Below are 57,671 nucleotides of genomic sequence, written 5' to 3' on the forward strand. Positions count from 1 at the left end.
AGACGCCTGATTGAAGCCGGGGCAAGTGAACCGGGCATCCACTACGCGCACGGCGCTCCGCCATCGCGGTAGGCTGGGAAGACCCGGGATTCTCGCGAATTTCGGGTTTTCGTGTTGCCTGCCTTCCCGTGATCATTTCAGGAGCTTCTGCCATGAGCCTCACCGGCCCGTCACTTACAGGCCTTCGCCGCGCGCTCGCCGGAGACACAACGTTTGCCCGCGTGCAGGCTGAAGCGTCCCGGAGTTTCGGAACCCGCAGCGAGGATTACCAGATCAGCGCGCCGGCGGGCCTGCGCGCGGCGCTGTTGGCGGAGATGTCGGACGGCCTCGCGGCCCTGCACGACGACGCCGGGACGCCCCTGGTGCTGGCCGTCACCGCCACCGGCCGTGAAGCAGAGGACCTCACCGCAGCCCTGCGCGCCTTCCTGCCCGCCGATTCGGTGGCTGAATTTCCCAGCTGGGAGACCCTTCCGCACGAGCGGCTGTCCCCGCGTTCGGACACGGTGGGACGACGACTGTCCGTACTGCGCCGCCTGGCGCACCCCGCCACGGCTGCGGGCGGACCACTCCGCGTTGTGGTGGCTCCCGTGCGCGCAGTGGTGCAGCCGATAGTGGCCGGGCTCGGCGAGCTCAAGCCCGTCACACTGAAGGTGGGACAGGAAGTGTCCTTCACCGACGTGGTGCGCAGCCTTTCCGACGCCGCCTACGCGCGGGTGGACATGGTGTCCCGCCGCGGCGAATTCGCGGTCCGCGGCGGCATGCTGGACGTCTTCCCGCCCACCGAGGACCATCCCATCCGCGTGGAGTTCTTCGGCGACGAGGTGGACCAGATGCGCTGGTTTGCCGTGGCTGACCAGCGGTCCCTCTCCTCGCCCGGCCTGCACCACCCCACGGAACTGAACGCCCCGCCGTGCCGTGAAATCCTGATTACCCCGTCCGTGATGTCCCGGGCCGCAACACTCAAGGCACAGCTGCCCGCCGCTGCCGACATGCTCGAAAAGATCGCCGGCGGCATCGCGGTGGAGGGCATGGAATCCCTCGCTCCCGTGCTGGTGGATGCCATGGTGCCGTTCGTGGAGCAGCTGCCCGGCGGGTCCATCTCGGTGGTCATCGAACCCGAGAAGGTCCGCACGCGCGCCCACGACCTCGCCGCCACGAACGAGGAATTCCTGGAAGCGGCCTGGTCCACGGCGTCCGACGGGGGCACCGCGCCGCTCGATCTCAGCTCGGCGGCGTCGGCTGCCCTGCATTCGGCCAGCTTCCGCTCCCTGACGGAGACCCGCACCTCGGCCCTTGGGCACGACGTCTCGTGGTGGTCCATCACCTCGCTGGCCACCGACGAAGAGCTGACCCCGGACATCAACGTGCTCAACCTGCACGCCCGGGAACCGCGCGGCTACCAGGGCGACGTGGCGGAGATGATGGAGTTCATCGGCTCGCACGTCCGGGACCAGTGGCGCATCGTGGTGGTCACGGAGGGCCCCGGCCCCGCCCAGCGCCTGGCTGAGCTGTTCCATGACGCCGACATCCCGTGCGCCCGGGTGGACTCGCTGGATGACGAGCCGCAGGCGGGCATCATCGAGGTGACCACCGCCGCCGTCGGACGCGGTTTTGTCCTGGACGGGCTGAAACTCGGCCTGCTGACGGAAGCGGACCTGCTGGGACGCACCTCCGCGGGGTCCACGAAGGATATGCGCCGCATGCCGTCCAAGCGCCGGAACGCCGTGGACCCGCTGCAGCTGGTTGCAGGGGACTCCGTGGTGCATGAACAACACGGCATCGGACGGTTCGTTGAACTGATCCAGCGCAAGGTGGCAGGCGGCGGGGACGGTGTCCGCGAATACCTCGTCCTGGAGTACGCACCGTCCAAGCGCGGCGCCCCGGGCGACAGGCTCTTTGTGCCTACCGACCAGCTGGACCAGGTGACCCGTTATGTCGGCGGGGACACCCCTGCCCTGAGTAAGATGGGCGGGGCGGACTGGGCCAGCACCAAGTCCAAGGCGCGCAAAGCGGTCAAGGAGATCGCCGGCGAACTCATCAGGCTGTACTCCGCCCGGATGGCCTCCAAGGGCTTTGCGTTCGGGCCGGACACGCCGTGGCAGCGCGAGCTCGAGGAAGCGTTCCCGTATGTGGAGACCCCTGACCAGCTGACCACCATCAACGAAGTCAAAGCGGACATGGAACGGGAAATACCCATGGACCGGCTGGTGTCCGGCGACGTGGGCTACGGCAAGACCGAAATCGCCGTGCGGGCGGCCTTCAAGGCCGTCCAGGACGGCAAGCAGGTGGCAGTCCTGGTGCCCACCACGCTGCTGGCCCAGCAGCACTACGAAACCTTCACGGAACGCTTCTCCGGTTTCCCGCTGCGGGTGAAGCCGCTGTCCCGCTTCCAGGCCTCGAAGGAAGCCAAGGAAACCGCCGAAGGCGTGAAGAACGGATCCGTGGACGTGGTGATCGGCACGCACCGGCTCCTATCCAAGGACTTCGCGTTCAAGGACCTGGGCCTGGTGATCGTGGACGAGGAACAACGCTTCGGCGTCGAACACAAGGAAGCGCTCAAGAAGATGCGCACCAACGTCGACGTCCTGGCCATGAGCGCCACCCCGATTCCGCGCACCCTGGAGATGTCGCTGACCGGCATCCGTGAAACATCCACCCTTGCCACCCCGCCCGAAGAACGCCATCCGGTGCTGACCTACGTGGGCCCGTACACGGAGAAGCAGACCTCCGCCGCCATCCGGCGCGAGCTCATGCGTGAGGGCCAGGTGTTCTTCGTCCACAACCGCGTGTCCACCATCGAGCGCACGGCCGCCAAGATCCGCGAGCTGGTCCCGGAAGCCCGGGTGGAAGTGGCCCACGGCCAGATGTCCGAAAGCCGGCTCGAGCAGATCATCGTGGACTTCTGGGAGAAGCGCTTCGACGTGCTGGTGTGCACCACCATCATCGAAACCGGCCTGGACATCTCCAACGCCAACACGCTGATCGTGGACGGGGCCGACAAATACGGGCTCTCCCAGCTCCACCAGCTGCGCGGACGCGTGGGCCGCGGCCGCGAACGCGCCTACGCGTACTTCCTGTACCCCTCCGAGAAACCGCTGGGCGAAGTGGCGCTGGAACGGCTCAAGGCCGTGGCCACGCACAACGAACTCGGCGCCGGCATGCAGCTGGCCATGAAGGACCTCGAAATCCGCGGCGCCGGCAACCTCCTGGGCGGCGAACAGTCCGGCCACATCCAGGGCGTGGGCTTCGACCTCTACATCCGCCTGGTGGGCGAGGCCGTTGCGGACTTCCGCGGTGAGGCCGAAGAGAAGGCCGCCGAAATGAAAATCGAGCTGCCCGTCAACGCCCACCTGCCGCACGATTACGTGCCAGGGGAACGGCTGCGCCTCGAGGCCTACCGCAAACTGGCGTCCGCGCTCACGAACGAAGCCATCGACGAGGTCCTGGCCGAACTTGTGGACCGTTACGGCGAGCCGCCGCTGCCTGCGCAGAACCTGATCGCCGTCGCCCGCTTCCGGGTGGGAGCCCGCGAAGCCGGGCTGTCCGACGTCGCCCTGCAGGGAAACTTCATCAAGTTCTCGCCGGCCCAGCTGCCCGAATCAAAGACCATGCGGCTCAACCGCATGTACCCCGGCTCACAGTCGAAGCCCGCCCTGGACGCAGTGCTCATCCCGAAGCCCAAGACCGCCCGGATCGGCGGCCGCGACCTGCAGGATGCCGAAATCCTGGAGTGGGCCAACGGCGTCATCCGCAACATCTTCTCCGACGCGGACGCTCCGCTCGAAAAAACAAGGGGCTAGCCCTTGATGGGAGGACACCACGCCGCGTCGGGAGCCGCGGCGTGGGTAGCCATTGCCTCAACGGGGCCGTACACGCTGGGCTGGTACCCGCTGGACGCCACCGGAATCCTGATCGGCGGAATGGCGACGGCGGGCACCGCGCTGGTGTGCGACTGGGACCACCGCCACAGCACCGTTGCCAACTCACTGCCGCCGCTGTCCAACGTCATTGCCGTCGGGATCGAAAATGCCAGCGGCGGGCACCGGCGGGGCACTCACTCGGTGTTGGGGGCGGCCTTCTTCGTGCTGCTGGCCACCCTTGCCGGGCAGATTCAGCTGGAGACGCAATGGGGTCTGCTGTCTGTGGGGGCAGGCCTGCTGTGCATGTTCATGATCAACATCGCCGCCAAGGCGCTCAAACTGTTCCCGAAGGCCGGATTCATCAGCAACTGGCTCTTCGCGCTGACCATGGCGGGCGTGGTGACCTGGTTCGCGCCGGACCAGTGGACGTGGCTGCCCGTTTCAATGCTGACCGGCGTGGTGGTGCATATTGTGGGAGACATGATCACCACCGGGGGAGTGCCGCTGCTGTGGCCGATCGTGATCAAGCCGCCCCGGTTCCTGCGGAAACTGCCGGTGCTCAACGACATCTGGAGGGCAAACGGGGCGTTTTCCCTGCCGTTGCTGGGGCGGGCCGGCTCCAAGCGGGAGTGGCTCGTGCTGATCCCCGTGAGCGCCTATGCCATGGTGGGGATGTGCGTGGCCGGCTGGGGGCTGGCCAAAGCGCATTTCCCGGCCGCCCTCGCGCTCGGAAGCACCCTGGTCAACAGCCTGTTCGGCCGGCTGTTCGGCAACGCCTAGCTGATCGGCGCTCAGCCGCTTAAACAGCTGAAGCCCCCGGAAGATCCGGGGGGCTTCAGCTGTTTGGCTTGGAGGCTTAGTGCTCGCCGGCCGAGTCCGAACGGCCCAGGAGCGTCTGCGGGATCCAGAACGCAGCAGCGAAGAGGCCCAGGCATACGGCCATCGGCCAGGGGTTGCCCAGCGTGAGGAAGGACAGGGAGTAGATGGAGCCGAGGAACAGGACCATCATGACTGCAAAAATAGCGATGCTGCCTGCAAGGCTGTTCTCGTTCTGAGGGGTCTTGGGGCTATCAACGGTCTTGGACATTCATTCCTCCTCGGCCCCGCAGGGCTCAAAACGCCCCGAAGGGCTGAAAAACTGTGGCGCTTCCGAAACAGGTCAGTACGCGGACGAACCCTGTTCGCCCTTGACGATCGCAATACCGGAGCTGGCGCCAATACGTGTTGCACCTGCAGCAATCATAGCCTGCGCGTCGGCCAGCGAACGCACGCCGCCGGATGCCTTGACACCGACCTTCGGGCCTACTGTGCGGCGCATCAGCGCTACGTCGTCAACGGTGGCGCCGCCCCCGTTGAAGCCGGTGGACGTCTTGACGAAGTCCGCTCCGGCTTCCACGGCGGCCTCGCAGGCCAGGACTTTCTGTGAATCACTGAGCAGCGCAGTCTCGATGATCACTTTCAAGATGGCGTCGCCGGCGTGCACGGCGTCGGCCACGGCCCGGATGTCATCAACCAGCGCACCCATGTCATCGGCACGTGCGGCCGCAATGTTGATGACCATGTCCACCTCGTCGGCGCCGTCCAGCACGGCACCGCGCGCTTCAAAGGCCTTGACGTCGGTGGGGGCGGCACCCAGCGGGAAGCCGACCACCGAGCAGGTCAGGACGCCTGAACCCTTCAGGGCGGTGGTCACGGTCTTGACCCACACCGGGTTCACGCAGACGGACTTGAAATGGTACTCGGCGGCCTCGGAACAGACCTTGAGGATCTCCGCTTCGCTGGCTTCCGGCTTCAGCAGCGTGTGGTCGATGAAGGAAGCTATGTCTGCGGGTGCGGTGGCCCCGGGTGCTGTGGCCGCGGCGGCGTCAGGCATGCCGGTGGCTTCGTTGCTCATGGTGGTCCTTCCTGGTGGCCCTGCCGGGCCTCGTGGGCAGCAGGCGCCGTGTTCTACGTGGCTTCTCAGGTGACCATCTTGCCATAACGACGCTAGGCTGCAGCCGGGACAGCTTCCTGCAGCGTTGCCTGCATTAGCCGGGCTGCGCAGGCCCCCGCCGCGGAGCCTGATGCCACCAGCAGGCCCAGGCGGACGCCGTCGAACGAGGCGGCGTCGCCGATGGCCCAGATCCCCGGGACGGACGTCCGGAAATCCTGTCCGATGACGATTCCGCCGTTTGCCGCCGTCTCAAGGCCCGCGCTGGCAGCCAGGCCGTCCCGGGCTACCCGCTCCTCGGCGATGACCACCAGGTCGCCGTTCATGCTGCTGCCGTCGTCAAAGACAATCCCGGCCGCGGGGAGCACCGAACCGGGCAGCGTCGGGACCACGGCGGCAGGCCGGAGCGTGGTGCGGATGGGCCGCACACCGCGGGCCCGCAGTACGGCTTCTGCCTGGCCCGCTTCGGGCCCGGTCCCCACGAGGATTCCCAACGGCCGCCGGCCCAGGACGCGGGTCACTTCCTTGACGGCGTCACCGATCCGGGCGGCATCGTCGATGGTGGCGTAGCTCAGGCAGCGGCCCGCACCGTCCACAGGCGCCAGTGCCGGCGCGGAACCGGTGGCAATCACGAGTTGGTCGTAGCTGAATTCCATGCCGTCCGCGGTGGTCACCATGCGGTTGGCGGCATCGATGAAGCTGGCGGGCTGGCCGAAGCGGATCGAAACCTGGGGGAGCGCCGCCAGTTCCAGGAGCTCGGAAGGGGCGTCGTCGCGGTTGCTCAGCACGGTGATGCTGCCGGCGAAGCGGGACCGGTCCAGCTGGCCCACCAGGGCACGGGCAGCCGGTCCGGCGCCGGCGATGACCACGCGCGCCAGCGTGGACGACGCCCGGAACGTGGTGGAGGAGGAGATGGACGCTGCCGGAGCGGACATGTGAAGGCCCTTTCGCTGGTGAGGCCCGTGTGAGGCCCGGGGTTGCTGTTGGAAACCAGCGTAGGCGGAGGGTTTTTCGAGGGTGTTTCCCGGTTGTTGCCGGAATGTCCCTGCCCGTTCGCGGATGTTTACCAACTGGCAACAAACGTGTTCCGTTGATGTGTTCTGCCTCACAAGTACCACTCAGCCGTACCGGCGAAACGCCTCCCTCAAGCCCTCTGCCACTACTTGCGCGACGACGCCTGCTCTGCCGCCGGGGCCGTGGACGCCCGCCGGCTCCACCGAGGCGATCAGGGCCGCCGCGTCCGCCAGCCCCATGGTGACCGGAACATCCAGCAGCGAACCGACTGAGAGGCGGGCCCGCCGGGTATCGTCCCAGGCGTCCGGCCCGGGGTCGTCGCGGAAGATCCGTGCCAGGGACAAGCGATGCCAGGCCCCGCCTGCATGGACGGACGCCCGGTAGGTCACCGCGTCGCCCCGGACGTCAACCCGTCCGCCGGCCAGGAAAACCCTCGGGCCGAAGGGCGCGAAGTCCAGGAAACCGGTGAGCCGCGCGGGCGCGCCCGAACCGTCGAGCGGGAGGTGCACCGTGACGGTGAGACGGACGTCCGAACCGCCGCCCGCATCCCCGCCGCTTCCCTGGCCGGCAAACCGCTCAGTGAAGCGGATCCCGGCGGGCGGTTCAACCATCGCCGTGCAGGAAGCGTCCTTGGGCAGGCCTTCGGCGGTCATGTCCTTGAGGTAGCGGCGGGCGTCCCGGTATCCCATGCCGATCAGGGTGTCCGCGTCGATGCGGTTCAGGTAGAACTCCGGATCCAGCGGCAGGGGATTTTCCGGCCTGACAACGTGGAGGATGAAATCCCTGCCGGCCGCCTTCGCGGCCTCGAAGTCGGCCAGGAGGGCACCCATGGCGCTCATCTCGATCATATGGACGTACTGTTCCAGCGGGCCGTCGCCCCAGTAGCCGGTGTTGCCGATGCACCAGACCAGCCACACCTCGTCCGCCCCGCGACGGAGGGCTTCGGCCACGTTGGCGTCCCGGACCCAGACCGCGTCGGTCCAGATCTTCCCGTCACGCCGCAGCGGGGTGAGGAAGATGGGCAGCGACATTCCCGCCGCCATCAGTCCGGCATCCACGTCACGGGCATCGATGGCGTGGCAGAGCTTCCCGGTGAACTCCACCACGTTGAAGGTGCCTTCGATGGCGCCCGGCAGGGCGGCACGGCGCCGGATCTCGCCGTCGTCGATCCCGAGGGCAGGAAAGACCTTGCCGAGCAGGCCATCGGCGTCCCCGAGGGCGGGTAGTGACCACGGTCCCCTTACATAGTCTCCCGGCGGCAGCGCCGAGCCGAAGTCCTTGACGCTGACGCCGGACCAGTTCCGGCACATGTCCTCGGGCGATACCCCTGACAGCAGCATTCCCGCGGTCAGGATGCCGCCGGACGTTCCGTCGACGTGGTCGAAGTGCAGCCCCTCTTCCACCAGTGCGCGCACCACGCCTGCCTGCCATGCCACCCGCATGCCGCCGCCGGCCAGGACCAGCGAGCGCTTCACTGCGGTCTCCCCGGTCCGGTCACCCCGCCGGCGTTCCCGGGGGTCTCCTGGCGCGTATAGAGCTGGCGGCGCAGATAGATGAGGCAGAGTGCCGCCGTCGCCAGGTCAAACGCGGCCACTGCGAGCGCCACGGGCGCGAAGACCCCGTTGAGGACCCCGACCGCGACGGCGGCGCAGGCTCCCGCTTTCTGCACGCCGGACCACAACAGCACTTCCGCCGCCGGCTGCGGGCGCAGCAGCGTGTGGAGCAGGAGTCCGCCCACCACCACCATGAACATTCCCACAGTGGCGAACAGCTGGCGCGCCGCCGTCGTCGGGTCCGCCCCCAGCAGCTCAAGGACGGCGCCTCCGAACGGTATCTGCACCGCACCGGAAAAAACAGTGACGACGGCGATGGCGGCCAGGACGGCGCGCAGCGGATCGGCCGCGATCCAGGCGCTGACGCCGGGAACAGCCGCACCGGACGGGCGGACCGCCCCGCTCATGCCCACGCCTCCCACAGCCGTCCCCGGTCCACCAGCAGCCAGACAATGGCCAGCCAGGTGAGCGTGGAGACGTAGAAGCGGATGTCGTTGAGCAGCATCCACCGCCGCAGCAGGGACCGCAGTTCGGCGTCGTCGGCGAAGTCGCCGCCCCGGATCCGGACGTTGACCGGGATGATCATGGCCTGGCCCACCACGGTCAGGACGATGATTCCGAGGAGGCAAAGCACCGCGGGAAGGAGCCGGAAGGTGCCCCATTCAGTCCACACCAGGACGATGCCGGAGATGAACATGGGTGGCACCACCACGGTAAAGAACTTGGTGGCCTGGCGGGTGGGGATGCCGAAATGCATGTCCACGTTGCCGCGGTCCAGGGACTCCCAGGTGGGGTAGAGAAAGAACTTCAGGACCCACATGGTGCCCACGTACATCGTGGCGCCGAACAGGAAATACAGCGCGTTCAGCAGCAGGAGCCAGTTCACGGCGTGTCCCCGGTGCCGGTGCCCCCGGTGACTCCTGTGCCGGTGCCTGTGCCGGCTCGAGCCGTGGTGCTGCGGTCCGGCGCCGGCAGCCATTCCTGGCCCTGGCCCAGCCCCACCACTGATTCGAGCGGGTCGCCGCCGGGGATCCGCGCGGCCTCCTCGGCGGTCGGGGCTGTCAGGAACCAGGCCTCGTAGTGGTCGTCCAGCACGCCGTGGGCTTCGGGCAGGTAGGCAGTGAACACCGGTTTGTCCGCCGGCTGGAGGGTTTTGAGGGCGGCTACCCCGGGTGCGTCGCCCAGGACCAGCCGGGCCTTGGCGTCGCCTCCCAGGGCAATGTCCCCGGTGGCCTCGAAGTAGATGTCGGACTTCCACAGCATCCCGCGGAAGGCGCAGTAGTTGGAGGCGGCCAGCTTGAGCGGGATCCCCATCGGCCCGGGCCGCTCAATCTCGATGAAGCAGCCCAGCCTGCCCCCGTCGTCGTACTGCGCGGAGACGGTGGACCCGGTGACCACGAAGTCCAGGCTGGCCTGGTGCTTGGGCATGCCCCAGATGCCTTTGCCGCCCTTGACCGAGACCTCAGTGCTCACGGGCAGGTCCACGACGTACTGCCCCAGCCCGAACGTTTTCTGGAAGATCAGCGGCAGGAGCGGCGGCGCGGGCCGGGAGCCGTGCGTGACGGCGATCGCCAGCGAGTATTCAATGTATTTGCCGATATCCGTCGACTTGTAGTTCACCACCGTGACCACCAGCAGCCCCTTGCCGCCAAGGCTGAAGGGCCGGAGTTCCGTGCCGGGCAGGATCGCGGCCGCCGCCCGCTTGTTGATGGGGAAGGCCGCCATCAGCACGGGCGAATCGTCGGAGTTGACGGGCATGGAGTATTTGATGCCGTCCACCGTGGCATGGTGTCCACGCAGGCGCTCCTGGCGGTGCGGCACGGGCGAGGGCACCAGCCGCAGCAGGGACGCGGCCAGCCCGATGAGTTTGTTCATCTGTTCAGCTCCTTGAGGATGATGGGATAGGTGTCCGCCCAGGCGCGGGCCCCAAAGAAGACGTCCAGGTGCCCGTACCCGGGCAGCAGATGCAGCGAATCCTTACCGGGGCGGTGGCCCTGGAAGAAGGCAAAGGTCCGCTCCTGGCTTTCGGGCAGGAAGCAGCGGTTGTTGCGCCCGGCCAGGAACGAGAAACGGGCGTCGGTCTGCGGAGCCCCGGCCAGGAAGTTCGCGGGCAGTTCCGGGTGGTTTCCCGCGGCCACGATGCGCCGGGCCAGCACACTGTGGCCCATCTCGGACAGGAACGTGAAGGGGACCTCGGCAAACTCCCCGCTGATCCAGTTGTGGGTGGCCTCATCCAGGTTTTCGTGCGACCAGAGGGCCGGCCGGCCGCTGCCGTAGGTGAAGCTGACCAGCCGGCACACCAGGTTGTCGCATTCATGGTGGGTGGCCTTGACCATGGACCTCAGGATCCGGGAGAGGTACCCGTTGGATTTGTAGCCCCATGCCGGGGACAGGTAGGGAGTGAACGGCTTGAGAATTTCGGCCAGGTAGGTGATCTTGACGACCGACCACAGCGGGATCACCGGATGCAGCGACACGGCGTTGGAGACCACGGTGTCCACCCGGGGAAGGAGCCCGGCAACGGCCGCCATGGTGAAGGACACCGACCCCTGGCAGTGGATCACGGCCTTGAGGGTTTCGGCGCCGGTCGCCTTGAGGACGTAGTCGACGGCGACGGGGTGGTCGTACACGGCGGCGTCACCCAAGGTCCACGACAGGGGTTCAAAGTCGATGGAGGCCCGCCAGTTCAGGAGCCAGACGTCCCAGCCGTCCTCCAGCAGGGCGTCCACCAGGGTCCGCGGCAGGGGCGGGCGGAAAAGCTCGGCCCGGACCCCGGCCCCGTGGACCAGCAGCACCGGCCCCTTCTCCGCCGTTCCGGCGCCGGGGGTCCCGGCCGCGGTGACGTGCAGCAGGGTCAGCGGCGTTCCGTCCCCGGCGGGGAACGGGATCACCTCCGTGATGTGGTCCGTCCGGGTGATGGTGCGGGGGCTGCTCATGGCGAAAATCCCTCCCTGGCGACGGTGACGGGCGGTTCGAAGAGCCGGAGCGGCGGCAGTCCGCCGGCCGGCACCGGGCGGAGGCCGCCGTCGCCGTTGTCCTGCAGGTTCCAGTCCCGGCAGATGCGGTCCACTGCCACCGGATACACCGTCAGGTTGCCGTCCGGGGTGATCCGGATCCGGAGGAAACCCTTGTGGTCCTCAACGGCCTGGCCGGACATGGCCCAGGAGGCCACTTCTCCGCTTGCGGTCCTCAGGATGAAGAACGCAAACGCTTCGCTTCCGGCCGCGTACCCGGTGGCGAAGATGACGGCGAGCACCAGTGCAAGGGTGAGGAAAGGCGGCCACGCCGCCGGCCACGGGAGGAGGAGGACGACGGCGATTCCCGCCCCGAGCGCTGTGAGCTGCCAGAGCGCGCCGCGGGAAACGGTAAACCCGGCGCCGTTTTCCCGCGGCTCCCGGGCGAAACCGAGCGCAGTGCCGAGCGTGACCAGCAGCAACAGCAGGAGCAGGGGGACCGCGAAGATTGTCAGCGCAAGCAACCCGGTATTGCCTGCCTTCAGGCTGAGCAGGCTGTCCACGAAGGAGAGGCCGCGGAAAGCGCTGAAGACGGTCCAGAGGGTCAGGGCGGCCACCATGTGCGCCACGCCGAGGGCCGAGCCGAATCCCGGGTTCCGCAGCGGGAGCCAGAACGGAGTCAGCGGATTGGCCAGGCGTCCGCGGAACTGCCGGGACTCTGCCACGCCCGGGAATGTTCCCGGCGCCAGGGCGAAGCGGCGTCCGGCGCGGGGACTGCTCCCCGGGAGTGTCACGTCGGCAGGCAGCCACCGGGCTTCTGCCAGGAACGCGCCACCCAGGCCGCAGGTGATGAGCTGGGTCCGGCGCGGGTCGGCTCCGGCGGCGGCCGGGAGACTCTCTTCAGCCGGTCCGCCCTGCGCCGTTTCCTCGTAGCGCGCGTAGTGGTGCAGGTCCCCGGTGAGCCACAGCCGTACCGATGCGCCGGTTTCCTCGAACGTGCCCGCGCGGTGGTTGAAGCGCCGCCGAAGGTAATCCTGCTCGAAGAAATGCACCTGCCGGAACGCGTTCTCGTCCTCCGTTGCGCGCACCCAGTACGGGGCTGCGACGCACAGGATGACGGCGTCGCCCGGAATCAGCCGGGTTGTCACGGTGTTGTAGAAGTAATCCAGCTGCGGTTCGTCGATGTACTGCCCCAGCTGGCTGTCCAGCCCCACCAGCCACCATCCCGGGGAGCCGTCGCCCCCCGTCAGCCGGAGGGCGAAGTAGCTCCGTGTCTGGATGGTCCGCCAGCCGCCGATGTTCCGCTGCCGCGTGAACAGCCGGATGAAGGACGTCAGGCCGTCGTACCAGTCGTGATTGCCGGGAAGGGCCAGCAGCACCGCGGCGCCGCCGGGGGAGCGGCCGCCGGGAAGCGCCGTCCGGTACGGACCCACCATGCGGTCCTCGTACGCGGCGGGCGCGGCCACCGGGTACACCTCGTCCCCGCCCAGCACCAGTACCTTGCCGCGCCGGAGCTCATGTCCGTCCACCCGCAGCGACTCTTCGGCCAGTAACGACGCCACCGTGTAGGTGGCATCAAATCCGTCGCCCAGGTCGGCCGTGAAATCCAGCCACAGGTCGTCGGCCACGGAAGCCGTTTCAGTCCCCGCTGCCTCAGCCCCGGCGGCGCGGGCCCCCGCACCGGGCAGGCCGAGGTCACGGACCACTGGCTGCGCAGGCTGGCCCGCTACGGGCAGCCGCTCCAGATCGAGTTCGTAGCCGGGAAAGCCGCCCTCCAGCTCGCGCTTGTCGCCGAAGTCGGCGAAAACGGACGCAAGGACTACCCGCACGGCGGTCCTGCCCAGCTGGGCCGGGGCGAGCCAGCGCACGGCGTCCCGCGGAGTGAAGCCCAATCCGTTGCTGTGCCGCGCCAGCTCAGCCCGCTTCATCCCCGCCGCCTTCCATGGCCGTCGCTTTTCATCACCGGGCGGGTCGGGCGTGGGGCCGGCGGCCGTACACCTGCCACAGTTCGCCCAGGAACACCCTGCCGAATGCCGCCAGGGCGCTAGCAGGGGCCGGTCCGCTTGTGCGGAACGTGGTCAACTGCCGGGCGAAGTCCCACGGCCGGATGTACAGGATCCCGGCCCCCGCCACCGCTTCGGAGTTTTTGTCCACATCAAGGGGGTTCCGGGGCGCGGAAGTCCCCGTATCTGGACGAAAACTCGTGGCAGCGGCAGCGGCACTATCCGGGGGCGGGACATGCCCGCGCAGGACGGTGACGTACAGCGTGGTGGTGTCACCCCAGACGTCGAAGCCCGCGTCATTCCGGACGTCCTTGTGGCCCACGAAAGTCAGCGGGGTGCCGCCGGGATCCCGCAGCCAGAGCCGGTAGAGCATTTTCCGTCCGGCACCGTCAGGCGCTTCCCTGACAAAGAGATTGAACCACCCCCGCTCCACCGGCAGGCGGCCGCCGAACTGGTCGGCGAGGACGTAGCCTTCAGCTGTCGCCGGATGGAGCGGATCCCGGACGAACGCGTCGATGTCAGGCGCGGTGATGGTCAGTTCGAACATCATCCGGCGGCTGCGGTCGCGGCCCAGGCTGCGGCCCCTCTCAGGGTCGTGCACGCCCGCGCTGAACCACCCGTGCATCTGTTCGGTGAAGCTGACGGACGTGGGACCTGCTTCGGCCAGTTCGGCCTCCTCCTCGATTTCAGCTTCCTGCAGGGCCTCGCTTTCGGGAAGTGCGGCGGCCTCCGCGGAGCCCGCGGCATCCCTGGATCCGGCGGAGCGCAGCCCCCGAGGGCGCGTGCCGGTCCGAACGGCGAAGGTGCTCTCTTCCCGGGGTGCCTTTGCCCCTTTGGTGGCGTCCGGCACCAGGGCACGAAGCGGGCCGGGCTGGTAGCCGGGAATCCCGGCGTCGGGCGTCCCGACGCCGACGTTTCCCGGCGGGACACCGGGGGTGCCCAGTCCGCCCCGCTGCCGCAGCCGCCCGCCGTCGTCGGTTCCGGCCAGGATCCGGTGGCAGGCGCGTTCGGCAAATGCGGCAATGGTCAGGGCGGGGTTGGCTCCCACCGGCCCGGGCATCGCGGCACCGTCCACTACATGCAGGCCGGGGTAGCCAAACACCTCACCGTAGGAATCACACACTCCCTCGCTGCTGTTCCGCCCGGCCGGGGCGCCGCCCAGCGGATGCACGGTGATGACCCGCTTGCTCCACCAGAGCGGGTTCTGCTTGAAGCTGCCGCCCAGTTCCTTCGCGATCGCCTGCATCGTGTCCTGCATCCGGCCGAAGTACGCGGCGGACGTGGCGAGGGTCCAGTTGATGGCCAGCCGGCCGCCCTGCAGGGTCATCACGCCGTCCGGGATGTCCCGGCCCATGCCGAGCAGGGGAACTGACGACGCCGAGAGGCGGCCATCCCCGAGGGCTGCGGCAAGATCCGCCGAGATGTTGGAGCGCTGGGCGTGGAAGAGCCTGTCCTTGAGGAGCTGCACCATTACTTTGCCGGCGCGCCTGGCCACTTGCCGGAACTGCCCGGTCTCCAGCAGCCAGTTCATGAACGAGGGGTAGCCGGCATCCTCGATGTAGTAGCCGCGGCCGTCGCCTCCGTCCGTGGAGTCGGGGGTACGGATGGCCGTGGTGATCACCGGACCGATGCTGCCCGAGAGCGTGCGCGTCACGCCGTCGGGGTCCTTGGCGTCCAGGACGAAGCCCAGCAGGTCGCCGTTTCCGCTGAACCGGGTGCCCAGCGCCGGGCTCAGCGCGGGCAGCGACGCGCGGTTGCGCAGCAGCAGGAACGTCGTGCCGAAGGTCCCGGCGGCGAGGATGAGCCGGCGGCAGTGGATCACCTGTTCGCGCAGGAGTCCGGGCGCGGCGTCGGCCGGATCGTGGACGACGTAGCGGACCTCATAGCCGCCCGCCGGAAGGGGACGGATGCCGCGGACGTCGTGGTGGGTCCGGATGTCCGCCCCGGCAGTCTTGGCCGCGGACAGGTAGTTGTGGTCCAGGGTGTTCTTGGCGCCGGTGTTGCAGCCGATGTCGCATTCCCCGGACAGGGTGCACGTGGTGCGCACCGTCCCTTCGCCATGGACGCTGCCGAACGGCCCGGGTGGCAGCACCTGGTTCCGGGCGGGAGCTGCACCCGGCGAGGCTGAAAAGGTGACGGCGATGGGCGGCCGTGTGATGCTGAGCCCGAGGGCCCGTGCGGCGGTTTCCATGGCCAGGGTCTTGGGCGTGTCCTGGTAGGGGTAGGGCACGGGACGGAGCATGGCCTCGGCGGCTTCGTAATACGGCTCGAGGTCCTGCCTGCTGAACGGCCAGCTTTCGTAGCCGCCCCCGGGAACGGGAGATTCCTGGACGAACCACTTCTCGTCCTTGCGCAGCAGCACGTTCGCGTAGATGAGGGATCCGCCGCCCAGTCCGCTGGAGACGATTCCTTCCAGGCCGCGGAAGGTCCAGGCATCAAAGAGGCCGTAGAGGCCTTTGTCCGGATCCCAGAAGTTCCGGCCCATCTCCGACGGTGTCCTGGCGAAACTTCCCGGGGGGTAGGCCCGTCCCCGCTCCATGAGGACCACCGACTGTCCGCCGGCCGCCAGACGGTAGGACGCTACCGATCCGCCGAAGCCGGAGCCCACCACCACGGCGTCCACCGACTCCGCGGGTTCATCATCGCCTTGCACCACCGGTTCCACGCAATTCCCCTTGGAAGAGCAGACCCGTCCCACCATCCTGCGGCCGGCGCACCTCGGCGGTGCGAAGCGGCCACGGGGCGGTCAGACGCAAACCATAGCGACATGTTCCCACTGCGGACGGGGTCTGTCCACGGACCCGGGGAGGAAAGCCCGGCCCGGGAACCCAAAGGGGGAGTGCTAGACCCGGATCCGGTAACCGCGCTTGACCACGGTTTCCACCATCCGGCCGTCCGGAAGGGACGAGCGCAGGCGGCTGACGGTCATGTCCAGCGCATGCACGGAGCCGCGCAGTTCCAGCAGTTCGGAGAGCGATTCCCGGGACAGGACGGCGCCCTCGGCACCCAGCAGTGCGCGCAGCAGCAGGAGAGGCGCCGGCGCCATTTCAACGGCTTCGCCGTCGATCCGGAGCGACCGTCCGCGGAGCTCCACGTTGCCGGACCGGGTGTCCAGGCGGCGCACATGGTTCAGGGCGAGATGCTCGCAGACCAGCCGGATCAGGGCGCCCATCCGGAAGCGTTCCGGAATGAGCGGGGATAGCCCTGCGTCGATCAGCGGCTGCGCGGTGACGGGACCCACGACGGCGGTGGTGACAGTGGTTTTCAGGGCGTCGACGAGCTGCTTGTAGAGGCCCATCTCGTGGGCTGTGCTCCACATGGCGTCGACGGCGGGCGCACTGGTGAACGTCAGGACGTCCAGGTTGCCGCTGCAGACGGCCTCGATCAGGCGCGGAAGTTTGTCCTCGCCGTCGGGCTTGACCCAGCGGTAGGGGGTGACGGTCAGGACGGTGGCGCCGGACATCCTCAGCCGCTCAAGCTGGCGGACGTCCGTGTAGCCGTGCAGTTGGACGGCCACAGTCTTGCCGCGGACGCCTTCCTTCAGCAGCATGTCCACCAGGGTGGCCGTGGTTTCGTCGCTGCTGATTCCGACGTCGGCAAGTCCGGCGGCGCGGACGGCACCGCGGGCTTTGGGCCCGCGGACAAACATCCGGCACGCCGCCAGGGTCTCCAGCAGTTCGTCGCCGATCCCGGACGCGTCGGCAGCCTCGCACCAGCGGCGCATGCCGTATGCGGTGGTGGCGATGCAGAGATCGGGCTTGGCGGCGATGATGGCCCGGGTGTCGTCGATAAGCCGCATGTCCTCCTGCACCGGTGCGATCTTGAGCGCCGGCGCGTGCAGCACCTCGGCTCCGCGCCGCTCCAAGGCCTCGATCAGGTCCTGGGAACGCCGGTGCGACGTCACGCCGATCCGGAACCCCTCCAGGGGTGCATCGGGGGCGTCGGCGGCAGGGGAGTCCTGCGGACCGGAGGCGGGGGCAATTGAGTTCAAGGCGCTCATGGTTTTACTTTCACGATTCCATCAGTGACGCTGCGAGGCGGTCGAGGTCAGCCGCCGCCTCGGCGTGCCCGCGGTTGGCTTCAGCCACCCGCACCACCTCGCCGATGACCAGCACTGCCGGGTTAGTGCAATCGGCGGCCGCAGTCACAATCGTACCCAGCTGGGCGATGGTGGTGCGCTGGCCGGGGCGGTAGCCGCGTTCGACGACGGCCATCGGCATCTCTGCAGGCATGCCCGCCCGGCGCAGGCCGGCGGCCAGCTGGTGCAGCGTCCCGATGCCCATGAGGACCACGATGGTCCCGCCCAGCCCGGCAAGGTGCGTCAGCTCCTTCTCCGTCAGCGGGGCGTGGCCGGACACCACGGTGAACATGTGGCTGACTTCGCGGTGCGTCACCGGGATGCCGGCTGCCGCCGGAACGGAGATGGCGCTGGTGACGCCGGAAACAACCTTGACGGGTACGCCGGCGGCCACGCAGGCCGCAACTTCTTCGCCGCCGCGGCCGAACACGTAGGGATCCCCGCCCTTGAGGCGGACCACGTTGTTTCCGGCCAGGGCGCTCTGCACCATGAGCTTCTCGATGTCGCCCTGGCTGACCTTGTGGTGGCCGGGCTGCTTGCCCACGTCCACCAGCTCGGCCGAGGTCAGGGACGGCAGCTCCTGGTAGGGGGCAAGCCGGTCGTAGAAGACGACGTCGGCATCGCGCAGCGCCTTGACGGCGGCAACCGTCAGCAGCTCCCCGACGCCGGGGCCGCCGCCCACCAGCGTTACGTGGCCCACTGCTCCCGCAGCCGGTTCCAACGCGACCGGGATGCCGGTCTGGCGGCAGCGGTTCAGCAGTGTGTCCCAGCCGGGCTGGCCGTCGTCGACGGCAGCCACGAGGAAGGGGCGCTCGGGCAGCGGCCCGTCGTGGCTCGCGCCCTGCGGGGTGCTGAGGCGGGAGACGACGGCGCCGGCGGACTGGTAGCGGCGGACCGCCTGCCGTGCGGCGTGGTCGGATCCGGTGACCAGGACTTCGCGGCCGGTGAGATCAATGCTGAGCTGCATGCCTATACCTCGTTCTTGTCGAGTTCCGGTGTGGTGGGCCGCATCGGGATGGTGGATCCGATGAGGACTTTCCCTTTTTCTTCAGCCGTTGCCGGGCGCATCTGGCCGCGCTCGTCGGAGACGAAAGTGATGGAGTCGTCCTTCTGGTCGGGGGCGTTGACGAAGGAGCGGAACCGGCGGAGGCGCTCCGGGTCCTTCAGCGTGTCGGCCCACTCGTCGACGTAGGTGTCGACGTGCTTGGCCATCGCGGCTTCGAGGTCCTCGGCGATGCCCAGGGTGTCCTTGACCACCACGTCCTCCACGTGCTTGATGCCGCCGTCGAGCTCTTCCTGCCAGCGCGCGGTGCGCTGCAGGCGGTCCGCCGTGCGGATGTAGTACATGAAGTAGCGGTCGATGTACTTGATCAGCGTTTCGTCGTCCAGGTCCTTGGCCAGGAGCTGGGCGTGGGCCGGGGTGGCACCGCCGTTGCCGCCGACGTACAAGTTCCAGCCGTCGGCCGTGGCGATCACACCGACGTCCTTGCCGCGGGCTTCGGCGCATTCGCGGGCGCAGCCGGAGACGCCCATCTTGAGCTTGTGCGGGCTGCGAAGGCCGCGGTAGCGAAGCTCGAGCTGGATGGCCATGGCCACCGAGTCCTGCACGCCGAAGCGGCACCAGGTGGACCCGACGCAGGACTTCACCGTGCGCAGGCTCTTGCCGTAGGCCTGGCCGGATTCGAAGCCGGCGTCCACCAGTTCCTTCCAGATTTCCGGGAGTTCTTCCAGCCGGGCGCCGAACATATCGATGCGCTGGCCGCCGGTGATCTTGGTGTACAGGTTGTACTTCTCGGCCACGGCGGCAATGACGCCGAGCTTCTTCGGGGTGATCTCACCGCCGGCGATGCGGGGGACCACCGAGTAGGTGCCGTCCTTCTGCATGTTGGCGAGGGCGCGGTCGTTCGTGTCCTGCAGGGTTCCGCGGCCGGCGTCCAGCACGTAGGCGCTGTTCTGGCTGGCCAGGATGTTGGCGATGGTCGGCTTGCAGATGTCGCAGCCGGCGCCGGTGCCGTACTTGGCCATGATCTCTTCGAACGAGGTCAGCTCCAGGACGCGGATGGCGTCGAACAGCTCCTGGCGGGAGAGCTCGATGTGCTCGCACAGGGCCTTGGAAACCTCGACGCCGGACTTGGTCAGTTCGCTTTCCAGCAGTTTCTTGAGCATGGGCACGCAGGAACCGCAGCTGGTTCCGGCTCGGGTGCAGCCCTTGAGCTCGCCGAGTTCCTGGACGGGAGCGTTGCCGTCGCAGGCACCGCAGCCGTTGACGGTGTCGCGGATCGTTCCGGCCGTCACGTTGTTGCAGGAACACAGGATGGCGTCGTCCGGCAGTTCGGTCTCCGGGGCGTCGCCGCCGCCGGCAGCGCTGAGGAATGCGCCGGGCTCGGCGGGCAATTCGCGGCCCAGGAGCGGGCGCAGGCTCATGTACGGTGATGCGTCGCCCACGAAGATGCCGCCCAGGAGGGTCTTGGCGTCGTCGGTGGTGACGATCTTCTGGTAGACGCCGCGCGCCGGGTCCGCGTAGACGATTTCGAGGGCGTGCTCGGTCTTGGCGAATGCGTCACCGAAGCTGGCGACATCCACACCGGACAGCTTGAGCTTGGTGGCGGTGTCGAAGCCCGGGAAGGTGGCCTCTCCGCCGTGCAGGCGGTCCGCCACGATCTCGGCCATGGTGTTGGCGGGGGCCACGAGGCCCAGGCACATGCCGCCGAAGTTGGCTACCTCACCGATGGCCCAGATGCCGGGGATCTGGGTTTCGCAGCCGTCGGTGATGACGACGCCGCCGCGGGGGCCAAGGTCGAACAGCTGTTCCTCGCCTTCGGCAGCGCGGAAGAGCTCATCGCGGGGCTTCACGCCGATGGCAACGATCACGATGTCTGCGGGGATGATGCGGCCGTCGGCCATGAGCACGCCGGTGACCTGTCCGTCTTCGGACTGCACCTCGGAGGGGAACACGCCGCCGTGGACGGTGAAACCTTTGGCTTCGATCAGGCGGCCGAGCGCCTGGCCGGCGCCTTCGTCGAGCTGGGTGTTCATGAGCCAGGGGGCGCCGTTGATGACGACGGGCGTCGCGCCGAGCTGCTCGGTGCCGGCTGCCGATTCCAGGCCGAGGAGGCCGCCGCCGATGGTCACGGCGTTGATCTTGCGGCCGAGCTTCTCAGTGAGCTCGGCGATGGCCTTGTTAATGGCCCAGACGTCCTCGAGGGTGCGGTAGACATGCACGTGCTCGGCGCCGGGGATCGGCAGGCGGGCGGCGTCCGAACCGGTGGCCACCACGAGTTCGTCGAATTCATAGGTGTTGCCGGCCGCCGTCTCCACGGACTTGGCAGCGTGGTTGATCTTGATGACGCGTTCGCCGGTCTTCAGGGCCAGGGCGTCGTGGTCCCACATGGAGGCGCTGCCGAGGGTGAGGTCCACCTCGCTGTCCGTGAGCGCCTTGCTGAGGGCCACCCGGTCGTAGGGGAGGTGTGCTTCCTCAGTGAGGACCGTGACATGCCAGCCTTCGAGGCCACGGGCATGCATTGCGTCCGCAAAACGGTGGGCCGCGGGGCCGCCGCCGGCGACGACGATGCGGCGCGGAGTCTCGGTGCTTGAAGTCTGTTCGGTCACTGTGGGCCTTTCGCATGGGGCGCAGCGGTGATCTGCGACCATCTCAATCGAGGTGTCCATCCAGACTAGGTACGCGCAGTTTCGCTTCAGTTTCCCTTATGTTTCGTGAACTTAACTTCTGCATCACGAATGGATTTCCGGGCAGGTGAGTTGCCTTTTACGTGCCGGACACATTGACTGCACGCCGTCGAAACACCGGAGCCCTAGCTTGGAGATGTGGCCGCGTCGGCGGTCCGGGCCCGGCAGCCGTTCCAAGGAGCGCCGGGCTGCAGGCAATGCGAGAGGGGCCGGAAATGACCGCAATACTTGAACTTGAAGACCAGACCACCGGATTTGCGACGGGCTGGAACCGCGTCTGCGCCGTGGAGGAACTGGAACTGGCATGGGGCGAGGCTGCATTGATCGCCGGCCGCCAGGTGGCGTTGTTCCGTACCGCGGCCGCCCAGGTTTTCGCCGTCGCGCAGGAAGACCCCGCCACGGGCGCCCATGTGATGGCCCGCGGCATTGTCGGTTCACGCGGAACGCGCCAGACCATTGCGTCGCCGCTGCACAAGGAGGTCTACGACCTCGAAACCGGTGAGTGCTTTGGCACCGCCGATCTCCGCCTGCCCACGTTCCGCACCCGGTTGGTTGACGGCTACGTGGAAGTTGAGCTCTAGGCCGACGAGCTTTGGCCGCTCGCGGCTAGAGCCCCAGGGCCTCCCGTACATCCCCCAGGACGCCGTCGAGAGCTGCCCGGGCCGCCTGCCGCGCCTCGGGCAGCTCTGCGGCTGAGCCCACGCTTCGGATGACTTCGAGGTAGCACTTGAGTTTCGGCTCGGTGCCGCTGGGACGGATGATCACCCGGCTGAGGTCCTTGGTGAGGTAGAGCAGGCCGTCGGTCGGCGGCAGGGTTTCGCTGCCTTCGGCCAGGTCCCTGAATGATTCGACGGCGGAACCGCCGAAGGACTCCGGCTGGCTGACCCGTAGCCGGTTCATCATGGCGTCCAGCAGGCCCAGGTCCGCGACGCGGATGCTGAGCTGGTCGCTGGCATGCAGGCCGTGCACCAGGTACAGCTCGTCGAGCGTATCGAAAATGGTCTTGCCGTCAGCCTTGGCCGCGGCCGCGAGTTCCGCGATGAGCACCGCGGCGGAGATGCCGTCCTTGTCGCGGACCAGCTCCGGGGCCACACAGTATCCCAGCGCTTCCTCGTAGCCGTAGAGCAGGCCCGGAACCCGGGAAATCCACTTGAATCCCGTCAGCGTTTCTTCATGGGCGTAACCTGCAGCGGCGGCGATTCGCGCCAGGAGGCGCGAGGAAACAATCGAATTTGCGAAGACCCCGTGTGCCGCGCTTTCGGCGCCGGCGAGCCGGGCCACGATGTGCGCACCCAGCAATGCCCCCACTTCGTCGCCCCGCAGCATGCGCCACGAGCCCGTGTCCGGATCCTTGGCGGCCACGGCGGCACGGTCGGCGTCGGGGTCGTTGGCAAGGACAATGTCGGCATCCACGCGGGACGCAGTTTCCAGCGCAAGATCCAGCGCTCCGGGTTCCTCCGGGTTGGGGAAGTTCACCGTGGGGAAGGCCGGGTCCGGCCGGGCCTGTTCGGACACCAGGGTGACGTCTTCGAACCCTGCCGCCTTAAGGACGGCAACGGCGGTGTCGCCGCCAACACCGTGCATGGGGGTCAGGACGATCTTCAGGTCGCGGGCCGGGAACTGTGCGGGCAGCGCCAAGTCCGCCACCGCCGCCTGGTAACCGGCTGTGATCGAGGGCTCCAGCACGGTCCAGCCGGCAGGGGCGAGGGTGATCGAGTCCAGCCCGCCCACGCGGTCGATTTCCGCGGCGATCCGGGCGTCGTAGGGCGCCACGATCTGCGCTCCGCGCCCGCTCTCCTCCACGGCATGCCTGCCCAGGTACACCTTGTAGCCGTTGTCCTGCGGAGGGTTGTGGCTGGCAGTCACCATCACGCCGCCGTCGCAATCCAGTGCCCTGACCGCGTAGGCGAGCAGCGGCGTCGGGAGCGCCTGCGGCATGAGGAAGGTTTCGATTCCCGCGGCCGTGAACACGGCGGCGGTCTCCTTCGCGAAGATGTCGGAGTTGTACCGGGCGTCATAGCCGACGACGGCGCGCGGCCGGGTGCCCGGCGCGGCTTCCGCCACAGCGGCGGTCAGGAACGCGGCGAAACCTGCGGCCGCCCGCCGGACAACGACGCGGTTCATCCGGTTGGGCCCGGGGCCAAGCTCGGCGCGGAGGCCTGCGGTGCCGAACTGCAGCGTGCCGCTGAAGCTGTCCTCAAGCTGCTGGCGGGCGGCGCGAACCCCGTCGCCGGAGAGCTGGATTAGTTCTGTCAAAGCGGCGGCAGTGGCGGGATCCGGATCCTGGGCGGCCCAGTTGCGGGCATCGCTCAGCAGCTGCGGAAATTCGGCATCGGAAGACGTCATAGGAACAAAGCTATCGCCTAACGACCCGGATGCGATGCCCGACAAGCACAGGCGGGCCGCTTGACAGTAAATTTTCCGGACACGTAATGTCTGAAAAATGAAGATGGGCCAGGGGGTGGAATGGTCGTTGCACTGCTGCGTCAACATGTCCTGGGCGCCCGCGGGGGAGGCCGTCAACAGCGCCCGGCTGGCCGAGCTCTACCAGTTGCCCGCCGCCTACCTGAACAAGCAGTTGCAGGCACTGGTCCGCGCGGGCGTTTTGACGTCGGTCTCCGGACCCCGCGGCGGCTTCCAGCTGGCGCGGCCCGCGGACAAGATCACCGTGCTGGACGTGGTGCTGGCCATTGAAGGTCCGGAACCCGCTTTTCGCTGCGAATCCATCCTTGCCAACGCGCCGGGAGCGGACCCCGGTGAAGACTACCTGCGCAGCTGCCTGGTGTCGCAGACCATGCGGCAGGCTGAGCTGGCATGGCGGCAGACGTTGTCCCGGCAGACCATCGCCGGCATTGCCGCCTCGGTGGAGCGGAAGTTTCCCGGGTCCCGGAAGGACATCCTCCGCCGGCTGAGGCCCGCCCGGTATTAGCTGCCCGCCAGGTACTAGACGCCCGCCAGGTACTAGGAGTAGACACCGGCGGGCGCCGCGGCAGCCGGGGTGCCGTCAGAGCTTGGCGATGATTTCCGCCAGCAGCTTGGAGATGCGCGGACCGGCGGCCTGCCCGGCTTCCAGGACTTCCTGGTGGCTCAGCGGGACCGGGCTGATTCCGGCGGCGAGGTTGGTCACCAGCGAGATGCCGAAGACCTCCATGCCTGCGTGACGGGCGGCGATGGCTTCGAGAGCTGTGGACATGCCCACCAGGTCAGCACCGATCCGCTTGGCGTACTGGACTTCCGCCGGGGTTTCATAGTGCGGCCCGGTGAACTGCGCGTACACGCCTTCGTCGAGGGAGGGATCGACTTCGCGGGCCAGCCCCCGGATCCGTGAGGAGTACAGATCTGTCAGGTCAACGAAGGTTGCGCCTTCCAGAGGTGAGGTGGCGGTGAGGTTTATGTGATCTTTGATGAGCACGGGCGTGCCCGGAGCCCAGGCCTCGTTGAGCCCGCCGCAGCCGTTGGTCACTACCAGGACCTTGCAGCCGGCCGCCGCGGCCGTCCGGACGCCGTGCACTACGGCGCGGACGCCCTTGCCTTCGTAGTAGTGCGTCCGGGCGCCGAGCACCAGGGCCCGCTTGCCTTCCCTGGTCAGGACGGAGCGGATGGTGCCAACATGGCCCTCCACCGCCGGTGCGGAGAAGCCGGGGACCTCGTCCGCGGAGAGCGTGGCCGTGGTCTCGCCGATCAGGTCTGCGGCGTCGCCCCAGCCTGAGCCCAGCACCAGGGCGACGTCGTGACTGTCCACGCCCGTCTCCTCGGCGATGTAGTCCGCGGCCGCCCGGGCGGCATCAAAAGGGTCCGTGTTCAGGAATTCTGTATTACTCACTGGTACAAGTTATCGTGCCCGCGGTGCCCTGCCCAGCTGTGGCGCAGCTCCCTTTATTGGTGTGCGGCGGCGGATGGGTAGAGAATGGATCTTTGTGACTACGCATCCGGATTTCAGCTCACCTCGCATCGCAATACTCGGCGGAGGGCCCGGCGGCTATGAAGCCGCCATGGTGGCCGCCTCACTGGGGGCGCAAGTCACCATCATCGAGCGGGCCGGCCTGGGCGGCTCCGCGGTGCTCACCGACGTCGTACCTTCCAAAACCCTGATCGCGACGGCGGACCTGATGACCCGCGTCGGTGAGGCGGGGGAGCTGGGAGTGAAGTTCGACGTCGACGGCGGCGATTTCGCCCCGGTGATGAGGGCGGACCTGAAGCACATCAACGACCGGCTGCTCACCCTCGCGCGGAAGCAGTCCGAGGACATCCGGACGGGCCTCGAACACCAGGGGGTGCGCATCCTGATCGGGTCCGGCAAGCTCTTGGACAGCCGTACCATCGAGGTCCTCACCGCGGAGGGCACCGAGACGGTGGAAGCAGACACCATCCTGCTCGCAGTGGGCGCCCACCCGCGTGAACTTCCCACAGCGCGGCCTGACGGCGACCGGATCCTGAACTGGGCGCAGATCTACAACATGGACGAGCTCCCCGAGGAACTCATTGTGGTGGGCTCCGGCGTCACCGGCGCGGAATTTGCCTCCGCGTACAACGGCCTGGGTTCCAAGGTCACCCTGATTTCCAGCCGTGACCGCGTGCTGCCGGGCTCGGACACCGATGCCGCGGAGGTCCTGGAAGGCGTCTTTGAGCGCCGCGGCGTCACGGTGCTATCCCGTTCCCGTGCGGAAACGGTGGAGCGGACGGACGACGGCGTGGTGGTCACCCTGGGTGACGGCTCCAAGGTCACCGGCAGCCATTGCCTGGTGTGCGTGGGCTCCATCCCCAACACGGCAGGGATTGGACTGGAGGAAGCCGGCGTGGCGCTCAGCGAGAGCGGCCACATCAAGGTGGACGGTGTCTCCCGCACCACTGCGCCGAACATCTACGCCGCCGGCGACTGCACCGGCGTCCTGGCCCTCGCGTCCGTCGCTGCGATGCAGGGCCGCATCGCCGTAGCCCACTTCATGGGCGACAGCGTGACCCCGCTGAAGCTGCACCAGGTGGCCTCCAATATCTTCACGTCACCCGAAATCGCCTCGGTGGGTGTGTCCGAGGCGGAGATCGATTCCGGCAAGTACCAGGGCGACGTGGTCAAGCTGTCGCTGCGCAGCAATGCCCGCGCCAAGATGCGCAACCACCGGGACGGGTTCATCAAGATCTTCGCCCGCAAGGGCTCCGGCACCGTGATCGGCGGCGTGGTGGTCGGGCCGAACGCGTCCGAACTGATCTTCGCGATTTCCATCGCGGTCACCCAGAAACTGCACGTCGACGACGTCGCCAGCACCTTTACGGTGTACCCGTCACTGAGCGGTTCCATCTCGGAAGCGGCGCGGCGCCTGCACGTGCATATGTAACGTCAGGTGGGCAGACACCGTCAGGCGGGCGCGGCCCGGAGGTGGTCCGTGGACACGGCGGTGCGGGTCAGCCGGGCTGCTCCGAGGTACAACAGCCCGGTGATCAACGGGATCACGCTCATGGCGGAGAGCGAGACCACTCCGGCGAGGCTCCCGAGTGCCGAAAACCCTATGGGCCCGAGTCCCAGGGCCAGCAACAGCCAGCCCGCAGCGGCCGTCCGTTTGAGGCCCAGTACGGCTGCCGGAAAGGCTACGACCAGGACCGCCACGGCGCGGACCGGGCCGTTGGCGTTCTCGAAGGTGCGCCACGACACCGAATCCACGGCGAACCAGATGCCCGCCACCACCAGCAGTGCCGTCAGCGCCGTCAGCGCGGGGAGGGCCCACGACGGACGCAGCCAGGCGAGTGCGGCCAAGGCAGCCAGCGGCACAGTCCAGGACGTAACCAGTGCGATTCCCTCGCTGCCCCCGGGATCAGCCAGGGCGTAGCCGCTGATGAACAGACCGGCAAGGACCGTGAAGGCTGCCATGATGGCCGTTGCCGTCCAAGTCAGTGCCTTCGCCCGGGTGGAGCGGTCCAGCTTCCGCAGGGAGACGATGCCCATCACGGCAGCAAGCACGATGAGTGCGGCCGCGGCAAGGAAGATCGTGACTGCGAACATGGCAGGCCTCCCTCGGACTCACGGACTCTAGCTTCCATGACACCCCTTGCCCCGCTGTCAGGGCAAGGGGTCCAAGGTCCCTGGAAAACCGGGCGACCTGCGCCCCTAGCGGATGACGGCCAGAATAGTCTTGAGGGCATCCTCCGGCACGGTGCCAGGAATATTGCCGAGTGAGGCGTTGTAAATATGGCTGCCGGTGCAGACCTGGGCTTCGTGGACACCAGCTTGCCTCGTGGAGGTCCACGCGGACCATCCCCGTTCGCGGGCAAGGGCCTCGAGCGTTGTCACTCCGGGGGCCAGCCCGCCGTAGTTGCAGCTGGCAGCCATCAATGCCTGCATCTCACTGGCAACAGATAGATCGGTGACGGTCAGCACGGCAAAGGGAACAGCTTCGTCACCGGACTCAGAATAGGCGCAGCCGCCCGAGGCCGGGGACACCGGGCGTCCGCCTTCGGGTTCATAGCGCGGCAGCCCCGGAAAGCGTGCCAAGTACACCGCTCCGGCCGCGCAGAAGTCCGGCACCGGCTGCCCCGAGGAAGGAAAGCCCGCCGGGGAATCGGACGGAGGGCCGGATGGTTCCGACGACGTGGAAGACGACGCGGAAACGGTGGCCGTAGCCTGCTGGGCAACTGGCTCGGTGCCGGGCTCAGCTGATCCCGCTCCAGGGGCGGCGCAACCCGGGGCCACCAGCGTCAAGACAGCAGCCAGAGTCAGCGTTACAGCCTGATTCACGGCACCCCCAACATCGATGTTGGTTCAGGCTAACAGGCGGGGATGCAGAAGTGGCAGGGGCCCCGGCGGGGGTCCTGCTTCTTCACGTCACGTCAGGCGGCTGCTGCCGCCTGGAAGTGTTTTTCGATGATGTCCTTGATGTCGGAGTGGCAGCCGCCGCACCCGGTGCCGGCGCGGGTGGCGCCGGAAACCTCGGCCACGGTGGAGCAGCCGTCAACAACGGCGTCCTGGATTTTGGTGCCGCTGACTCCGGCGCAGCGGCACACGGTGCGCGCCGGGTCACTGTTGCCCGCGGCAGCCAGCTGGTCCGGCCCGTCCAGTCGGAGCAGCAGCGACCGGTCCGCCGGAAGCTCGTCACCGCGCTCAAACAGGGACACCAGTTCCGCCGCGGTGCGCTGCATTCCCACGGCCACGAGGCCTTCCAGGACTCCGCCGCGCGTGGTCATCTTGACGTAGCGGCCGTGTTCGGGGTCCGACCACTGCGCAATCTGGAGGCGCGGGCGGCCGTTCACGGCACCGGCCGTCAGGACTTCGTCGTCCCACGGTTCCGCGGCGTTATCGCCGGCCACGGCCATGTTCAGGCCGCGGGCCTTGAGGACAATGACGCCCGGCTTTTCCATCGGCAGCTCCGGCAGCGAATTGGCAACGGCAGCCGAACCGGCCTCGCTGCCTTCACCGGACCCGTTCGCGAATCCCTCCGCCAGCAGCATCAGGTACTCGGCGAGCCACTCCGCCTGGCGCCAGCCCGGGCCCACCAGGCCGGACGGGCCGGGGGCGGTGCGGCACTCACTGCAGGACGGATCCGGGCAGCGGACCTCGGCGCAGTCGCCGATCGCGAAAATGTGGGGCTCGTGGTGTGCCCGCAGCTTGTGGTCCACCAGGATGCCCGTGGCCGTGGAGAGTCCGCAGCCCTCGGCCAGCTCCACGCGCGGACGGACACCGCAGGACAGGACCAGCAGGTCGCCGTCGATCGCTGAACCGTCATCGAGCAGCAAGGCGGAGAAGCCGCCGTCGGGAGCGTTGTGTTCGAGTCCGGTGGAGCGCGCATTGCCGGCCATCCGCACGCCGCAGTTCCGCAGGCTGGCAGCCAGCACGGCTCCGCCGCCGCGGTCGATGTTCCGGCCCAGCGGGTGCGGACCGTTGTGGACCACGGTCACCGTAGCGCCCTCCTCGGCGGCGGCCAGGGCCGTCTCGAGTCCCAGGACGCCGCCGCCCAGCACCACCACGCGCTTGCCGCCGGCAACAGCCTGGCGGAGCACCTCGGCGTCGCGCAGGTCGCGCAGCGCGGTCACGCCGGCGGGCAGCACCGGGTGGGCGGGGTCCGGGTTGAGGCCGGTGAGGTTGGGGATCACCGGGCGTGAACCCGTGGCGAACACCAGCCGGTCGTAGTGCGGGGTGCTGCCGTCGGTGAGGATCACCTGCTGGCGGGCGCGGTCCACCCGGCGGACGCGGACCCCGAGCCGGACATCCACGCCGTCGGCGATCAGCGCGGCGGCGTCGGAGAGCGCCAGGGCCCCGGCAGTCGTGCGGCCGACGCCGAGGTCGGCCACCAGCACGCGGTTGTACGCGGCCTCTGCCTCCTCGCCGATCACTGTCAGGCGGGCGAGCCCGCTGCGCACGGCAGGCAGCAGCTCGTCGATCAGCCGTGCGGCAACCGGACCAAAGCCAACAATTACAATCTGCTCACTCATGAGGCCTCCGATGTCTGAAGAACGCTGTGCTGTAGTCCGTTTGCGGCCGCCCGGACCCACACTTTATTGAATTTGAACTCGGGCATCCCGGAGATGGGATCGGTGGCGGCTTCCGTCAGGCGGTTGGCGCTCTCGAGCTCCGGGAAGTGGAACGGCAGGAAGACCGTCTCGGGCCGGATCGCCGTGCTGAGTTCGGCGCGGCAGAGCACCTCGCCGCGCTCGTTGGCCACGGACACGAACGAGCCGTCCGTGATCCCCATTGACGCCGCGGCCGCAGGGTGGATCTGCATTTTTGCCTCCGGCTGGGACTCCAGCAGCTCGGACACCCGGCGGGTCTGCGACCCGGACTGGTAGTGCTCCAGCAGGCGGCCGGTGATGAGCGTCATGGTTTTAGCGTCCGCGGCTGCGCTATCCCTGCCGGGGTTTGCAACGGGCGCACGACGGCGGCGGGGTGCCACCGGGGTCATGACTGCCTTGCGGTCGGCGTGGGCAAAGCCGTCCAGGAACAGCCGCGGGGTGCCCGTGCTGCCGGCGGGGTAGGGCCAGTAGGCGGCCTCACCGCGGTCCAGCATGGCGTAGTCGATGCCCGAGTAGTCGGCGAGGCCGCCGGCAGAGGCCAGGCGCAGTTCCTCGAAGACCGTCTCGGGATCCTCGCTGTACGTGGACGGGGCGTCGAGCGCTTCGGCGATCCGGGCCATGATCCAGAGTTCACTGCGGGCCCCGGCCGGCGGCTGCAGGGCACGGCGGCGGCGCAGGACGCGACCCTCGAGGTTGGTCAGGGTGCCTTCCTCCTCAGCCCATTGGAGGACCGGCAGGATCAGGTCGGCTTCGGCGGCTGTCTCGGAGACGAAGAAGTCGCAGACCACCAGGAAGTCCAGGCTGCGCAGGCCCGCAATGACCGCGTTGGCGTCGGGGGAGGCCACGGCGATGTTGGAGGCGTGCACGAAGAGGCAGTGGACGCCGCCTGGCTGTCCCAGCGATTTCAGGAGCTGGACCGCGGGGAGGCCGGGGCCGGGTATCAGCGTTTCCGGCACGCCCCACACCTTGGCCACATGCGCGCGGGCGGCGGGGTCCGTGATCTTGCGGTAGCCGGGGAGTTGATCGGCTTTCTGGCCGTGCTCCCGGCCGCCCTGGCCGTTGCCCTGTCCGGTGAGGGTGCCGTAGCCGCTGCGGGCGGAACCTGGCAGGCCCAGCAGCAGGCTGAGGTTGATGGCAGCGGTGGCGGTGTCCGTTCCGTCCACGTGCTGCTCCACGCCGCGGCCGGTCAGGATGTAGCTTCCGCCCTGGGTGGCGCCGTGGGCAAGCCTGCGGGCCGTCTCGCGGATCAGGTCCGCCGGAACTCCGGTCAGGGACTGGACGCGCTCGGGCCAGAACGCGTTGACGCTGCGGACCAGGGCTTCGAAGCCGCTGGTGCGCGCCTGGATGAAGCCGGTGTCCGCCAGACCTTCGTGGATCACCACGTGGGAGAGACCCAGGAGGAGTGTGAGGTCGGTGCCTGGCAGGGGCTGGAGGTGGAGGCCGCCGCCGTCGGACGTAAACGCAGCCGTGGCGGAACGGCGGGGGTCCACCACAATCAGGCCGCCGGCGTCGCGGGCTCCCTGGAGGTGCTGCACGAAGGGCGGCATGGTCTCGGCCACGTTGGAGCCGAGCATCAGGATGGTACTGGCGCCGTCGAGGTCTTCCAGCGGGAACGGCAGGCCGCGGTCGACGCCGAAGGCCCGCATGCCGGCGGCGGCTGCGGAGGACATACAGAACCGGCCGTTGTAGTCGATCCGGGAGGTGCCCAGGGCCAGGCGGGCGAACTTGCCCAGCATGTAGGCCTTCTCGTTCGTCAGGCCGCCGCCGCCGAAAACGCCGACGGCGTCCGCACCGTAACGGGCGCGGGTGTCCTTCACGGCTGCGGTGATGAGCTTCAGGGCGTCATCCCAGCTGACGGGGCGGTGGACGCCGTCGGAGCCTTTGAGCATGGGCTCGGTGACGCGTCCGGGGTGGTTCAGCAGCGACGCGGACGTCCAGCCCTTGCGGCAGAGTCCTCCGCGGTTGGTGGGGAAGTCCCGTCCGGAGACTTCCAGGACCGGCGCAGCCGCTGCCGTCACGTTCGGAGCCGGGGGAGCCGGCACGGGGTCTGACCCCGGCTGGAGAGCCGGGGTCAGAGCCGCTGGGGACTTCAGCGTCATGGCGCACTGCAGGGCGCAGTAAGGGCAGTGCGTGTCGGCGCTTGTGGTCATGTTAGACGTGTCCCATCGCATTTCGGTTGGCGTTGCGGATGTAGCAGGCCCAGCAGACCACGAGCATCAGGACGTAGGCCCCGACGAAGCCGTAGAAAGCGGGGGTGTATGAACCGCTGGCCGTGTTGGAGGCGTTCAGCACCTGCGGGATAACAAACCCGCCGTAGGCGCCGATTGCCGAGATCAGGCCCAGGGCCGAGGAAGCCAGGCGCTGGGTTGCCACCGAGCTGGCACCGTTGCGGGCTGCCCGGCTGTTGGTGGCGAAGATGATGGGGATCATCCGGTAGGTGGCGCCGTTTCCGAAGCCGCTGGCGGTGAAGAGCATCAGGAAGAGGACCAGGAAGAGCCAGAAATTCTTCAGCGGCAGGGTCCAGATCATGGTGAGCGTGATGACCGCCATGGAGGCGAAGGCTGCGACTGTCATGCGGGCGCCGCCCATCCGGTCCGCCATGCGTCCGCCGTAGGGGCGGGCCAGCGAACCCACCAGCGGGCCGAGGAAGGCGAGGGACAGTGCCACGGTGCCTACTCCGATGGAGGAGAAAGCGGGGAAGTAGTCCTTGATGAGCTTGGGGAACACACCGGCGAAGCCGATGAACGAACCGAAGGTGCCGATGTACAGCAGCGCCATGATCCACAGGTGCGGTTCCTTCAGCGCAGCCACCGAGCCGGCCACGTCACCCTTGGCGCTGGTCAGGTTGTCCATGTACTTCCAGGCGCCGAATGCGGCGACGAGGATGAGCGGGACCCACATCCATCCGGCCATGGGCAGGTTGACGCTGCCTGCGGCCAGGAGCGTGATGGCGATGGGGACGGCAAGCTGTGCGACAGCGGCACCGAGGTTACCGCCGGCGGCGTTCAGGCCGAGGGCCCAGCCCTTTTCGCGGGCAGGGTAGAAGAACGTGATGTTGGCCATCGAACTCGCGAAGTTGCCGCCGCCGAAGCCGGCCAGGGCTGCCACGAGGAGCATGACGCCGAACGGAGTTTCAGGGTTGGAGACGCACAGGGCGAGTCCAATGGAAGGAATGAGCAGCAGCAGGGCCGAGACGATGGTCCAGTTGCGGCCCCCGAACCTCGGGACCATGAACGTGTAGGGGATGCGGAGGGTGGCACCCACCAGGCTGGGCATGGAGATCAGCCAGAAGATTTCGGACGTGGTGAACGTGAAGCCTGCCGCGGGGAGCTGGACCACCACGATGGACCAGAGCTGCCAGACGACAAAGCCGAGGAATTCGGCGAAGATGGACCAGTTCAGGTTGCGCCGGGCGATCGAGCGGCCCTGGGTCTCCCACTGCTCCTTGTTCTCGGCATCCCAGTTGGCGATCCAGCGGCCGGGGCGGACTTCAAGGGCGGGGGCGTGAACGGTGCGGGTAGTGCCGGGCTGTGCGCCGGCCTCTGCCGTGCGGTCAACAGTCACGGTGTACCTCCTTCGGGGGTTTGTTGTCCTTCCAAGGTAGGGAGCGCGCGTTTCGTGAAGCGTCGCCGTTTGTTAACGTGCTGTGAAGTTTGCCTATCGGGGCTTTTGTGACGGTGTGAGGCGCAGTTAGTGAGACAAATCAAAAAGTCCGCATAGTGGACCCTTTGTCCAGTCGTTGGACGGCGGGAACTATTATTGAGAGATACGTATCCCTTAGCCGGGCAGTCTTTTTGGGGCGCCCGCCCGGTTTCTCACGAAAGCGTTACTACATGTCATCCACTGCAACCTCACCGCAGCCGGGGTCAGCCAAACAGGTTAACTCGCGCGGGCGCGTGATCGTCGCCAGCCTCGTCGGTACCACCGTTGAGTTCTACGACTTCTACGTCTACGCCACTGCCGCTGTACTCGTATTCCCCAAGCTGTTCTTCCCGGGACAGAACGAGACCACCCAGCTGCTGAGCTCCTTCGCCGTGTTCGGCGTCGCCTTCATCGCCCGCCCGCTCGGCTCGATTGTCTTCGGCCACTTCGGCGACAAATTCGGCCGCAAGGGCACCCTGGTGGCTTCGCTGCTGACCATGGGCATCGCCACGTTCCTGATCGGCTGCCTCCCCACGGCACTGGTTCCGGGTTGGGGCTTCTGGGCTCCGGCCCTGCTGGTGGTCATGCGTTTCGCCCAGGGCCTGGCCCTCGGCGGGGAATGGAGCGGCGCAGCCCTCCTGGCCACCGAGAACGCCCCTGCCAACAAGCGCGCCATCTACGGCACGTTCCCGCAGCTGGGTGCGCCCATCGGCTTCATCATTGCCAACGTCATCTTCCTGGTAGCCAGCTACACGCTGTCGCCGCAGGCATTCGAAGCGTGGGGCTGGCGGGTTCCGTTCCTGCTCAGCGCCGTCATGGTGATCATTGGTCTCTACGTCCGCCTCAAGCTCATTGAAACGCCGGCCTTCACCAAGGTGCTGGAAAGCAACGAGGTTGCCAAGCTCCCGCTGGCCCGCGTCTTCAAGACCAGCTGGCGCCCGCTCATCCTGGGCACGTTCATCATGCTGGCCACGTACGTGCTCTTCTACCTGATGACCACGTTCACGCTGACCTACGGCACGCGTCCGGCGACGCTGGACGCCGCCAAGGCGGCTGCCGAAAAGGCCGGGAAGCCCATGACCGAGGCCGCAGCTGCCGCGTTCGTCCCCGGCCTGGGCTACACGCGCAACGACTTCCTGTGGATGCTGATTGCCGGCGTCGTATTCTTCGGCATCTTCACCCTGGTCTCCGGACCGCTGGCGGAGAAGTACGGCCGCCGCAAGATGCTGCTTGCCGTGACCGGCGGAATCTTCGTCTTCGGCCTGCTGTTCGTCCCGCTGTTCAGCGGCGGCTTTGTGGGCACCATGGGCCTGCTGATCCTCGGCTTCTCCCTGATGGGGCTTACGTTCGGCCCCATGGGTGCCCTGCTGCCGGAACTGTTCCCCACGAACGTCCGGTACACCGGCTCCGCCGTCAGCTACAACGTCTCCAGCATCCTGGGCGCAGCGGTGGCGCCGTTTATCGCCGTCGCGCTCTGGGAACTGGCTGACGGCAGCCCCGTCCTGGTGGGTATCTACCTGACGTCCATGGCGGTGCTGACCCTCATTGCGCTCTTCATGAGCAAGGAAACCCGCGATCTGGACTACGAGAACAACGTAGCCTGACCGCGTTCCGCCCGCGTAAAGATGCCCGGCACCCCTTGACGGGGTGCAGGGCATCTTTCATTTCCCGCCCCTACCGCGCGTAGCGCTGCACGAAGTTGCCGAGGATCTTCATCGGTTCCGTGGCGGTGAACTGCCGGGCGTTCTCCATGAGTGTTTCGGCCGATTCCGGCGGGAAGTAGCCGGCGTGGCGGTAGATATCGATCCTGGTGATCAGCCCGTCCGCGTCGAGTTCGGGGTGGAACTGCGTGGCGTACAGGTTGGCCTTGATCCGGAACATGTGCACCGGGCAGGCCGCCGAGCTGGCCAGCAGCACCGCGTGGGAAGGGAGGACGGTGCAGGCTTCCTTGTGTCCCGTGAAGGCCGTGAAGCTTTCCGGCAGGCCCCGAAGGAGGGGGTCCTGCAAGCCGTCCGCCGTCAGCTTGATGGTGGTCCCGCCCAGCCCCTCACCGTAGGTCCTGTCGATGACGGCGCCCTGGTGCAGGCCCAGCGTGCCCACCCCGTAGCAGGCCCCAAGGAACGGGAAATCCGCCGGCACAATGCGGTCCAGCAGCAGGCGGAGCTCATGCTCCACACGGTGCTGGGCCGGGCTCTTCTGGTCTGCCGGGTCGCTCGAGGTGAACGGGCTGCCGCCAACAATCACTCCGGAGTAGTCGGAGAGGTCCAGCTCCGGCAGGGGGCCGGCTTCCATCCGGATGCGCCGCAACTGCGCTGGCTTGAGTCCGCCAAAGCGCAGGTAGGCTTCGTATTCCTCTTCGGCGGCCTTGTCCTCGGCGCGCGACGCAAGCAGTAGAAATGGCTTCACACGCTTAGTCTGCACGGAGCCGCCCCCGGGCGCTATGGGCGCGCCGGGGGCGGCTCGGAATGCAGTATGGAGGGAAGCCGGCCCGTTGGGGTCAGTCCTCGATGGTGGCGATCACGGCACCGGCGGAGACTGTCTCGCCGGCGATGGCGGCCAGCCCGGTGATGGTGCCCGCCCGGTGCGCCGTAAGCGGCTGCTCCATCTTCATCGCTTCGAGCACGACGACGAGATCACCTTCCGCAACAACGTCACCTTCTGCGACGGCCACCTTCACGATGGTTCCCTGCATGGGGGATGTCAGCGCGTTGCCGCCGGCCGCTGCAGCCGGTCCGCCCGAACGGGAGCGCTTCTTCGCCTTGGCCGGCTTGGCGGAGCCGCCGCCGGCGCTGAACGAGCCTAGCGATGCCGGCAGAACCACCTCAAGGCGCTTGCCGCCCACCTCGACGACGACACGCTGGCGATCGCCGGCGTCGGGCGCTTCAGTGTCGGTGCCGGTGGGCGTCCACGCCGGAATGTTGTTGACGAACGCCGTCTCGATCCAGCGGGTATGGACTTTGAACGGTCCCTCCGCCGGTGCGAAGTCGGGGTTGGTGACCACGGCGAGGTCGAAGGGAATGACGGTGGGGATGCCCTCGACCACCATCTCCTCCAGTGCGCGCCGGGATCGCTGCAGCGCCTGTTCGCGCGTTGCACCCGTGACGATCAGCTTGGAGAGCATCGAGTCGAAGTTGCCGCTGATGACGTCGCCCTGCTCCACGCCGGAGTCGATCCTGATGCCGGGGCCGGTGGGGTTTTTCAGGGTGCTGATGGTGCCCGGCGCCGGCATGAAGTTGCGGCCCGGGTCCTCGCCGGTGATGCGGAATTCGATCGAGTGTCCGCGGATCTCGGGATCGTCGTAGCCCAGCTTTTCGCCGCGGGCCAGCCGGAACTGTTCGCGGACCAGGTCGATTCCGGTGACTTCCTCGGAGACGCAGTGCTCCACCTGGAGGCGGGTGTTGACCTCGAGGAAGGAGATGGTGCCGTCCTGGCCCACAAGGAATTCGCAGGTTCCGGCGCCGAGGTAGCCGGCCTCCTTGAGGATGGCTTTGGACGATTCGTAGAGGCGGCGGTTCTGCTCTTCGGTGAGGAAGGGGGCCGGCGCCTCTTCCACAAGCTTCTGGTTGCGGCGCTGCAGCGAGCAGTCGCGGGTGGAAACCACCACGACGTTGCCGTAGGCGTCGGCCAGGCACTGGGTTTCAACGTGCCGGGGTGCGTCCAGGAAGCGCTCGATGAAGCATTCACCCCGGCCGAACGCGGCCACAGCCTCGCGGACAGCTGATTCGAAGAGTTCCGGGACTTCCTCGCGGGTGCGGGCCACCTTGATGCCGCGGCCGCCACCGCCGAAAGCTGCCTTGATGGCTACGGGCAGGCCGAACTTGTCCACGAATTCGAGGATTTCCTCGGCGGATTCCACCGGATCAGCGGTGCCGGGGACCTGGGGTGCGCCCACCTTTTCGGCGATGTGCCGGGCCTGGACCTTGTCGCCCAGGGCGGAGATTGCTTCCGGGGAGGGGCCGATCCACGTGATGCCGGCGCCGATGACCATGGCCGCGAACTGCGCGTTCTCGGCGAGGAAGCCGTAGCCGGGGTGGATGGCGTCAGCGCCGCACTGGTGGGCCACCTCGATGAGTTTCTCCATCACCAGGTAGGACTCGGCAGCGGTGTTTCCGCCCAGCGCATATGCTTCGTCCGCGAGGCGCACGTGCAGGGCGTCACGGTCCGGATCGGCATAGACAGCAACGGAAGCGATGCCTTCGTCGCGGGCGGCGCGGATGATGCGCACAGCGATTTCACCACGGTTGGCGATGAGGACTTTGCTGAGCCGCTTGGAGCTCGTCAGGGCGGCACCTGCGTTGCTGGGGGCGGTGTACTGCTCTGGACTTGCGGACTGCTCCGTATTTGCTGACAAGGCGTCTCCTTCTTTCCTTCAGGGAGCCTAGCGCGATTTTGAGGGTTCCGCCGATATTACTTGCGGATTCCGCGGGTAAAGCTCCTAACCTTTGTAGGGAAGCTACAAAGAGGTGCGAATTGGCTCACTCAGCGCGGACTTCTGCGGGGTCAATGGCGCCTCCGGTCCACAGCTCGGTGATGCCCACCTGCGCCTGGGCGAGCAGCCCGCGCAGGGTTGAAATGGAGAGCCCGACGACGGTGTGCGGGTCGCCGTCGACCTTCCTGATGAAGGCCCCGCCGTAGCCGTCGATCGTGAACGAACCGGCGCACTGGAGGGGCTCGCCGGTGGCGATGTAGGCATCGATTTCGTCCCCGCTCATCTCCATGAAATGGACCTCGGCAGAGGTCACGGAACCAAGCGTGGCGCCGGAGCCAGCGGCAGGGCCGGCGCTGTTCTCCGACTCGTCGGGGTCGGTGTCGCGGCAGTCCACCAGCCAGTGGCCCGTGTGCAGCACGCCCATGCCGCCGCTCATGCGCAGCATCCGCTCCTTGGCGACGTCGGCCGTGTAAGGCTTGCCGTGCGCCTCGCCGTCGAACTCGAAGACTGAATCGCAGCCGAGCACCAAGGCGCCCTCCGCTTCGGGCAGCGAGGCGACCGCCTCCGCCTTGGCACGCGCCAGCAGCAGGGCGGTGTCGTGCGGGTCCGTCACGCCGTAGCGGGACTGGACCGCGTCTTCATCCACATCGGAGACCAGGATCTCGTGCCGGATGCCGGCGTGGCTCAGAAGTTTGGTGCGGGCAGGGGACTGGGAAGCAAGAATCAGGCGGGTCACCGGTCCAGCCTAATTCCCGCGGGCTTGATTGTCGCTCGGCCTGATCGCTTGGGCTTATCGCTCGGCTTTATTGTCGGAGGTCGGCGGGATAGTTGGTTCATGGACGGGAACCAAGGACTGGAAACGGATCCGGCAGCAGCAGGGTGCGGCTGCGCCTGCAGGTGCGTTCAGAGGCCCGCAGCGGAAGGTGCAGTAGTAGCGCTGTGCGGTGGCACGCCTGAGTTGGACGCTGCCCGTTTCATTGATGAGATTCGGACCTTGGAAGATCAAAAGTCTGCCCTCGCTGCACGTCAGGCCCGGCTGTCTGTCGCGTTTGACCAGCTGCAGCGCCGGCAGCAGTCCGACGCCGGGATCCCTGCTGACCAGCTCGGGGCGGGCGTCGGAGCACAGATTGCCCTTGCCCGTCGCGAATCCCCGGCCAAGGGAAGCCGGTTGTTGGGTCTGGCCAGGGCTTTGGTGACTGAGATGCCGCGGACCCTCGCAGCGCTGGAGACCGGGCAATTGAATGAGTGGCGGGCCACGTTGTTGGTGCGCGAAACGGCCTGCCTGTCCGCAGCGGACCGTTGTAACGTCGATGAGGAGCTCGCTCCCGACACCGGGACCTTTGACGGTGCCGGTGACCGGGGGATCGTCGCCGCGGTCCGGACCGCAGCCTATCGTCGCGACCCACGCTCCGTTACACAACGTGCGGCCCACGCCGCAACGGGGAGGCACGTCAGCCTGCGGCCGGCTCCGGACACCATGTGCTACCTGACTGCCCTGCTGCCGGTGGCCCAAGGAGTGGCCGTCCATACTGCCCTGACGCGGCAGGCCGATTCCCTCCGTTCAGACGGCGATCAGCGTTCGCGAGGGCAGATCATGGCTGATGGCCTCGTCGAGCGGATCACCGGCACCCCCGGCGGGATCACCGGCATCGAAATCCAGCTCGTCATGACTGATCGGACCCTCTTTCAAGGTGACGGAGAACCGGCACGCCTCCCCGGCTATGGCGTGGTTCCCGGCGGCTGGGCCAGAAGCATCATTGACCGTGGCGGAGCTGCGCCTGCTATCCGGGACCAAGCTTTCCACACCTGGATCCGTCGCCTGTACACCGTCCCTGCTTCGGGGGAGTTGGTGGCGATGGATTCCCGCGCCCGGCTTTTCCCTGCAGGACTCCGTCGCTTCATCGAGGCAAGGGACGACACCTGCCGCACCCCCTACTGCGACGCCCCCATCCGCCATCTGGACCATGTCGTCCCTTGGCACGGTGGCGGCGCTACAACGCAGGCCAACGGCGCCGGGCTCTGCGAAGCCTGCAATCACACCAAGGAAACGCCGGGCTGGGCTTCACGTGCACGGCCGGGACCCAGGCACACGATTGAGGTCACCATCCCCACTGGCCACACCTACTTCTCAACAGCACCCCCGCTGCCCGGGGCAAGGTTCAGTCACGCCGTTATGCACGCAACAAAACCGCCCGGTGATCAAAGTGATCAGCGGACGGCTTGTTGATCTGCGTGGATCGCAGTGAACTTAGCGTGCCGTGGCGACTGCGTCCTCATCTTCGACAGGGAGGACTGCCGAGGTATCGTCCTTGCGGAGTTTCGCGCCCTCCACGTCCACGTCCGGGAGGATGCGGTCCAGCCAGCGGGGCAGCCACCAGGCCTTCTCGCCGAGGAGGTACATCACCGCCGGGACGATCGTCATCCGGACTACGAAGGCATCAATCAGCACGCCGAAGGCCATGGCGAAGCCGAGCGGCCGGACCATGTTCAGGTGCGAGAAGATGAAGCCCGCGAAGACGCTGACCATGATGATGGCGGCGGCGGTCACCACCGCAGCGGCATGGCTGAACCCGCTGCGGACCGCGTGCTTCGCGGATTCACCATGCATGAACGATTCGCGCATGCCGGAGGTGATGAACACCTGGTAGTCCATGGCCAGTCCGAACAGCACACCGATCAGGATGATGGGCAGGAAGCTCAGCACCGCACCCGGATTCTCGACGCCAAAGACGGCGCCGAGCCAGCCCCACTGGTAAACAGCCACGACGGCACCGAACGCGGCTGCCAGCGACAGCAGGAAGCCGCCGGTGGCCAGCAGCGGCACCCAGATGGAGCGGAACACGAGCAGCAGCAGGATCAGCGAAAGGCCAACCACAATTGCCAGATACGGGGGCAGAGCGTCGCCGAGCTTGGTGGACACGTCGACGTTGCCGGCGGTTTGTCCGGTAAGTCCGATGGTGACGCCCGTGGAGTCCCTGATCTGGCCCTTTTCGGCGCGGAGTTCGGATACGACCTGGACGGTGCTTGCGCTGGCCGGCCCTTCATTCGGGATTACCTGGAACACCGCTGTGCGGCGGTCCTCGCTCAGGGCCAGCGGAACCGCGGCCGTGACATTTCCGGTTTCACGCAGGATGTCCGCGACGTCCAACTGCTTCGCCTGAGCCTCGGTTTCGCTCAGGCCCCCGGGAAGGTCGCCCACCACGATGATCGGGCCCGTCATGCCTTCGCCGAAGCTTCGCTTGGTGACGTCATAGGCCTTGAACGCCTGCGAGGCGACCGGTTCGGAACTGGCGTCCGGCAGCGCGAGCCGGAGCTGGCTGGCGGGCAGGGCCACCACGCCGAGCAGGACCACGCCGGCCAGCAGCGCGAGCCACGGGTGTTTGGTGACAATGCCACCCCAGCCGTGGCTGCTGCGGTACTCGTCCTTGGCCCGGTCCTCGGTTTCGTGGCCGGGCGCGGCGTTGTGCTTCTCGGCCTTGGCCCAGGCCCGCTTGGAGATCAGCTTCCGGCCCACCAGGGACAGGACAGCAGGCGTCAGGGTCAGGGCCACGACGACGGCGACGGCAACCGTCGCGGCTGCCGAGAGACCCATGACGGCCAGGAACGGAAGGCCCGGGACCACCAGGGCTGCAAGGGCGATGATGACGGTCAGGCCCGCGAAGAGCACGGCATTGCCGGACGTTCCGGTGGCCAGGGCCACGGATTCCTCCGGGTCCACGCCGGCGAGCAGCTGGCTGCGGTGACGGTTGACGATGAACAGGGAGTAATCAATCCCGACGGCGAGGCCCAGCATCAGCGCCAGCATCGGGGAGACGGAGCTCATGTCCATGGTGCCGCTCAGTGCGAAGGTGCCGCCTACCCCGACGGCGACGCCGACGACGGCCATCAGGAGGGGAAGTCCTGCCGCAACCAGGGTCCCGAGCATTATGACCAGGACCAGGGCTGCGACCGCGATGCCGATAATCTCGGCGGTGCCGAACAGCTCGGAAATGTCCTCGCTGATTTCCTTGCTGGGGAGGGCTGTCACGTTGGCGGCGGACACCTCCTTGACGATGTCCTGGACTTCCTGGCGGACGTCCGGATTCAGGCCGTTGATCGAGGTCTTGAACTGGACCTGGGCGATGGCGGCCTTGCCGTCTTCGGAGACGAAACGGAGGCCCTCCGAGGCCTGCAGCTGGCGCTCGCCGAGCGCCAGCTTTGCCTCACCGGCTTCCAGGTCCTTGGTGCCGGCGTCGAGCTTGGCCTGGCCTTCCGCCAGGGCTGCCTTCTGCTGGCCGAGCTGTGCCTCGATCGCGGCGGCCGGCATACCGGCCGCGGCCATCTGCTGTTCCGCTGCCTCCAACTGGGCCTTTCCTGCTGCCAGCTCGGCCGCTGCCTGGTCGAGCCGGGCCTTGCCGGAGGCGGACTGCTCCTGCCCGGCGGCGAGATCCGCGGCTGCCTTATCAAGCTGGGCCTGGGTTGCGAACGGGTCAACTGTGCCCTGGACATCGGGAAGGGCCTTGAGCTTGGTCAGCGCAGCCGCGACGGCGTCCTTCCCGGCCTGGCTGAACCGGGCGTCGTTGGCTTCGAACACCACGCTCGCGGAGCCGCCGGAGGAGGAAGGGAGCTCCTTCTTGAGCTTGTCCGCCATCAGCTGGGTTTCCGTGCCGGGGATCTGGAAGTTGTTGGACAGAGTGCCATGGAAGGCGGCTGCCGCTCCGCCGACGGCCACCATCACGGCGAGCCACACGGAGATGACAAGCCAGCGGTGCCGGTAGGAGAACTTGCCGAGGCGGTAGAGCAAAAGTGCCATGTCAGTGCCGATCTGTGGAGAGGGTGGCGGTGGGCGCAAAGCCTGAGCTGAGCAGGCTCATGGAATCGATCAGGAGTTGCCGGAGGGCAGCCAGGGATTCCGGCGTGAGGGATCCGCCGTGCTGTTCGGACCAGACGTCCATGGCAGCTTTACCGCAGGAGATCAGGGAACCAGCCAACGCGCGGAGATAGAGTTCGTTGAGTTCCGCGCCCGGGTTCCGGGCGAACCGTTCGCGGGCGGCGTCGATGATTTCCGCGGTGCAGTGGTCCCAGGCTTCAAGTTCGGAGCGGTTGAGCTGCGGATTGGACTGCGACAGGCTGTACAGCTCGGCCATGGGGGCCACGGTCATGGGGTCCGCCAGCTGGATCAGGGCCGCCCGGGCCGACTCCAGGATGGGTTCATCAGCGGGCCTCAGCCGGAATTGAGCCAGGGCGTTGTCCAGGAAACCGTGGGTCACGGACGCCAGTGCCGCCTCCGTGCTGCTGAAGTAGTTGAAGAACGTGCGCCGCGAGATACCGGCAGCATCGGCGATGTCCTCCACGGTGAAGTTCCCCGGCCCCTTGCTGCGCAGGAGTTGGAGGGAAGCGTCGGTGATCGCCTGGCGCGTGGCGGCCTTGTTGAGCTCCCGTCGCGAGGTAGGCGCAGGGGTGGTTTGAGAGTGGGGCACGGCATTACACTACGTGCATATTTACACTCCGTGCAAGTTTCTACCTTGGTCCGATTCACAGGTTCTTGACAGCTTTATGACAGCTCATCCTTATGTGGCTGCCGGACCCTTGGGGAAGGTAGGCGATCTGTACCTGCCACCGGAAGCAGCCGTGTTGCCGCGGCGGATCGAGGAGACGAGCCATGTCTAACAGGAAGAAATTGGGCCTCGGCCTGGGCGCCGTTGCCCTGGTTGCCGTGGCCGGGATCGGAGTCAGCGGAATCGCATCGGCAGCCACCACGCCGACTCCAAATCCGTCGGCCAGCGCATCTGCCGATGCCAACACTGACCATCCCGACCGCGGGCACAAGGGCGGCCGGCACGGACACGGCGGAGGTGTGCAGGCATCGGAGCTCGCTGCCAAACTTGGCGTGGACGAGGCGAAGGTCACCGAGGCGCTCAAGTCGTTCCGTGACGCCAACAAGCCGGCCACGCGGCCGGCCGACGGCGAGAAGCCGGACCGGGAAGCCATGGAAGCAGCCTTGGCCAAATCCCTCGCGGAGTCGCTTGGCATTGAGGAATCCAAGGTCACCTCAGCCATTGAGGAACTGCGCGCAGAGGAGCGGTCCGAGCGGGCTGCGGCCCTGAAAACCCGGCTGGACAAGGCGGTCGCGGACGGCAAGCTCACCCAGGCGGAAGCGGACGCCGTCACCAAAGCCGTTGAGCAGGGCGTGATTGGCGGCGGAGGCCGCTAGGCCCGCAGCACATCTGCCGGGTGGTTTCTAAGCCTTGGTGCCGGCCAGCTCGCGTCCGTTCGCACCCTTAGAAGCTCCGGCGTCGTCGGCCGAGGGGTCTGTGGCTGCATCGGTGGAGTCGTCTGCGAACGGGTCACCGTTGCGCTGCGCGTTGTACAGCGTCTCGTTCAGGATGCCCTGGCGCTTGGCGACGATCGTGGGGACGAGTGCCTGCCCGGCCACGTTGACGGCCGTGCGGCCCATGTCCAGGATCGGGTCGATTGCCAGCAGGAGGCCGACGCCGGCCAGCGGCAGTCCCAGCGTGGAGAGCGTCAGGGTCAGCATGACGACGGCACCGGTGGTGCCGGCGGTGGCCGCCGAGCCCAGGACCGAGACGAGGGCGATCAGGAGGTACTGGCTGAAGTCGAGCTGGATGCCGAAGAACTGGGCCACGAAGATCGCGGAGATCGCCGGGTAGATCGCAGCGCAGCCGTCCATCTTGGTGGTGGCTCCCAGCGGCACGGCGAAGGAGGCATAGGCGCGGGGGACGCCCAGGCTGCGTTCGGTGACGCGCTGGGTCAGCGGCAGGGTGCCCACGGAGGAGCGTGAAACGAAGGCCAGCTGCACGGCGGGCCAGACGCCGGAGAAGTACTGCTTGACCGACAGCCCGTGCGTGCGGATCAGGACCGGGTAGACCACGAACAGAACGAGGGCCAGGCCGACATAGATGGCGAAGGTGAACTTGCCCAGCGAGCCGATGGTGTCCCAGCCGTAGACGGCCACGGCGTTGCCGATCAGGCCCACCGTGCCCAGCGGTGCAATCCGGATGATCCACCACAGGACCTTCTGGATGACTGCGAGGGCGGAGGCGTTAAGGGTCAGGAAAGGCTCTGCGGCCTTGCCCACCTTCAGTGCGGCCACGCCGACGGCGATGGCGATCACCAGGATCTGGAGGACGTTGAAGCTGACGGCGGTGGTCACAGCGCCTGACTCGGCAACCGTGGAACTGGCGCCCAGGCCGAGGAAGTTCTTGGGAAAGAGGCCGATAAGGAAGGCCCACCAGTCACCCGATTTGCCGGAGTACTTGGCTTCCTGGGTGATGCCTGTGCTGGCGCCGGGCTGCAGCAGCACTCCCAGTCCGATGCCGATGAGCACCGCGATCAGTGACGTGATGGCAAACCAGAGCAGCGTGTTCCACGCCAGTTTGGCGGCGTTGGAGACCTGTCGGAGGTTCGAGATGGAACTCACGACGGCGGTGAAGATGAGGGGGACCACGGCGGTCTGCAGCAGCGAGACATAGCTCGAGCCGATGGTCTGCAGGGTGGCGCCGAGGGCATTGGGGCTCGCCTTTGTACTGCCCGTGTACTTGGCCAGAAGGCCAAGGCCCAGGCCCACGATCAGGGCGGCGATGATCTGGAAGCCGAACGAGCCGGCCCATGCGGGCAGCCGGAAGCCGGTCTTTCCTGCGGGGGAGGGGGTGCTGGTTTGAGTGGTCACCCGAACACGCTAGGACCGGCCGACGTATCACGACGAACGGATGTTGAGAAATGTTACGGGCCAAATTTCCGCTTCCGGCGGCAAAACCCTTGGAAGTACGCCGGAAGACTGCCCGTTTGTGAAGTTATTCCCGGGCAGCGTGTGGCAAACGTCTCGCCCCGCGCCGCGGCAGGTAACTACCCCAGCAGCGCCCGCTTCAGGGTGTCCAGGCCAACCGAACCGATGTTCAGCGCCTTCGTGTGGAAGGCCTTCAGCTCGAAGCCCGGCCGGGCTTCGAGCTCGCTGCGGATCTGTTCCCAGAGGCGCTGGCCCACCTTGTAGGACGGCGCCTGGCCCGGCCACCCGAGGTAGCGGGCGAATTCGAAGTTGAGCTGGCCTTCGCTGATCGCCAGGTTCTGCTTCAGGAAGTCGTAGCCCTTGTCCGGCGTCCAGGTGCCGCTGCCCCAGCGTTCCGGAACCTCCAGCTCCAGGTGCACACCGATGTCGAACACCACGCGGGCCGCCCGCATCCGCTGCATGTCCAGCATGCCCATGTGGTCGCCGGGGTCCTTGAGGTACCCCAGCTCCTGCATCAGCTTTTCGGCGTAGAGTGCCCAGCCTTCGCCGTGGCCCGAAGTCCAGCAGACGTTGCGGCGCCACTTGTTGAGCAGCTCCCGGCGGTAGATGGCCGTGGCGATCTGGAGGTGGTGCCCCGGTACGCCCTCGTGGAACACCGTGGTGGTCTCGGCCCAGGTGGTGAACGTGTCCTCGCCCGGGGGAACAGACCACCACATCCGGCCCGGCCTGCTGAAGTCGTCGGAGGGGCCGGTGTAGTAGATGCCGCCTTCGTCGGTGGGGGCAATCAGGCATTCGAGGGTCTGCATGATCTCCGGGATCTCAAAGTGCACGCCGGCGAGATCCGCCACCGCCTTGTCCGAGAGTCCCTGCATCCAGGCCTTGAGGGCATCAGTGCCCTTCAGCTGGCGGGCGGGATCGCTGTTCAGGACGGCCTTGGCTTCCTCCACGGAAGCGCCGGGCCGGATTTCGTCCGCTACCCGTTCCTGTTCCGCAATGAGGCGCTCCAGTTCCTGGACGCCCCAGGCGTAGGTCTCGTCGAGGTCCACTGTCGCGCCGAGGAATACCCGCGAGGCCAGCGCATAGCGGTCCCGGCCCACCGCGTCCTTGGCCGGGGCCACGGGCAACAACTCGTCGGACAGGAAGTTCGCGAGTTTTTCGTACCCCGCGCGGGCGGCGGCAGCGCCGTCGTCGAGCTTTGCCTGCAGTTCCGCGGACAGCGGGCCGTCCGCGGTCTTGGCCCCGGCGGCCATCTTGGCGAAGAATCCGTCCTCAGCGGCGTATTTGGTGGCCTGCTCGATGACGATGGACACCTGCCGGGCAGCGGAGACCTTGCCCTGATCCTTGGCGGCCCGCAGCGACTCGATGTAGCCCTCGATGGCGCCGGGAACACTGTGGGCGCGGCCGGCGATGTGCTCCCAGTGTTCCGCGGAATCGGTGGGCATCAGGTCAAAGATGGCGCGGATGTCCTGCGCCGGCGAGGAGATGTTGTTCAGGTCGGCAGCATCCCAGCCGGATTCGTGGATTTCCAGCTCCAGCCCCAGCCGTTCACGCATGGCGTCGAGGGTGACGGCGTCCACGTCGTCGACCGGCTCCAGCCCGTCCAGGGCATTGAGTGCCTCCCGCGCCGCCGCGATGAACCCTTCGATGCCGGCGGGCGAGAAATCCTGGAACTCAGTTTCGTGGCCGGGCACTCCAAGCGTGGTGGCAAAGCTCGGGTTAAGCCTGATCAGGGTGTCCGTATAGGCGTCTGCGACGGCGTCGATGGCTGTTTGGGGGCGCGCGGAGGCGGCGGTTTCGGTAGTCACCCCACGAGACTAACGGGGCAGTCCCAGTTATGAAAGACTCACTGAACTTTTCGGTGTGTCAGTTAGCCGCGGCGGTCTGGCCGCGGAGCCGCAGGCGTTAGCCCCGGCTCCGCTTCCAGGCTCCCGGTCCCGGAGTGGGGGCCAGTCGCAGCTGCTGCCGCCGCACCCAATGGCGGACGCTGGGCTTTGCATCGCCTTCCGGCTCGGCGCTGCCGAGGGAGAGTACGACGGCGGCCAGCGCCGCCAGTTCCACGTCCGTCGGTTCGCCCTTGACCACGGAGAACAACGGCTCCTCGGCCGCCGTGTCAGGCGCTGCCGCGTTCCCGGCGGGCTCCACTTCCGGGGTCACAGCGGAATGTTCCCGTGCTTCTTGGCGGGCAGGCTGGCGCGCTTGTCCCGAAGGGCACGCAGGCCCCTGATGATCTGAACCCGGGTTTCGGACGGCGCAATGACGGCATCCACGTAGCCAAGCTGGGCCGCCTGGTAGGGGTTGAGGAGTTCTTCCTCGTACTGCCGGATGACATCGGCGCGCTTGGCCTCGACGTCGCCGCCGGCCTCCGCGACTGCGGCAAGCTCGCGGCGGTACAGGATATTAACGGCACCCTGTGCACCCATAACGCCGATCTGGGCCGTGGGCCAGGCCAGGTTCAGGTCGGCGCCGAGCTTCTTGGAGCCCATGACGATGTACGCTCCGCCGTAGGCCTTGCGGGTGATGACGGTCAGCTTGGGGACGGTGGCCTCGGCGTAGGCATACAGGAGCTTGGCGCCGCGGCGGATGATCCCTTGGAATTCCTGGTCTTTGCCCGGAAGGAAGCCGGGCACATCCACCAGGGTGATGATGGGGATGTTGAAGGCGTCGCAGTGCCGGACGAAGCGCGCGGCCTTTTCGGAAGCCGAGATATCCAGGGTGCCGGCAAACTGCATCGGCTGGTTGGCCACGATGCCCACCGTATGCCCCTCGATGCGGCCGTAGCCGATCATCACGTTCGGGGCGTAGAGGGCCTGCATTTCCAGGAAATGGGCGTCGTCCACGATCTGCTCAACGAGCTTGCGCATGTCATAGGGCTGGTTGGCGGAATCCGGAATCAGCGTGTCCAGGGCGAGGTCGTCGCCGTCGACCTCCAGGTCCTGCTGGTGCTCCAGTACCGGGGCTTCGGCCAGGTTGTTGGAGGGGAGGAAGTCCAGGAGTTCGCGGACAAATTCGATGGCGTCCGCCTCGTCCGCCGCCAGGTAGGTGGAGGTGCCGGTGGTGGCGTTGTGCTGCCGTGCGCCGCCGAGGGTTTCCATGTCAACGTCTTCGCCGGTGACGGTCTTGATCACGTCCGGGCCGGTAATGAACATGTGGGAGGTCTTGTCCACCATGACCACGTAGTCGGTCAGGGCCGGGGAGTACGCGGCTCCGCCGGCGGAAGGGCCCATGATGAGGGAAATCTGCGGGACGACGCCGGAGGCGTGGACGTTGTTGCGGAAAATGTCCGCGAACATGGCCAGGGAGGCGACGCCTTCCTGGATCCGGGCCCCGCCGCCGTCGAGGATGCCCACTACCGGGCAACCGTTACGGAGCGCGAATTCCTGGACCTTGACGATCTTCTCGCCGTTGACCTGGCTGAGTGAGCCGCCGTACACCGAGAAGTCCTGGCTGTACACGGCGACGGGACGGCCGTCCACCGTGCCGTAGCCGGACACCAGGCCGTCGCCGAGGGGCTTCTTCTTTTCCATGCCGAAGGCCGTGGAGCGGTGGACGGCCAGGGCGTCGAACTCGACGAAGGATCCCTCGTCCAGGAGGAGGTCGATGCGTTCGCGGGCAGTGTTCTTGCCGCGGGCATGCTGCTTTTCGATGGCCTCGGGGCCGGATGGTTGCTCGGCACGCGCCTGGCGGTCGCGGAAATCTGCAATCTTTCCCGCAGTCGTTGTCAGATCGTGGCTCATCAAGTATCTCCGGCTCTGTAGCTGATGGTCGCTGGCCTGCGTCGCGACGGCGCTTAAGTAGCTTCCGCACAAAAACAGGACCCTGCTGGCTAGTCTAGTGACGCAAATGGCCCGGACCGCTGTAGAAAACCTACAATTTTCTGCCGTCGATGGACACCGGGCAGCATGTTACCCGCCGGTAACATACTTCGGTTAGAGTGTCCTTATGACTTCAAGCAACGATGCTTCGGGCACCGCCGCAGGGCCGTACCAGGCCGCCGGTTCCCTTCAGGGACGCACTATTTTGATGTCGGGAGGCAGCCGCGGCATCGGCCTGGCCATTGCCCTTCGCGCCGCACGCGACGGAGCGAACATAGCGCTGATGTCAAAAACCGGCCAGCCGCACGCGAAACTCGAAGGGACCGTCTTCAGCGCTGCGGAACAGGTGGAGGCGGCAGGCGGCCGTGCGCTCCCGATCGTCGGCGATGTGCGCAATGACGACGACGTCGCCGGGGCGGTTGCCGCCGCCGTCGAACGCTTCGGCGGAATCGACATTGTGATCAACAACGCCTCCGCGATTGATCTGTCCAAGACCGACGCCGTGGACATGAAGCGCTATGACCTCATGCAGGACATCAACGTGCGGGGCACCTTCCTGCTGTCCAAGCTGGCGCTGCCCGCCCTGCGCCGTTCGACGTCCGCCCACATCCTGACTCTCTCGCCGCCCCTGAACCTTGACCCCAAGTGGGCGGGAATGCACCTTGCCTACACCATGGCCAAATACGGCATGAGCCTCACCACCCTCGGGCTGGCCGAGGAACTCAAGGAAGACGGCATCAGCGTCAACTCGCTCTGGCCCTGCACCCTGATCGATACGGCAGCCATCCGCAACATGCCCGGCGGCGAGAACATCGTCAAGGCTGCGCGCGGGCCGGAGATCATGGCTGATGCAGCCCATGCCGTGCTGACGGGAAGCAACCTGGCAGGAGGGGAGGACCAGCGGAGCGGCAATTTTTATACGGATGAACAGGTGCTCGCCGCGGCGGGGGTGGCCGATTTTTCCCCGTACAGCCTCGGCGCGCCGGAGGACCGGCTGGTCCCTGACATTTTCCTCTGAGAACCGCCCGGCCCGCCGCCGCGGCCCCGCCAACTCGGTAGGATTCAACTATGGACGCCCCACAGCCCGCCGACGGCCAGGACCCGATCAACCCACAGCCTTCCGAGGCCCGCGCCGGACTCAACCGGAGTGAGCTGGGCAGTGAGGATTTCCTGGCTGCCAACGGCATCACGCAGCTCACAGTGGTGGACTCGACAGGGTCCACCAACGCCGACCTCCTGCAGGGCGTCACCGTGGATCCCCGCGCGTGGCCGGATCTGTCCGTGCTGACGGCGGAGCACCAGACGGCCGCCCGCGGCAGGCTGGACCGGCACTGGGAGGCGCCGCCCCTGAGTTCAGTTCTGGTGTCGATTGTGCTCCGCCCGGTGAACGCGGAGGGTCGGCCGCTGCCCACGCATACCTACTCCTGGTTCTCGCTGCTCGCGGCCCTCGCCCTGCGTGAGGCGCTCCTGGAAACGGCGGGCATCCCTGCCGAGATCAAGTGGCCCAACGATGTCATGGTGCGGGGCAGGAAGATTGCCGGCATCCTGGCGCAGCTGGGACCCATGGGGGACGGCACCGTTCCGCCCGTGATCCTCGGCACGGGCCTCAATGTGACCCTGACGGCCGCGGAGCTCCCGGTCCCCACGGCCACGTCCGTCCTGCTGGAAAATGCCAGGACTGTCGACCGGACCGCGCTGCTCAAGAGTTACCTTTCACGCTTTGCCGCGCTCTACCGCAGCTTCTGCAATGCCGACGGCGACCCCGCCGCAGGGCTGGCCGGCGGACCCTCGCTGCACAAGAGGGTCGAATCGGTGATGTCCACGCTGGGCAAGCAAGTGCGCGCCCAGCTTCCCGGCGACCATGAGATCATCGGCCATGCCTCCCGCCTGGACGAGTACGGCTCCCTCCTGGTGGTGGACGCGGCCAGGCATGAGCACGTCGTGACGGCCGGCGACGTCGTCCACCTCCGGCCGTGGACACCGCCAGGGTCGGGCAGCGGAACGGCAGCCGAGCCAGGGACTGGCGCCTCCGAAAGCGGATATGCGTAAAGACCTCCTGCCGGGCGAACAGGTCATCACTGTCACCCGGCCACAGCCCCGGAAGCTCTTCTTTCCGGGGCTGCTGTTCATCGTCGTGCCTGCCGTCGGTGCGTACGCCAGTGCATGGATCGTGAAAGGCGGCCCGGCCGGGCTGGTTCCGGCGATAACCGGGGAGTGGACCCTATGGCTTGTCGCAGTGTGCGCCGGGGGAGTTGCGTGGATACTGTTGGGGTACTGCCTGCCGCGGGTGCTCAAGTGGCACGCAACGCAGTACGTGCTGACCAGCCGGCGGATAGTTGCCCGTTATGGCATGTTGCGCAGGAGGGACATGCAGATTTCCCTCGCTTCCGTGCAGCACGTGGGTGTCAGCCAGTCGTTGTGGCAACGCATATTGCGTTCCGGGAATATATCGTTGGATACCGGGCATGGTGCCGAAGCCGTGATCCCGGATGTTCCGGAGGCTGTGAGGTTTCGAAACTTCGTCCTGGACGCCATCGATGAACTGCCCGCCGGCATGATCTTCGAGGCAGACCGGGCGGCGCAGGACATGAGCGGGAATGCGGCGCACTACCGGCCGTGGGGTGTGGGACAGACGTGGGATACGAGAGAAGGTGGAGCAGATGAGCGCTGAGAACGCCGGACCGGGTGACAACGCCGGAGCAGTGGACGAGGCAGAGCCGTCTGAGCTGCCATCGCCACCCGACGCCGTAGTGGAGACAGCAACCCTGGAAGCAGCCGTCCTGGATACGGCCACTTTGGACACTGCTTCGGTCGAGGAGCCGGTGCTTCAAACGACCGTGCTTCAAACGCCGGTGCAAGGTGACCCGCCCGGCGACCCCGCCGCTCCCCCCACGGGAACCCTCTCTGCAGAACGGCTCGCAGCCAAGGCGCTCGAGGCCAGGCTCCTGGGCGGTGAGCGCAAGCTGCGCCGCCGTGAAGTGGCGGCCGGGGCGGGGCTTTCCCTGCTGTCCGCGCGCAAGCTTTGGCGCGCCCTGGGCTTTCCCAACCTCGGCGACGAGGATGTTGCCTTCACTGAGCGCGACCAGGCGGCTTTGTCCACCGTCGTTGATCTGGTGCGCTCGGGGAAGCTCACCGAAGAAGCGGCAATTTCGGTGACCCGTGCCATCGGGCAGATGACTGACCGCATGGTGGTGTGGCAAATCGAAGCCCTGGTGGAGGACATGGTCCACCGGCAGGGTGTCCCGGACGCCGTGGCCCGCAAGCGCCTGGTCAACCAGCTTCCGTCCCTGGTCGATGCCCTGGAGGAGATGCTGGTTTACTCCTGGCGCCGGCAGCTCAACGCCGGTGTCCAGCGTCTTGCCGTGCGGGCCGAGGCCGGACTGCAGGCCAGCGAAGAGGGCCGTGAGGGCGACGAGGATGACGCGCCGTTGCCGCTGGCGCGCGCCGTGGGCTTTGCCGACCTGGTTTCGTACACCTCCCTGTCGCGGCGCATGAACGAGAAGACGCTCGCGCAGCTGGTGCAGCGCTTTGAGAACAAGTGCGCCGAGATCATTTCGGTGGGCGGCGGCCGGCTGGTGAAAACAGTGGGTGACGAAGTCCTCTATATCGCCGAGACACCGGCGGCCGGGGCCGAAATCTCCCTCGCACTGTCCCAAGCCTTCACCGAGGATGAGATCCTGCCCGAAGCCAGGGTTGCGATGGTCTGGGGGCGGATTCTTTCGCGCCTCGGCGACATCTACGGGCCCACCGTTAACCTCGCAGCCCGCCTGACCGCACTTGCCGACCCCGGCACTGTGCTTGTTGATTCAATGACGGCAGCAGCGTTGGAACACGACGAGCGGTTTGTGCTGGTGCCGCAGAAGGCAGAAGAGGTCCGCGGTTTTGGTGAGATCCACCCAGTGCTGCTGCAGCGCGGCAGCGGCCGCGGCCTGGTCCTGGACTAGTTTCTAAAATTGATGGTCTTATGACATAGTCGGACTGGCCCGGCTGTGTTGCACAGCGGGTACTGGCGTGCCCGGACAGCGTTTGGTGGGGGAAATACTGGTAATGAAACGGCTACTGCTTTCCGCGCGGCCTGAATCAGGTTCGGTCCAAGGCCAAAGCCGGCGCCAGCGGCGCGGCAAGGTCCTCCGGGCGACCGTTTTTGCGGTGGCTGGTGCTGCGCTGGTGGCCGGTGCGGTGATTTATCCGGGGTTTAAGACCACTGAGGTGGAGTTGAACGACGGCGGCGTGTGGGTGGTCAGTAAGGCCAAGAATGCTGTGGGCCGGTTGAATTATCCCTCGCGGGTGCTGGATGGTGCGGTGACGCCTGCCAGCACTACCTTCGACATCCTGCAGGACGCCGGGACGGTGTTTGTCGACGACAATGCGGGCTCCACCCTGAACCAGGTTTCCGCCGCCAACATGCGGCTGGGCGGTGACAAGAAGCTGCCCGGTGCAGCTGATGTGAGCTTTGGTTCGGATGTCATCTCAGTGACGGACGCGGCCAAGGGCAGGACATGGGCGCTGTCGCCGTCGTCCGTTAACGGGTTCGATCCCGAAACCAGTGAGCCGGCCGTTCAAGGATCGCAGGGGCTGGTATCCGCCGTCGGGTCCGACGACCGCATCTACAGCGTGGATCCGAAGACCGGCAAGGTGACCGTCACGGAAGTGTCCGCGGACGGTGAAGCCAAGGCGTCCGAAACAGGCACGTGGGACGGGCTGAAGGGTGCGGGGGATCTGCAGCTGGCTGTGGTGGGGGATGAGCCGGTGGTGCTTGATGCCGGGCGGGGGAAGCTGTTCCTGCCGGGCGGGCGTGAGTTGGCGTTGGCGGATGCGCGGGATGCGAAGTTGCAGCAGTCCGGGCCGGAGTCGGATGTGGTGGCGGTGGCGACGCCGAAGGCGTTGTTGAAGCAGCCGCTGGATGGTTCGACGGCGAAGGCGGTGTCGTTTGATGGTGAGGGTGTTCCGGCGGCTCCGGTGCAGCTGGGAGGGTGTGTCCATGCGGCGTGGTCGGGGGCGAACAAGTATGTCCGTGACTGTGTGAATGATGCTGATGACAAGACTGTGGACGTGCCTAAGGCGAGTGCGTCGCCGTCGTATGTGTTCCGGGTGAACCGGGACCTGGTGGTGCTCAATGATGTGAATTCGGGCAATGTGTGGCTGGTGAACCAGAACATGCTGCTGGTCAACAACTGGGACGACGTGGTCCCGCCGCAGCAGACATCCGATGATGCGGACAAGGATTCAGCCGACGAAGTTCAGCAGACCATCCTTCCCGACCGCACAAAGCCGAACAATCCGCCGGCGGCCAAGCCGGACGTGTTCGGCGTCCGGGCAGGCAAGACCACTGTGCTGCCCGTGCTGGACAACGATACCGATCCGGACGGTGACGTCCTCACGCTGCGGACGCCGGAGGAGGTGACGACGGGTTCCCTGTCGGCGATCTATGGAGGTACCGGATTCCAGGTGGCCGTGCCGGCCGGAAAATCCGGAACGGAGAGCTTCAAGTACACCGTGGACGACGGCCGGGGACTGTCCGGCAGCTCAGACGTCGCGCTTACCGTGGTGCCTGACTCGGAGAACACGGCTCCCCGGCAGAAACCGAACCGGAACAACGCGATCGTGGTTCAGTCCGGAAAGACGGTGGCCCAGAACATCCTGACCGATTGGATTGATCCCGACGGCGATGACCTTTATGCCGTCAGTGCCACCAGCACCGACCCGCGTGACCAGGTCAAGATCAGGCCGGACGGGTTGCTGAGCTTCCAGGACTCCGGAACTGCGCCGGGCCGCAAGTCGCTGACCGTCACTGTTTCCGACGGCAGGGCAACCGCCGAAGGGAAAGTCACCGTTGATGTCCGGGCCCCCGGTGCGCTTCCCCCGGTGGCCAATGCCGACCACATTATCGCGGTCGCCGGCGTGGACACCGTCATCGCACCGTTGAAGAACGACACCGATCCCCAAGGCGGCTCGCTGCGCCTGGCCCAGGCGACCCCTGATGCACAGTCCTCAGCCACCATCGGCGCAGACCAGCAGACCTTCACGTTCAATTCATCGTCACCCGGGGCCCACTACGTCACGTACCTGGTCACAAACGGTCCGGCCAGCGCCCAGCAGCTGGTCCGCGTGGACGTCGTAGAGGCCGACGGCGGCGGCGCGCCGGTCGCCGTAAGGGACATCGCGCTGTTGCCCACCGGCGGCAGCGTCCTTGTGGACGTCCTCGGCAATGACTCGGACCCCTCCGGGGGCGTACTCGTGGTGCAGTCGGTCACCGCCGCCGACGGCCTGCCCGTCACGGTGTCAGTGCTGGATCACTCGGTGGTCAGGATTAGCGACCTCCGCGCGGAAGGGCAGCTGACCCTGAAGTACACCATCTCCAACGGCAAGGCCTCGGCCACGGGGGAGATCGCTGTGCTGATGGTGCCTGCGCCGGCGAAACTGCAGGCCCCGCAGGCGAAGCCCGACGAGGCTGTTGTCCGATCGGGGGACGTGGTCACCATCCCGGTGCTGGCCAACGATACCGACCCCAACGGCGGCAAGCTCACGCTGCTCCCGGACCTGCCGCAACAACCTGACGCCGCCGACGGCAGGATGTTCACGGCCGGAGAAGCGCTTCGCTTCATCGCCGGCGAAACGCCAAAGACGGTGTACGCCATCTACAAAGTGCAGAACGAGTCCGGGCAGACCGACTCCCAGCAGGTAACCATCAGGATCGCTGCCCGCGACGATGCCAGGAACGCCCGGCCGGAGCCGCACAACCTCACGGCACGGGTTGTGGCCGGGATGACGGTACGCATTCCGGTGCAGCTGGACGGCATCGACCCCGACGGCGATTCGGTCCAGCTCCTGGGGATCGGGGAAGCGCCCGCCATGGGCACCGCCGTGGTCAAGGACGGCTACGTCGAGTTCACTGCCGCCGGGGATTCCGCGGGGACCGACACCTTCACTTATGTGGTCCGGGACCGCGTTGGAGCGGAGAACACCGGGACGGTCATAGTGGGCATCGCACCGCCCGAAGCCAACAACCAGAAACCGATCGCCGTCGATGACGCAGTGGAGGTGCGGCCCGGCCGCAACGTTGCCGTCGACGTGCTACTGAACGACACCGACCCCGACGGGGACCCGATCGCACTCGTGGCCAACGGCTTCGAAGCCCGCCCCGAACTTCAGGTCAAAGCAACCGAATCATCCAAGGTCCTGCTGACGGCTCCGGCCGCAGGAGGGAACGAGAGCATCCGGTATCTCATCCGGGACGACAAGGAGGCCTCTGCCGGTGCTGTCGTCCGCGTCCGCATCAGCCCCACCGCGGCGCTCAAGCCGCCGGTGGCCAAGGACGACCACGTGACGCAGGCGGAAACCCTGGGGAAGTCGGCGGTTGATGTTCCGGTCCTGCGGAACGACTCGGATCCCGACGGCGTGGCAGAGGAACTGTCCATCGGCCTGCCTGACGGCAATCCCAATGCCAGGGCCGCCGCGGGCAGCGTGGTGGTCACGTTGTCGCCGCAGGACCAGTTGATTCCCTACACCGTGACGGACGCCGACGGCCAAAGTTCCACGGCAGTTATCTGGGTGCCGGGCCAGGGCCAGCAGGTCCCCACACTGGCGAAGACCGACGTCGTGGAGGTGATGGCCGGCAAGGAAATCGTCCTTAACCTCAACGACTACGTCAGGGTCCGTGAGGGGCGCACGCCGCGGATTACCGTCGCTGACCGTGTCGCCGTCCAGGGCGGCTCGAACGAAAACCTGATCGCCGGCAACGGGACGGCCCTGCGCTACCTGGCCAAGACCGATTACGTGGGCCCCGGCTCGGTGACCTTCGAGGTCACGGACGGCACCGGACCGGATGATCCCGAAGGCCTGAAATCCGTCCTGACCATCATTACCCGGGTCATTCCGGATCCGGCTGCCAACCATCCGCCCACCTTCAGCGGCGCATCGCTGGACGTTCCCAAGGCGGAGACGGCCACCCTGGAACTCGGTCCGCTTGCCGAGGACGTCGACGAACAGGACAAGGACAACCTCACATTCGAGCTGGACGGAGCCCTGCCGGCAGGGTTTACCGGCAGCCTGGACGGCAGCACGCTGAAGGTCAGCGCCGACAAATCCGTGCCGGTAGGCTTCAGCGGCAGCATCCCCGTCAAGGTCACGGATGGCAGGTCCCCGGCGGTCAGGGCCACCGTTTCGGCCCGGCACGTCGCCTCCACCCGGCCGATGCCGGTGGCCAATGACGACGTGGTGGAGAAAGCCAACGCCGCACGGCCGGAAACTGTCAATGTGCTGGCCAACGACTTCAACCCGTTCAGTGACACCGCGCTCAAAATCGTGGCAGCCACCGTGGAGACCGGATCCGCGGCCGGCCAGCCTGCCGTGTCCGGGGACTCGATCACCGTGACTCCGGCGGACGGATTCAAGGGCGTGATGGTGGTTCGCTACACGGTGGTTGACAAGACCGAGGACGCGTCACGCCAGGCCGGCGGCAGGATCCGCATCACGGTGCGGGACGAG

General features: G+C 67.1%; 42 protein-coding genes (1 of these 42 only partly in view). 13 read left to right on the forward strand and 29 right to left on the reverse strand.

What is annotated here, in order from left to right; translation table 11 throughout:
- The first annotated feature begins 152 nt into the window (after positions 1 to 152).
- Positions 153 to 3,800, forward strand: a complete 3,648-nt coding sequence (gene mfd, locus Q8Z05_RS14065; protein WP_305940233.1) for a transcription-repair coupling factor — start codon at positions 153 to 155, stop codon at positions 3,798 to 3,800.
- A 6-nt stretch (positions 3,801 to 3,806) separates the two neighbouring features.
- Positions 3,807 to 4,640, forward strand: coding sequence for a metal-dependent hydrolase (locus Q8Z05_RS14070; RefSeq protein WP_305940234.1), 834 nt, complete (start codon positions 3,807 to 3,809; stop codon positions 4,638 to 4,640).
- A 76-nt stretch (positions 4,641 to 4,716) separates the two neighbouring features.
- Here Q8Z05_RS14070 and Q8Z05_RS14075 read toward each other — a convergent pair whose 3' ends face one another.
- The 13 genes from Q8Z05_RS14075 to nirB form a co-directional block, all read right to left on the reverse strand.
- On the reverse strand, positions 4,717 to 4,947 hold the full coding sequence (locus tag Q8Z05_RS14075; RefSeq protein WP_305940235.1) for a hypothetical protein: 231 nt from the start codon (positions 4,945 to 4,947) through the stop codon (positions 4,717 to 4,719).
- 72 nt (positions 4,948 to 5,019) lie between these two features.
- Complete coding sequence (deoC, locus tag Q8Z05_RS14080; protein WP_305940236.1) at positions 5,020 to 5,754, reverse strand: deoxyribose-phosphate aldolase; 735 nt, start codon at positions 5,752 to 5,754, stop codon at positions 5,020 to 5,022.
- Positions 5,755 to 5,846: 92 nt separating this feature from the next.
- The gene (locus tag Q8Z05_RS14085) at positions 5,847 to 6,725 is read right to left on the reverse strand and encodes an FAD-dependent oxidoreductase (RefSeq protein ID WP_305940237.1); all 879 of its coding nucleotides are present in this window, start codon (positions 6,723 to 6,725) and stop codon (positions 5,847 to 5,849) included.
- 183 nt (positions 6,726 to 6,908) lie between these two features.
- The gene (locus Q8Z05_RS14090) at positions 6,909 to 8,279 is read right to left on the reverse strand and encodes a patatin-like phospholipase family protein (RefSeq protein ID WP_305940238.1); all 1,371 of its coding nucleotides are present in this window, start codon (positions 8,277 to 8,279) and stop codon (positions 6,909 to 6,911) included.
- Complete coding sequence (locus Q8Z05_RS14095; protein ID WP_305940239.1) at positions 8,276 to 8,764, reverse strand: hypothetical protein; 489 nt, start codon at positions 8,762 to 8,764, stop codon at positions 8,276 to 8,278. The genes Q8Z05_RS14090 and Q8Z05_RS14095 overlap by 4 nt, the downstream gene beginning before the upstream one ends.
- Positions 8,761 to 9,243 carry a DUF1772 domain-containing protein gene (locus Q8Z05_RS14100; protein ID WP_305940240.1) on the reverse strand — a complete coding sequence of 161 codons (483 nt, stop codon included), beginning with the start codon at positions 9,241 to 9,243 and terminating at the stop codon, positions 8,761 to 8,763. Before Q8Z05_RS14100 ends, Q8Z05_RS14095 begins: the two co-directional genes overlap by 4 nt.
- A complete protein-coding gene (locus Q8Z05_RS14105; protein WP_305940241.1) occupies positions 9,240 to 10,232 on the reverse strand; it encodes an acetoacetate decarboxylase family protein in 993 nt (330 codons plus the stop codon). The genes Q8Z05_RS14100 and Q8Z05_RS14105 overlap by 4 nt, the downstream gene beginning before the upstream one ends.
- Positions 10,229 to 11,293 carry an alpha/beta fold hydrolase gene (locus Q8Z05_RS14110; RefSeq protein WP_305940242.1) on the reverse strand — a complete coding sequence of 355 codons (1,065 nt, stop codon included), beginning with the start codon at positions 11,291 to 11,293 and terminating at the stop codon, positions 10,229 to 10,231. Before Q8Z05_RS14110 ends, Q8Z05_RS14105 begins: the two co-directional genes overlap by 4 nt.
- Positions 11,290 to 13,239: a hypothetical protein gene (locus Q8Z05_RS14115; protein ID WP_305940243.1), complete on the reverse strand. Its 1,950-nt coding sequence runs from the start codon at positions 13,237 to 13,239 to the stop codon at positions 11,290 to 11,292. Before Q8Z05_RS14115 ends, Q8Z05_RS14110 begins: the two co-directional genes overlap by 4 nt.
- 31 nt (positions 13,240 to 13,270) lie before the next feature.
- The gene (locus Q8Z05_RS14120) at positions 13,271 to 15,979 is read right to left on the reverse strand and encodes a GMC oxidoreductase (protein ID WP_305940244.1); all 2,709 of its coding nucleotides are present in this window, start codon (positions 15,977 to 15,979) and stop codon (positions 13,271 to 13,273) included.
- Positions 15,980 to 16,156: 177 nt separating this feature from the next.
- Complete coding sequence (locus tag Q8Z05_RS14125) at positions 16,157 to 17,305, reverse strand: uroporphyrinogen-III synthase (RefSeq protein ID WP_371745979.1); 1,149 nt, start codon at positions 17,303 to 17,305, stop codon at positions 16,157 to 16,159.
- 19 nt (positions 17,306 to 17,324) lie between these two features.
- Positions 17,325 to 18,359 carry a uroporphyrinogen-III C-methyltransferase gene (gene cobA, locus Q8Z05_RS14130; protein WP_305940246.1) on the reverse strand — a complete coding sequence of 345 codons (1,035 nt, stop codon included), beginning with the start codon at positions 18,357 to 18,359 and terminating at the stop codon, positions 17,325 to 17,327.
- A gap of 2 nt (positions 18,360 to 18,361) precedes the next feature.
- A complete protein-coding gene (gene nirB, locus Q8Z05_RS14135; protein ID WP_305940247.1) occupies positions 18,362 to 21,001 on the reverse strand; it encodes a nitrite reductase large subunit NirB in 2,640 nt (879 codons plus the stop codon).
- 293 nt (positions 21,002 to 21,294) lie between these two features.
- Between nirB and nirD the strand changes: the two genes are divergently transcribed.
- Positions 21,295 to 21,660 carry a nitrite reductase small subunit NirD gene (gene nirD, locus Q8Z05_RS14140; protein ID WP_305940248.1) on the forward strand — a complete coding sequence of 122 codons (366 nt, stop codon included), beginning with the start codon at positions 21,295 to 21,297 and terminating at the stop codon, positions 21,658 to 21,660.
- Between the two features lie 25 nt (positions 21,661 to 21,685).
- Here nirD and Q8Z05_RS14145 read toward each other — a convergent pair whose 3' ends face one another.
- Entirely contained in the window at positions 21,686 to 23,425 is a 1,740-nt protein-coding gene (locus tag Q8Z05_RS14145) for a phospho-sugar mutase (protein ID WP_305940249.1), read from the reverse strand.
- A gap of 97 nt (positions 23,426 to 23,522) precedes the next feature.
- Here Q8Z05_RS14145 and Q8Z05_RS14150 point away from each other — a divergent pair, with 97 nt between their 5' ends.
- Entirely contained in the window at positions 23,523 to 24,008 is a 486-nt protein-coding gene (locus tag Q8Z05_RS14150; protein ID WP_305940250.1) for an RrF2 family transcriptional regulator, read from the forward strand.
- A gap of 75 nt (positions 24,009 to 24,083) precedes the next feature.
- Here the strand turns inward: Q8Z05_RS14150 and Q8Z05_RS14155 are convergent, their stop codons facing one another.
- Complete coding sequence (locus Q8Z05_RS14155) at positions 24,084 to 24,902, reverse strand: purine-nucleoside phosphorylase (RefSeq protein WP_305940251.1); 819 nt, start codon at positions 24,900 to 24,902, stop codon at positions 24,084 to 24,086.
- 94 nt (positions 24,903 to 24,996) lie between these two features.
- Between Q8Z05_RS14155 and Q8Z05_RS14160 the strand changes: the two genes are divergently transcribed.
- Positions 24,997 to 26,412, forward strand: a complete 1,416-nt coding sequence (locus tag Q8Z05_RS14160) for an NAD(P)H-quinone dehydrogenase (protein WP_305940252.1) — start codon at positions 24,997 to 24,999, stop codon at positions 26,410 to 26,412.
- A 20-nt stretch (positions 26,413 to 26,432) separates the two neighbouring features.
- Here Q8Z05_RS14160 and Q8Z05_RS14165 read toward each other — a convergent pair whose 3' ends face one another.
- The 5 genes from Q8Z05_RS14165 to Q8Z05_RS14185 all read right to left on the reverse strand — a co-directional run bounded on the left by Q8Z05_RS14165 (position 26,433) and on the right by Q8Z05_RS14185 (position 33,139).
- Entirely contained in the window at positions 26,433 to 27,074 is a 642-nt protein-coding gene (locus Q8Z05_RS14165; RefSeq protein WP_305940253.1) for a hypothetical protein, read from the reverse strand.
- A 105-nt stretch (positions 27,075 to 27,179) separates the two neighbouring features.
- Complete coding sequence (locus tag Q8Z05_RS14170; RefSeq protein WP_305940254.1) at positions 27,180 to 27,563, reverse strand: hypothetical protein; 384 nt, start codon at positions 27,561 to 27,563, stop codon at positions 27,180 to 27,182.
- A 335-nt stretch (positions 27,564 to 27,898) separates the two neighbouring features.
- Positions 27,899 to 29,497, reverse strand: coding sequence for an FAD-dependent oxidoreductase (locus Q8Z05_RS14175; protein ID WP_305940255.1), 1,599 nt, complete (start codon positions 29,495 to 29,497; stop codon positions 27,899 to 27,901).
- A complete protein-coding gene (locus Q8Z05_RS14180) occupies positions 29,494 to 31,725 on the reverse strand; it encodes a molybdopterin oxidoreductase family protein (protein WP_305940256.1) in 2,232 nt (743 codons plus the stop codon). The genes Q8Z05_RS14175 and Q8Z05_RS14180 overlap by 4 nt, the downstream gene beginning before the upstream one ends.
- Before the next feature lies 1 nt (position 31,726).
- Positions 31,727 to 33,139 (reverse strand): MFS transporter, encoded by a 1,413-nt coding sequence (locus Q8Z05_RS14185; RefSeq protein WP_305940257.1) that lies wholly within the window; start codon positions 33,137 to 33,139, stop codon positions 31,727 to 31,729.
- A 269-nt stretch (positions 33,140 to 33,408) separates the two neighbouring features.
- Here Q8Z05_RS14185 and Q8Z05_RS14190 point away from each other — a divergent pair, with 269 nt between their 5' ends.
- Positions 33,409 to 34,821, forward strand: coding sequence for an MFS transporter (locus Q8Z05_RS14190; RefSeq protein WP_305940258.1), 1,413 nt, complete (start codon positions 33,409 to 33,411; stop codon positions 34,819 to 34,821).
- A 70-nt stretch (positions 34,822 to 34,891) separates the two neighbouring features.
- Here Q8Z05_RS14190 and Q8Z05_RS14195 read toward each other — a convergent pair whose 3' ends face one another.
- From Q8Z05_RS14195 to Q8Z05_RS14205, 3 genes are all read right to left on the reverse strand, one after another.
- Positions 34,892 to 35,623, reverse strand: coding sequence for a glutamine amidotransferase (locus tag Q8Z05_RS14195; RefSeq protein WP_305940259.1), 732 nt, complete (start codon positions 35,621 to 35,623; stop codon positions 34,892 to 34,894).
- A gap of 91 nt (positions 35,624 to 35,714) precedes the next feature.
- Positions 35,715 to 37,499 (reverse strand): acetyl/propionyl/methylcrotonyl-CoA carboxylase subunit alpha, encoded by a 1,785-nt coding sequence (locus Q8Z05_RS14200; RefSeq protein ID WP_305943574.1) that lies wholly within the window; start codon positions 37,497 to 37,499, stop codon positions 35,715 to 35,717.
- A gap of 193 nt (positions 37,500 to 37,692) precedes the next feature.
- A complete protein-coding gene (locus tag Q8Z05_RS14205; RefSeq protein WP_305940260.1) occupies positions 37,693 to 38,382 on the reverse strand; it encodes a Maf family protein in 690 nt (229 codons plus the stop codon).
- Positions 38,383 to 38,481: 99 nt separating this feature from the next.
- On the opposite strand from Q8Z05_RS14205, the gene Q8Z05_RS14210 reads away from it, so the two are divergent.
- Complete coding sequence (locus Q8Z05_RS14210) at positions 38,482 to 39,873, forward strand: HNH endonuclease (protein ID WP_305940261.1); 1,392 nt, start codon at positions 38,482 to 38,484, stop codon at positions 39,871 to 39,873.
- A gap of 21 nt (positions 39,874 to 39,894) precedes the next feature.
- Here Q8Z05_RS14210 and Q8Z05_RS14215 read toward each other — a convergent pair whose 3' ends face one another.
- Together Q8Z05_RS14215 and Q8Z05_RS14220 are read right to left on the reverse strand one after the other, a co-directional pair.
- On the reverse strand, positions 39,895 to 42,438 hold the full coding sequence (locus tag Q8Z05_RS14215; RefSeq protein ID WP_305940262.1) for an MMPL family transporter: 2,544 nt from the start codon (positions 42,436 to 42,438) through the stop codon (positions 39,895 to 39,897).
- 1 nt (position 42,439) lies between these two features.
- Positions 42,440 to 43,105 carry a TetR/AcrR family transcriptional regulator gene (locus Q8Z05_RS14220; protein ID WP_305940263.1) on the reverse strand — a complete coding sequence of 222 codons (666 nt, stop codon included), beginning with the start codon at positions 43,103 to 43,105 and terminating at the stop codon, positions 42,440 to 42,442.
- Positions 43,106 to 43,287: 182 nt separating this feature from the next.
- On the opposite strand from Q8Z05_RS14220, the gene Q8Z05_RS14225 reads away from it, so the two are divergent.
- Entirely contained in the window at positions 43,288 to 43,839 is a 552-nt protein-coding gene (locus Q8Z05_RS14225; protein WP_305940264.1) for a hypothetical protein, read from the forward strand.
- Positions 43,840 to 43,866: 27 nt separating this feature from the next.
- Here the strand turns inward: Q8Z05_RS14225 and Q8Z05_RS14230 are convergent, their stop codons facing one another.
- The 4 genes from Q8Z05_RS14230 to Q8Z05_RS14245 form a co-directional block, all read right to left on the reverse strand.
- Positions 43,867 to 45,315, reverse strand: coding sequence for a dicarboxylate/amino acid:cation symporter (locus Q8Z05_RS14230; RefSeq protein WP_305940265.1), 1,449 nt, complete (start codon positions 45,313 to 45,315; stop codon positions 43,867 to 43,869).
- Positions 45,316 to 45,491: 176 nt separating this feature from the next.
- Positions 45,492 to 47,177, reverse strand: a complete 1,686-nt coding sequence (locus Q8Z05_RS14235) for a DUF885 domain-containing protein (RefSeq protein ID WP_305940266.1) — start codon at positions 47,175 to 47,177, stop codon at positions 45,492 to 45,494.
- A 97-nt stretch (positions 47,178 to 47,274) separates the two neighbouring features.
- Positions 47,275 to 47,526, reverse strand: coding sequence for an acyl-CoA carboxylase subunit epsilon (locus tag Q8Z05_RS14240; protein ID WP_305940267.1), 252 nt, complete (start codon positions 47,524 to 47,526; stop codon positions 47,275 to 47,277).
- Complete coding sequence (locus Q8Z05_RS14245) at positions 47,523 to 49,106, reverse strand: acyl-CoA carboxylase subunit beta (RefSeq protein ID WP_305940268.1); 1,584 nt, start codon at positions 49,104 to 49,106, stop codon at positions 47,523 to 47,525. Before Q8Z05_RS14245 ends, Q8Z05_RS14240 begins: the two co-directional genes overlap by 4 nt.
- A 205-nt stretch (positions 49,107 to 49,311) precedes the next feature.
- Between Q8Z05_RS14245 and Q8Z05_RS14250 the strand changes: the two genes are divergently transcribed.
- The 5 genes from Q8Z05_RS14250 to Q8Z05_RS14270 all read left to right on the forward strand — a co-directional run.
- Positions 49,312 to 50,202 carry an SDR family oxidoreductase gene (locus Q8Z05_RS14250; RefSeq protein WP_305940269.1) on the forward strand — a complete coding sequence of 297 codons (891 nt, stop codon included), beginning with the start codon at positions 49,312 to 49,314 and terminating at the stop codon, positions 50,200 to 50,202.
- A gap of 50 nt (positions 50,203 to 50,252) precedes the next feature.
- The gene (locus Q8Z05_RS14255; protein WP_305940270.1) at positions 50,253 to 51,233 is read left to right on the forward strand and encodes a biotin--[acetyl-CoA-carboxylase] ligase; all 981 of its coding nucleotides are present in this window, start codon (positions 50,253 to 50,255) and stop codon (positions 51,231 to 51,233) included.
- Entirely contained in the window at positions 51,226 to 51,855 is a 630-nt protein-coding gene (locus Q8Z05_RS14260; protein ID WP_305940271.1) for a PH domain-containing protein, read from the forward strand. Before Q8Z05_RS14255 ends, Q8Z05_RS14260 begins: the two co-directional genes overlap by 8 nt.
- A complete protein-coding gene (locus Q8Z05_RS14265; protein WP_371745860.1) occupies positions 51,845 to 53,128 on the forward strand; it encodes an adenylate/guanylate cyclase domain-containing protein in 1,284 nt (427 codons plus the stop codon). The genes Q8Z05_RS14260 and Q8Z05_RS14265 overlap by 11 nt, the downstream gene beginning before the upstream one ends.
- Positions 53,129 to 53,231: 103 nt before the next feature.
- Positions 53,232 to 57,671 carry the 5' portion of an Ig-like domain-containing protein gene (locus Q8Z05_RS14270; RefSeq protein ID WP_305940272.1) on the forward strand. Its footprint extends 1,731 nt past the window's final position, so the window shows 4,440 of its 6,171 coding nt (coding positions 1-4,440); it begins with the start codon at positions 53,232 to 53,234; its stop codon lies off the right edge, out of view.

Origin of the sequence: Arthrobacter oryzae (assembly GCF_030718995.1) — a bacterium.
In the GTDB taxonomy this organism is placed as follows: domain Bacteria; phylum Actinomycetota; class Actinomycetes; order Actinomycetales; family Micrococcaceae; genus Arthrobacter; species Arthrobacter oryzae_C.

Coding starts and splice junctions, on each gene's coding strand:
- mfd (WP_305940233.1), top strand. CDS start 153: ATGAGCCTCACCGGCCCGTCACTTACAGGCCTTCGCCGCGCGCTCGCC.
- Q8Z05_RS14070 (WP_305940234.1), top strand. CDS start 3,807: ATGGGAGGACACCACGCCGCGTCGGGAGCCGCGGCGTGGGTAGCCATT.
- Q8Z05_RS14075 (WP_305940235.1), bottom strand. CDS start 4,947: ATGTCCAAGACCGTTGATAGCCCCAAGACCCCTCAGAACGAGAACAGC.
- deoC (WP_305940236.1), bottom strand. CDS start 5,754: ATGAGCAACGAAGCCACCGGCATGCCTGACGCCGCCGCGGCCACAGCA.
- Q8Z05_RS14085 (WP_305940237.1), bottom strand. CDS start 6,725: ATGTCCGCTCCGGCAGCGTCCATCTCCTCCTCCACCACGTTCCGGGCG.
- Q8Z05_RS14095 (WP_305940239.1), bottom strand. CDS start 8,764: ATGAGCGGGGCGGTCCGCCCGTCCGGTGCGGCTGTTCCCGGCGTCAGC.
- Q8Z05_RS14105 (WP_305940241.1), bottom strand. CDS start 10,232: ATGAACAAACTCATCGGGCTGGCCGCGTCCCTGCTGCGGCTGGTGCCC.
- Q8Z05_RS14110 (WP_305940242.1), bottom strand. CDS start 11,293: ATGAGCAGCCCCCGCACCATCACCCGGACGGACCACATCACGGAGGTG.
- Q8Z05_RS14115 (WP_305940243.1), bottom strand. CDS start 13,239: ATGAAGCGGGCTGAGCTGGCGCGGCACAGCAACGGATTGGGCTTCACT.
- cobA (WP_305940246.1), bottom strand. CDS start 18,359: ATGCAGCTCAGCATTGATCTCACCGGCCGCGAAGTCCTGGTCACCGGA.
- nirD (WP_305940248.1), top strand. CDS start 21,295: ATGACCGCAATACTTGAACTTGAAGACCAGACCACCGGATTTGCGACG.
- Q8Z05_RS14145 (WP_305940249.1), bottom strand. CDS start 23,425: ATGACGTCTTCCGATGCCGAATTTCCGCAGCTGCTGAGCGATGCCCGC.
- Q8Z05_RS14150 (WP_305940250.1), top strand. CDS start 23,523: ATGAAGATGGGCCAGGGGGTGGAATGGTCGTTGCACTGCTGCGTCAAC.
- Q8Z05_RS14165 (WP_305940253.1), bottom strand. CDS start 27,074: ATGTTCGCAGTCACGATCTTCCTTGCCGCGGCCGCACTCATCGTGCTT.
- Q8Z05_RS14175 (WP_305940255.1), bottom strand. CDS start 29,497: ATGAGTGAGCAGATTGTAATTGTTGGCTTTGGTCCGGTTGCCGCACGG.
- Q8Z05_RS14180 (WP_305940256.1), bottom strand. CDS start 31,725: ATGACCACAAGCGCCGACACGCACTGCCCTTACTGCGCCCTGCAGTGC.
- Q8Z05_RS14190 (WP_305940258.1), top strand. CDS start 33,409: ATGTCATCCACTGCAACCTCACCGCAGCCGGGGTCAGCCAAACAGGTT.
- Q8Z05_RS14210 (WP_305940261.1), top strand. CDS start 38,482: ATGGACGGGAACCAAGGACTGGAAACGGATCCGGCAGCAGCAGGGTGC.
- Q8Z05_RS14215 (WP_305940262.1), bottom strand. CDS start 42,438: ATGGCACTTTTGCTCTACCGCCTCGGCAAGTTCTCCTACCGGCACCGC.
- Q8Z05_RS14225 (WP_305940264.1), top strand. CDS start 43,288: ATGTCTAACAGGAAGAAATTGGGCCTCGGCCTGGGCGCCGTTGCCCTG.
- Q8Z05_RS14245 (WP_305940268.1), bottom strand. CDS start 49,106: ATGAGCCACGATCTGACAACGACTGCGGGAAAGATTGCAGATTTCCGC.
- Q8Z05_RS14250 (WP_305940269.1), top strand. CDS start 49,312: ATGACTTCAAGCAACGATGCTTCGGGCACCGCCGCAGGGCCGTACCAG.
- Q8Z05_RS14255 (WP_305940270.1), top strand. CDS start 50,253: ATGGACGCCCCACAGCCCGCCGACGGCCAGGACCCGATCAACCCACAG.
- Q8Z05_RS14260 (WP_305940271.1), top strand. CDS start 51,226: ATGCGTAAAGACCTCCTGCCGGGCGAACAGGTCATCACTGTCACCCGG.
- Q8Z05_RS14265 (WP_371745860.1), top strand. CDS start 51,845: ATGAGCGCTGAGAACGCCGGACCGGGTGACAACGCCGGAGCAGTGGAC.